The organism is Cupriavidus basilensis (assembly GCF_029335485.1).
Lineage (GTDB): Bacteria > Pseudomonadota > Gammaproteobacteria > Burkholderiales > Burkholderiaceae > Cupriavidus > Cupriavidus basilensis_E.
Genome location: NZ_JARJLM010000400.1, coordinates 1 through 44,868, shown reverse-complemented (window position 1 = coordinate 44,868; position 44,868 = coordinate 1). Strand labels below are relative to the sequence as shown.

The following is a 44,868-nucleotide window of genomic DNA, read 5'->3' as shown; positions in this document are numbered from 1 at the left end:
GTCAGGCCGGCGCCGCGCCTTGCGGCGGTAAAGCGGTTGCTGCGTCTGGAAGGGCTTAGCGGGCCAGGTAGGTCTCAAGCGCTTCGGCGCCGCCAATCAGCTTGCCGTTGATGAAAATCTGCGGCGCGGTCATGTTGCCCGACACCGCGCCCAGCACCTTGCCGCGGATCTTGTGCTCCAGCGGCACGTCGATGTAGTCGAAGCCGTTGTCCGACAGCATCTGCTTGGCCTTGGCGCAGAACGAGCAGCCAACCTTGGAAAACACCACGACCTGATCGGGCTTCTTGGCGTTGGGAGCGATGTAGGCAAGCATGGTGTCGGCGTCCGACACCTTGAACGGGTCACCCGGCTCTTCCGGCTCGATGAACATCTTGTCGACCACGCCGTCCTTGACCAGCATCGAATAGCGCCAGCTGCGCTTGCCGAAGCCCAGGTCGGCCTTGTCGACCAGCATGCCCATGCCTTCGGTGAATTCGCCGTTGCCGTCCGGGATCATGGCGATGTTTTCCGATTCCTGATCCTTGGCCCATTCGTTCATCACGAAGGTGTCATTGACCGAGACGCACAGGATGGCGTCCACGCCATGCTTGGCGAACACGGGCGCCAGTTCGTTGTAGCGCGGCAGGTGGGTGGACGAGCAGGTCGGGGTGAACGCGCCGGGCAGCGAGAACAGCGCGACGGTCTTGCCTTCGAACAGGTCGGCCGTGGTCACCGTTTTCCATTCGTTGTTCTCGCGGACGCGGAACGTGACATTGGGAACGCGTTGACCTTCACGGGATTGCAGCATAGCGATAGCTCCTGGGGTGACTGGGGGTAGTGGCCGCGTGTTGCAGCGAAGACCCGATTCTGGCCGTCTCGACGCCATTTGTACAATTCATCGTCACAAACACAGCGATTGTATTTGGCTATCGAACAGCGATAGCGTGCCGCCGTGCACCCCGATAGCCAGTCTGCCTATGCCTGATGCGCCGCTTTAATGCTTTGACGAGCGCGCGCCGCGTCTATCCCGGCCCGCCCCGGCTAGTGCGCTGCCCCACCGAGCCCGGCCAACTGTCACGACACGCCGGAGGAAATCGCCGGGGGGCTTTGCAGACATTTCCCAAATTTGCCCGCCGTCGCGCCACTTACATTTGCGGCACAAGGCACGCGTTTCCAGACATCCCGCTGCCCCATCCGTGGTGACGCGTGGCGCCGCCTCAAGGCGACCACCCCTCGCGTGGGCAGCGAGAGGCAAGCGAAGCGGCCCGCCCTCCTTCCACGAGAACTCCCTATGTGCTTCAGCACTTGCCGGCGCCGTCCCGCGGACCGCCTGCCCATGGCCAGGCCGCGCATGCCGGCGGCCACCCGATGGCGGCACCAACTGGCCTTGCTGCTGGCCCTGTGCCATGGCGTGCCGCCGCAGGCTGCCATCCCGGCAGAGCCGCGGCACAGGCTGACCCTGAGTTCCCAGGTGCAGCCGGACAGTTCCGGCCAGCCCGGTGCGGACTGCGCCGGCGATGCCGAGCTGGACGCATGGCGCCGCGGCCGCAAGGTCTTGCGCGTGGGCGTGGTAGGCAATTACCTGCCGCCATTCGACCTGGTCGACCTCAAAGGCAACTACCGCGGCATCTCAGCCGACTACCTCGCCGTGGTAGCGGCCCGGCTCGGGGTACCGGCGCAAATCCGCGGCTATGCCTCGCATGAGGCGGCGCGGCGCGCCCTGGCGGATGGCGCCATCGACCTGATCACCACCGACCTGGACCGCCACGGCGGCGGCATCCGCACCGCGCCGTACCATGAGCACCGGTTGATCGAGGTCGTATCCGGCAAAGACGACGCGCGCAACAACGCTGGCCGCACCGTTGGCTACCTGAAAGGGGAAGTGGCGCCCGGCCTGCTGCGCCATGCTTATCCGGAAGCGCAACTGCAGCCTTTCGAGAACTTGCTGGGTGCGCTCGACCAGCTTGCCCGGAACGCGGATTTCGTAGTGGTCACCAATGCCACAGCCGCCGGCTACCTCATCGAGCAATACCGCTACGGCGAACTCGCCTCGCGCAATGTCGCGCCGCTGCCGCAGGATGGCATCGCGTTCACCGTGGGCGACCCCGCACTGGGCAGGATCGTCGACCGCACGCTGGCGGCAATGCCTGCCACGCTCAAGCGCGAGATCGAGACCTTCTGGACCTCCAGTTCGCTCGAGTTCGATATCACGGGCAAGCTCGATCTTTCTGCTGCCGAGCGCAGCTGGATCGCCAGCCACCCGGAAGTTCGCTACCTGGTGGCGCACGACTTGATCCCCTTCCAGTTCCTCGACGCACAACAGCGCCTGGACGGGCTGACCGAACAGGTGCTGCAACTGATCGGGCAGCGTACCGGGCTACGCTTCGTGCCCTACTGGCCAAGCAGCAAGGCGCAAACGAAAGCCGACCTCGAGAATGGCACGCTGGACGTGCTGCCGGTCCTGCCGTTGAACCATGCTGCTACCAGCGAGGGCCTGCTGTCCGTCAGCGCGCCCTATTTCTCCGGCAACTGGGTTGTTGTCACCCGTGCCGGCGACGACAGCATCAAGAGCGTGCCCGATCTCGCGGACAAGCTCCTCGCCAGCCCCCCGTTCGATGGCGTCCACGACCTGGTGCGTGCCAGCCAGGCAGTGAGCCAGCGCGAGACCGCCACCTACGCGGAGGCCTTCCGCATGGTGGCCGCCGGACGCGCGGATGCCATTATCTCCAACGCCTCCATGGCCGGCTACATGCTCGAGCGAACCTATGGGGGCAGGCTCAAGATCGCCGCGCCCGCGAGCGGCCTTCCGCTGGAAATCGGCCTGGGAGTCAGCAACCGGCATCCCGAGCTGCTGGCCATCATCGACAAGGCCATCCTGAGCATTGCCCGCGACGATCTCGGCGCCATGCGCGCGCACTGGACGGAAATCAGGCCGCAGGCAGCGGCCTGGCGCCAGTTCCTGCCATGGCTGACGGCCGGCACGGCCACCTTGCTGCTGGTCAGCCTGCTGTTTATTGCCTGGGTGACATCGCTGCGGCGCCAGGTCACCCAGCGTGCCGCGGCCGAACGTGCGCTGCAGGACCAGGTCTCCTTCCAGACGGCGGTGCTGGACGGGATACCCCAACCGATCTACCTGCGCGACAGCCGCTTCCGCATGATCACCTGCAACACCGCCTTCGAAGCCGCGCTTGACACCACGCGGGGCGCGCTGGCCGGCACCGATCCGGCCTTCGTGCGCGGTGCTGTCAAGGCCGACATCAGCCACGATGACCTGCTCGCCGTCTACCGGCATGTGCTCGACACCGGCCAGCCATTCAGCGCCGCCCGCCGGCTGACCATCGCCGGCGAAGCGCGCAATGTGATCGGCTGGGTGGTGCCGCTGCAGCGCGCGGACGGCGGGCCCGCAGGCATCGTCGGCGGCTGGATCGACGTGACCGAGCACCAGCGGATGCTGGCCGAACTGGCCGCGGCCAAAAGCCGCGCCGAGGCGGCAAACCGCGCCAAATCCACCTTCCTGGCCTCGATCAGCCATGAGATACGCACCCCGATGAACGCCATCCTCGGCATGCTGGAACTGGCGCGAACGCGCGCGCACGTCGCGCATGGCGACCGCGAATTGCTGGACACGGCGCATGGCGCCGCCACCTCGCTGCTGTCACTGCTCGACGACATCCTGGACCTATCCAAAATGGAGGCCGGCAAGTTCACGCTGCAACCGCGCGCCGCCAGCCTGCGCCAGGCCCTGCATGAGGTGGCGCAGATGTTCGGGCCGGTGGCGTCGCAGAAAGGCCTGGCCATGAAGGTCAGCGTGGGCGAGACCGTGGCGCAGGCGCACAGGCTGGACATCCTGCGCATCAAGCAGGTGGTCGGCAACTTCGTCTCCAACGCCATTCGCTTTACCGAGCGCGGCGGCGTCGACATACGGCTGGACGAAACGGGCATGCGGGGAACCAGGCAATCGCTCGATCTCGTCATCAGCGACACCGGCATAGGGATTCCCGCCGAGGCGATCGGTGCGCTGTTCCGGCCCTTCACGCAGGTCGACTCGCCCGGGCGCATGCATGCCGGAGGCACCGGCCTGGGCCTGTCGATCGCGCAAAGCCTGGTGCGCAAGATGGGCGGCGAGGTCACGCTGGAAAGCCGGCCAGGCCAGGGCACGCAGGTACTGGTGCGCCTCAGTTTCGATCTGGCCGCGCCCCCGCCCCAGGCTGGCGTGTCAACGGACGGCACGGCCGGGGTCACCCTGTTCCCCCCGGGCATCCGCGTGCTCGTGGTGGACGACCACGCGCCCAACCGGCTACTGCTGGCGCGCCAGCTGGAGCGGCTCGGCATCGCAGTGGATGCGGCGGTGGATGGCGAGCAGGGCTTGCGGAACTTGCAGAGCCGGCCGCCGGACCTGGTGATCTGCGACTGCATGATGCCGGTGATGGACGGCTTCAGCCTGGCGCGGGCGATCCGTGCCCGCCGCGATGACCTGCGCTCGATCCCGGTCATCGGCTGCACAGCGAGCGCACAGAACGAGGATCACCGGCAGGCGCTGGCGGCGGGCATGAACGACGTGCTGGTGAAGCCGGTGGGACTGGCCATGCTGGAACGCACCTTGCGCAAGCATCTGCACGGCGCACGCGCCGCGCCCGGGGATGCCGCCTCAGCCTAGGCCGGGCACGCCGGGTACCCGCTGCGCGGACGGCTCTGGCCGCGCGCGGGCGGCGATCACCGCGTCCGCGACGGCGGCCGCAACGCCGTCAAGACGGCTTCGAGATGCTCGACGGTCGCGGCAAGAATCGGCAGCAAGGCTTGCGCGGTGGCAAGATCGTCCAACTCGGCGATGGACTCCAGCCAGCCGCAAAGCGTCACCATAGTGGCGCACTCCAGGATCCTGGCGGAACCCTTGAGACGGTGCGCGCCACTGCCGAAACACTGCCACACGCCTGCCTCCAGCGCCGCGCGCATCTTGTCGAGATCGATGCGGTTGGTCTCGATCAGGCTGTCCACCAGATCCCTGACGATGTCCGCATCGCCGCCGGCAAGGGTATCGAGCAGGCTGCCGATGGCCGCGCATTCGTCAGGCGAGAGGGCAACAAAACCGTGCCCGGCCAGCGCCTGCGCCACCGATCTGGCATTGACCGGCGCGCTCAGCGTGGCATCGAATGCCGGGCTGCGGGCCAAGCTCTCCACGCTCGCGCCCGCATCGGCCGGCGTCACGGCGAACACCAGGCTCTCCGGCGGCATGCCGAAATCGCTCCGCGACAGCATGCCGCTGTGGTCTCGCGCAAGCCAGACCATGGCCAGCCACGGACGCCCGGCTTGCGTGGCATGGCGGTGCGGCAGCGCCACGTCCGCCAGCTCGACGGAAAAACCCATGCCGGCAAGCACGGCCGCCAGCCCGCTGATTTGCAACGCCTGCACGCCGCTCTCGGTAGTGCTGACCAATAGCGCACGGATCATGAATCTACCTCGGTCGGAATTCGCGTATTGTTGACTGATCGCCGTCAACCGGCGCGCAGCGGGCTAGCGGTTAGCCCCATGGCCGTGGCTGCCGCTATTGGCCTGGCGACAAGCGGCAGCGCCGCGAGAAGTCGATCAGGTCCACCAGCGAACTGACCTGCAGCTTGGCCATGATGCGGGTCTTGTGGCTGCTGACGGTCTTGTTGCTGATGAATAGCAGCTTGCCTATCGATTTATTCGACAAGCCCCTGACCAGCATCTGCAGAATGACGATCTCCTTGTCCGACAGCAATGCGAGCCGCTCTTCGTCGGCGCGCTGGGTCACCTGTGGCAGCTCGCGCTCGTAGCGCATCTCGGGGAATACCGAGTATCCCGCCATCACCGCCTCGACGCAGCGCACGATCTCTTTCATATCCTGCATCTTGCTGACGAAGCCCTGGGCGCCAGCCTGCCGCGCGCGCGGCGCGAACGTTGCCTGGTCCTGCCCGGAAATCACCAGGATGCGAACCGGCGGATAGACCAGCTTCATGCGGGGGATTACGTCCATGCCGCTGATGCGCGGAATGTCCAGGTCCAGAATGGCAAGATCCGGCTCGAACTGCCTGGCGGCTTCGATGGCTGCCTGTCCATTGTCAGCCTCCAGGATATTGCTGACCCCCAGCACTTGCGACAACTGGGTCTTGACCACCAGCCGCAGCGCCGGGTGATCGTCGACGATCAGAATGGTTGCCACTCCCGCTCTCCCAAGTCTACCGAAACGAACTCGCCTGCACCGGCACCGACAATCCAAAAGGTGGAGCGCGAATTATGTGATGAAATGACGCGATAACCGGCGAGAAATATCCGAACGACTTGTAGGAACTTTCCCAAAGTCGTTGGCGACGCAGAGCCAGTCAGGCCTGGCCACCCGCAGAACCCGGTGCGCAAGCGTCTGCTCCCGCCGCGCGTCGAGGCGCTGCCGGTGCCAGCGAGAGGCTGGCACACGTTCAGATGAGGAAGCTTCCGAACAAGCGACGGGAAAATACGGGGGAAGGGGGCACGGAGGAAAGCGCACGGGAAGCGTCGGGGTAAATCGCGCGTCCGCCGCCCGGCCCGGTCATGCACCGCACTGACGCCGCGCCCGCGGCCACTGCAGCGCCTGCGCTGGCGCGCCTTCCGTTCTGGCCGGGCCACGCAAGAGCGCTGCTTATTGCTGGCCTCCTCCTGGCAGCCAGGCTGGGCCAGCATTATCGCGAAGTCAACGGCCGAGTTCGCCAGTTTCAGCCGTTCGACAGAACCACTGGAATCAGCAACAATCTTGTCCGGGCCGTTACTGAATTCCTGCCCCAGCGGGGAGGTAGTTGGCGGCCGCGAGAAACTCTCCACTTATCGAAGGGATGATTTGCAATGCTGCGACAGGCCTTGTCAATTGTTAAGCCCGCTGTCGAGGACATCTTGGCGGGGAGGAAGCTGGTGGAAATTCGGTCCTGGGCACCCCCGAAGATCCCATTGGTTGATCTCGTGTTGGTGCAAAACACTGTCTATTTGCGACAAGACGGGCAGGAAGATCCGGACGGAGTTGTTCTCGCATTGGTCGACGTCGTGGGGGTACACGATTGGACACCTGACGAGGCTCGCTCGCAAGGCAAGCAATGGTGTGCCGGATACGTTTGCTGGGAATTGACGAATGTGCGAGCGATCGACCCGCCTGTGCAATGCATAGCCAAGCGAGGCATCTACGCGCTGGAACTTGCTCGCCACCAAGCATCTCACTCCTCGGCCACAGCGCTCATTCAGCCAAGCCCTGGAAGTAGCGCCTGACTTTGCATCGCTACATCGCGGGCTTGAATACAAAGCCTGAAAACGTTGCCGTTAGCCCAACGGCGCTCGCTGCGCACGCCTATCGCACTGAACACAGCCTGATTGCCCTGTCAGGGCAAAAACGCGGTGCGCCCCTGACGATCAGTCGGCCCGGCACCACCGGCCAGAATCCGGGCACACACTGGCCCTTGCACCGTTCAGCCGGATTTGCTCTTCATGCAGTTGCAACGAGGTCGAAGGGGCGATGTCGAAGGCAACCTTGAGCGCGTGCCCAACATGGGCATCCTCGATGGGAAGCTCCCAGGTCAGGAATAGTTGGGTGCAATCCTGGCCGGGCGGGAAGTCGGCCACATTGAAACCGCTGCTGCGGCGTTGAATTACGCCATGAGGCTGGCAGGTATCGAATATCACCACCGTACCCCGGGTCAGCGGAATTCGATGACCCAAAGAGGGAAAATGCAGGTCCTGCCCCCTGTCCTCGCTCAGGAAGAGGTTGCAAAAGGCCGCGCCGCCATATTGCTCGCCGTCATGGTGATACTTCGCGCCGCGGCAGGCCATGAGGGCTACGTCACTGGCGGCAAGCACCCCAGGCAGTCCAAGCGCGCACGCCCAATCGGACACTGCCTGCACGCAGCGCGTGTAGTCCGGCCAGCGCGCTCGCGCTCGTGCCAAAGGCATTGCCTCGACATCCCCGGGTTCCAGGATCAAGCGGGACGATGTCTCCCTTGCCCAATCGGCAAGCAGACGCGCAGGGGGCACAGGCACGTCGACCGTGCCTGACAGCACGATGTCACTCACGCGTCGACTGCGGATGGCGTCGCCACTCCAGAAATAGGAAATGAGGAGGTCTCGTACTTGATGCTGTTGAGGGCGGTGGCTCATCTGTACCAGTGAAATGCGGCTACCTCGGGAATGTGCCGGCTCTACCGACCGGCCGGAATGGATCGGCAAGCGATCCTGGCTCCCCCCGCAGATCGGCGAAGGCGCAATACTGCGGGGCGGGCATCCTCGACGCAGGTCTTAAGCGAATGGCGTGTGAAGCCGCTCGAAGGCGGACAGCCGGTCGCGGAATTGTGCCATAAAGGCCCCGAGCATGAAGGCCCGGTCGCCGTCGAACGGCGTGAGGAAATCATACTGTGCGCCGTCATGGAGGCGGCGCAGGCTGCTTAGCAGTTCCGCCAGCAACCGCGCCTCGAAGGAGCGATGCCGCCGCAGCCGCCATACCAGGGCTTCGTGCCGGTTCATGAGCTGGTTCGGCGGCACGGGCCACAGCAGGTCCAGCACGCGGCGGGTTTCCTGATACGCGCCGATATAGGCGCACGAGGCCGCGAGCCGCCGGTCGATCTCGTTGCCGCCATGCATCAGCCGAAACGCCTCGTGCATCAACCCTTGGGTAATGCCCCGGCAGCCCTGCGGCTGCCGGTCCGGGCAGAACGAGGATAGCGGCTTCAGTGCGAACGTCAGCGCGGGCGGCAATATGCTGACGCTGTGCCGCGCCAGTTCCTCGTGGATCTGCACGGCGAGCATGGTGCAGTCATCGAGACTGGCGTCGATGAAGAGATCGAGGAAGATCCCCGCCTCCGTTCCCGAGAAGGCAGCCGCCTTGACGACATTGAAGTTTCGCCGGGCAAGGACCGCGATGCCTAGCCGCAGCCGGCGCAAGGCCTCGGTATCCGCGCCGCAGATGTCGCCGAATGCGTCCTCGCTCAATCCTTCCTCGAAGTACTTTCTGTTTTCCTTGGTCACATTCCCTCTTTCTACGAATATCCGTGGCTTGAGCGCTGCGATCTGGCAAGGCGCCGGAACCCGTTGCAGCAATCGGCATGGTCCCGGCAGCAAGACCCCAGCGCGGAGTCTCGGTAGTGTGCAGGACAGAATGGATACCGAAGCCGGGAAGACTCCGAATCAACTTGCGGAAGATTCCCCAAGAGGACACAAATCTTTCACCCGGCGCGACGCGCGGCCCGCCACCGCATGCGCCCCTGGCGACGCATCTTGCTGCGGCGATGCCCGCGTTCGGACATGCCTCTGCGCCACGGGGCGACGACGTGAAGGCAATGCGCAGCAAGATTGGGAAATTTCGCAACCCGGCGGCGACGCGCTGGAGATACAGTCAGCGTTCCACCGATGATGTCCTCGCCGGAACGCCGCGCCGCAGTCGATACCGTTAGCCACGGCCGCCGCGCGCCGGATGCTGCCTGGACCAGAGATCAAGGAGATAAGGCATGAGCGATGTCAGCCGCCTGAGTCAGGGCGACTCACCAGAGCCAATCGGGCCAATCCAGCCAGCGCAGCCATCCTGGCCGCCGCCCGTGCCCGCGCGTCCGGCCTGCCGCCCGCGGAGTTAGCCCATGCAGTCGCCCCCCCTCCCCGCCAAAGCGCAAATCGTGATCGCCGACGATCATCCCGTGGCGCTGCTGGGCCTGCAGGGTCTGGTTGCGCAATTGAACGGCATGGAAATAGCCGGTGTCGCCCGGGACTCGACCGAGACCCTCGCACTCTTGCGCCAGCGGCCGTGCAACATCCTGCTGACGGACTACGTGATGCCGGGAGGCGCCTGCGGCGATGGCCTGCATATGATCCTGTTCCTGCGCCGGCGCTATCCCAAGCTGCCAATCGTGGTGATCACCATGCTGGATACGCCAGCGCTGATCGGCAAGCTGGTCAGGTGCAAGCGGCTATCCGTGGTCAGCAAGCGGGACCATGCCTTTCACATACAGGCCGCCCTGGGTACGGCGCTCGCCGGCGGCCAGTATCTGTCACCCGTCATCGAGCACCTGCTGAAAGGCGTCGCCGTGCCGGCTGACGCGAGAATCCGTATCGGCCTGCTGAGCCCGCGGGAAACCAATGTGATCCGGCGCTACCTGTCCGGCATGTCCGTCAGCCAGATCGCTGCCGAACTGGGCCGCAGCATCAAGACCGTCAGCACCCAGAAGATGTCCGCCATGCGCAAACTTGGCGTGCACAGCGATCTGGAACTGTACGGCTACGCCGCGTCCAGCGACCTGCTCGGCCCGAGCCGCTGACCGCCTGATCCGGCCGGGAGGCCGCTATCGCCATATGCGGCGGAGCGGAGTCCGGCATCGACCTCCCCCCTTCGGCGCGCTACCGTGCCGTGCGGGTCGAGTACGCCACCGTGCTGCCGGGGCATCACGCCCGCCGCGCGGAAGGAAGCGGCAAGGCGCGGCGGCGTTCTCTCGGCGCCTCGTCTTCCGGAAGGCGCATCGGGCCCGGTTCTTCAGGTGTGCCCCGCTCGCACTCGCGCTCATCCGCTTTTTGGCGGAAAATACGCGCATTTCCTGTCAAGATGCGCCCAAAATGCACAGTGACTCCGCTGTCAAAGCCCTTGCCGCACTCGCGCAGCAATCGCGCCTGGCGATCTTCCGCCTGCTGGTCCAGGCCGGTCTCGAAGGCATCCACGCCGGGCGGATCGGCGAAACGCTGGGCCTGGCGCCGGCGACCCTGTCGTTCCACCTCAAGGAACTTGCCAACGCCGGCCTGATCGCCAGCCGGCAGGAAGGCCGGCATGTCATCTACCAGGCCCAGTACGAGCGGATGAACGAACTGCTTGGATTCCTGATGGAACACTGCTGCGAAGGCGACCCGAAGGGCTGTGGAGCCCCCTCCTTCGAATGCCAGCCGAAAGAACCGGCGCGATACGGGGCGCCAAGGGACCAGAAGTAATCCCGGCTTGAAGACACCGTCGCGGGCATACGGGAAACGCTTCTCGCCGTCCATGGCGTAGCGGGCATACATGAGTTGCGTACGCGAAAAACGGGCGACCTGGTCGTCGTGGATGTGCATCTTGAGGTTGACTACCGGCTGTCCGTCATCGAAGCGCATGAGATTTCGGAATCCGCCCGCTACAGCGTCATCGAGCGCCATCGCGTCGCTGATGTCATGACCCACGTCGACCCGGTCGGCAGGGGATAGGACCGGAATCCATCGACGCCACCCTGCCGGCGCAGAAAAACGCCCCGCCCACCGGGGGATAGGCGAGGCGCAAAGCGCGGACAGGTGGGTCAGACCTGCCCGCGAAGTTCCGAGACTAACCGCGTCCACTGGATTGGAAAGTGGGTTAGCGCACCGCCCGCTGCTGCCAGCGATGAAAACGCGGATGCCGGCTGCCTCCAGCCCTGGGCAATGGCGCCTGCGTGCGGCGCGGCCGGCGCTTGGTGCGCTCTCAAAATTCGCCTGCCGCTGCCGTTATCTCCAATGCGGCCGGCGGTGTCATGCCGTATCCTGGCGCCCCGCGCGACCGGCAGCGCCAAATAGCGCCTCAGGGCGCAACGATGCCAATAGACCACTATGCAATCCGACCTGATACCGCTGGCCGAACTTGGCTGCATCCTCACGGCAGTGCTTTTTACGGCACTCGCCATCCGGCACGCCAGAAAGCAGACTCGCCTGAACCAGCACATCACCGAACTGGAACGGCAGCTCCGCGAACGCGTGGCAAAGCGCCAGGACGCGCCCGGAGAAACGCGTTTCTCCGGCTGACCAGCGGCGCCTGCGCCAGGCAAGGCACACCTGGGCGAAAACTAGCGCGAGAACAGCGAGGGGAAATAGGGGCTTCTCTCTATACGGCGCCCCCCCGGGAATACGTATGATCCGTTCCGTGACAAGTCGCAGCGCATAAGTTGCTAAGTCTGATAGCTGACCAGGAGCGGCCCTGCCGCCTGGAACGACTTGATTGCCGGTCTTCGCAGCGTGATTCCAGCATGCTCACACAGGCCACAGAGCCAAACGGGGCAGGATCAACGGAGTGTCGATGTCGCGGGGTGTAAAAAGCCATTCTTCGGAATGGTTTTTTTTATGCCCGTGATAACTGGGCGAATTCTTGCTTGCGGCTTAAGCTGGTTCGAGCACCGACAGAATATTGCCGGCCGGATCCTTGAACCAGGCGATCACCGGCCCGCCGCTTGCACGGCAAATCCCCCGCGCGTCGGTCTGCAGGCCGGGGGCATCATAGATCTCGAACCGCACCCCGCGCTTGCCGAGCTGTTCCACGGCACGGTCCACGCTGTCCACGGGAAAATTCAACACGGTAAATGTCGCGGGCGCGTGATCGGGCTTGGGATAGAGCAGCACGGTGTTGCCGCCAGCCAACTGCAGCGTCAGCAGATCCCCGGACCGGGTCACCTCCAGGCCGAGCGTGCCGCCGTAGAAATCCAAGGCTTTCGCGATGTCGTTGATCGAATAGCCGCAAAATGCGTGACTGTTGCGCAGCATGGCGGTCTCCTTGCATGGCATGGAATCGACGTCGGAACGAACCGGGCGTGGGCCCTCCATGGGCAAGTATTGTCCACAGGGAGGCAGGACTCAACCAGCCTGCACCGACGCCGGCGGTCCCGCTGGCGCGGCAGGATGGCCTGCCGGCACCCCGGTGGCCTATGCTCAGCAGCGCGACGGATCGTCGCCGCCGGCCCCCTCGGGAGCAAGATATGACCGTGGCGCCGCGGGCCCGGCTGCCGCCACCGCCGGTGGCGCGGATGGGACGGGCGGTGCCCCCGCCGGCACCTTGTACCGGTTATAGCTCCAGAGATACTGCTCAGGGAATCGCCGGATCAGTGCCTCCATTGCCTCGTTCAGCAGCGCTGCCTGCTCCGCCGCAGCGGACGGCAAGGGCTCCGGCAGCCGCACGTAGTGCAGACGCCAGCCCCGGCCCTTGGGCAACCGCTCGCCTGCCGCCAGGATGACGGGCACGCCGGTCTGCACGGCCAGCTTTCCGGGCAACGTCATGGTATAGGCCATACGGCCGAAGAACGGGACCCACACGCCTTCGCCAACGCTGGGCGCCTGGTCGGGCAGCAGGCCGACCGCCCTGCCATGGCGCAGCGCCCGCACGAAGGCGCGCACGCCCTGCGCGGCGGCGGGCACCACCTCCAGGCTCGACATATGGCGGGCGGTTTCCAGCACCGGCGCCAGCATTTCCTTGCGCGGGGGCCGGAACATGATCGTCAGCGGCAGGCGCTGCGCGGTATAGCGCGCGGTGATCTCGAAGCATCCCAGGTGCGGTGTCAGGAACAGGATGCCCCGCCCCTCGTCGATGGCCGCCTGGACCACATCCCAGTCGTCGGTGACCACGCGCGCCACGCTCTGCTGCGTGCGGAACCACACGCGTGGCAGTTCGAGGATCATGGCTCCCGCCTCCGCCGCCGAGCGGCGGGCGAATGCGGCATGCGGATAGCCGGCCAGGGACGCGTTGGCGCGCAAGCGCTGCCGGTACCTGCCGGGGAAGGTGTAGATCAGCCGGCCAAGCACGCGGCCGGCCGCCTGTAGCACGGGTAGGGGTAAGACAGCTATCAGCCTGAATGCAAACTGCAGTATGCCGGCCCCATGTCGAGAAGCATTGCCCATGGTTGCACTGGATTAGTCACCGCTTGCGCGCAGGCTTGCGCTGCCTTTTTTCAGGCGTGCCGCGGCCCCGCTGGGTAACACTGGTATCAGTGTGCGATTTTGGCAAAAATACCCGGCGTTGAAAAGCCATGGCGGCGTTCAGCACGCGGAACGCTCTGTTCTGAAAAAACGAATAATCCCCGCCAGGCGGCCACACCCATGCACAATCTATGTTCTGGAAATCCTGACCATCCCAACTTCATGAATGTAATCGGATAACGCTTCGTGGTTATCCGCCAGGATCCGAACGATTTCTTTAAGATCGCCGATGGTGTAATTGAATTCCATATCGGTACGTTCGATGAACGTCTCGGTCAGCGCATTGAAATCGTCCTGCAGCGGCGTGATGCCCGATGGAAGTCCGATGATCCAGTTCGGCTGGACCGCGCCGGAATGCTGACTGGATGTCCACGCAGAGTGCGCGACATCGTGCCGCAATGGCGCATACGTATGCGGTATCAGCAAGTAGGCGCAGATCCGGTCGAACTGATCCATCGGAATCCTGCGCTGGCGCAGCAGGTCGAGCAGCGTTGCCCGCTTTCCGCCGAAATCAAGGCGGCGCGTGAGCAGCATCACTGCCGCGGCATCCGTGCCGCAGAGCGCCGCCATGATCTCCTGCATCAGCAATTCGTATCGCGCGAACCACTGGACGATGGCGCCAAAGAGCTGCAGGTGCTGCGCAGTGAGGCAGTCCGGGAGATGGTCGTTCATTTTCAGTTCCTCCGATGCGGATCGTGTCCGCGTTACCCGTCTGCCGTTGCTCGTTACCCAGGTGCTATGGCCCTGCGTGCGAAGCGGTAGACGACATTGCCTTGTCTCCCGGCAATTGCGAGACATGCCAGCCGCCGCCGAAGGCCTCGATCAGCGCGACGCTGGCGATCAGCCGGTTCTCGCGTATGGTCAGTGCGGCCTGTTCGTTGCCCAGCGCGGTGGCTTGCGCGGTAACGACACTGGTATAGGGAACGGCGCCCGCCTTGTACTCGTTGATGGTCAGTTGCACCGCCTGTCGCGCCAGGCGCACGGCCTCGTCCTGCACGCCGGACTGCTCGCCGAAAAAAGAATCCAAGACCTGAAATGACTGAGAACACGCCAAAATAGTCTTTGACGATCTTATCCTCAATTGCAAGAATCAGACACGCCAACGTACATCGAGCATCGAACACGTTCATCGAATCGAATCGCCAAAAAGGAGAACGACATGGCGCTAACCAAATTCGGATTCATCGTCACCGGAGACAACTTTGTCCAACCCCAGGGCACCGAAAAATTCTCAATGAAAGTCATCGGCATCTCGCACCCATCGGAAGGCATCGCCGCCGCACAGGAACTGGTCGCCGACGGCATACAGCTGATCGAACTCTGCGGAGGATTCAGCCCGGTCTGGGCGGGAAGGATCATCGAAGCGATCGACTACGCAGTACCTGTCGGCGTCGTAGCATATGGACCGGAATCGATCGATAAGATGCATGCGCTCTTCCTGGCGTGACACCAGGCTGCTGCCACAGGCGGAAGCCGGCATCGCCCAGATGCGCGCATGGCAGCGCGCCATCACCGCTACCCCGGCAGCAACCCCATCGCAATCGCCGTACGCACGGCCTGCAGCCGGTTGCCCACGCCCAGCTTGCGCATCACGTTGCGCATATGATGGGAAATGCCATGCTCGGAGATGCCAAGGATCTGCCCGGCCTCCCAGGACGTCTTGCCTTGCGCTACCCAGCGCAGCACTTCCAGCTCTCGCGCGGTCAGCGCCGCCTCCGGTACGGAAGGTCCGCGCACGAGCGCGCAGAAGCGGTCCAGCACGGACTGCGTAAGCGCCGGGCCGAACAGGCGCGCCCGGCAAATGGCGGCCTCATCGTCACCCGGCATGCCGTCGAGCGACAGCAGTGCCAACGTTCCCACCTCGCGGCTGGGCATGCTGGCGGAAAAGGCGATGGCCGCGGTCAGGCGCCGGTCCAGCTCGGCCCGCGCCACGCTGTCGCTGGCCGGCAGCAGCAGCGGCTGGCCGCTGCTGCACACCACCGGCACCAGCGAATCGCGCGCCTTGACCACCAGCGCCGCCAATGCTTCGCCGTGCGCTTCCGGTGCCAGGCTGGCACCGCCCGGCAGGCTGGTCAGCGAAGCCGGCTGGGGCGGCGCCGAGCCGGGCGGCCCCTTGTAGCGCAAATAGAAATGGTTGAACCCGAGCAGCCGCGCTGCCGTGCAAACGGCTCCGGCCAGGCCGTCGATATCCTGGGCGCGATCGATATCGCCAAGCAGCGTGGCCAGGGCGGATGGGGCGTCGGCGGGGATCGCGGCGCCAAGCGAGAGATCCGGCGAACTCATGATGGGAAGGCTTCACTCCTGCGGCGGGCCGCCATACGGCAAGGTAGGGCACGGTCGGGCGACGAGCCCAAACCTCAATCATAAGCGGCTTTCGCCAGCCGGCAGCGAGTCGATGCGAACCCGCCCCGGCGGCTAGGACCGGCGCTCGCGCCGCCAGGTGCCCGGCGGGATGCCGACGAAGCGGCCAAACACACGCGTCAGGTGGCTCTGGTCGGCAAAGCCGGCTTCCACGGCAACCTGCGCCAGCGACATCTCCTCCTGCTCTGCCATCAACGCCTTGGCTCGGTCGACGCGGTACCGCTGCAGCCAGCGGTGCGGCGTCACGCCGGCCTTCTCCTTGAAGGCCTTGGCAAAATGGCCGCGCGACAAGCCGCAGGCCTGCGCCACCTCGTCCAGCGACACCGGCTGCGCGCTGGCGGCAGCCAGATACTCCTTGGCGCGGTGCTCCTGCGCATCGGACAGCGCCCCCCTCCTGGCTTCCGCCCGCACCGTCAGGCCGCCATAGGTATGCGCGAGGTGCGCCAGCACCGCCAGCAGTACCGTATCCACGAAGCGCGGCTGACACTGCGCGGGCAGCGCGAGGGATGGCAGGAGCGCCCGCGCCAGATGTGCCAGGGTCGGATCGGTATGCCCGGCGGCGCACGCGAGCCGGTGGATCGGCCTGGCATTGCATTCATCCGCGTAATCGTCCAGCGCCATGCGCGGCACATGGAACAGCAGGCAATCCAGCGGCGCTCCAACGTGGACGGAGACCTCGTCCTCCAGATCGACAATCAGCACGGCGTCGCGCGCATAGCCTTGCCGCAGCAGCGGCTTATCGCCGCGCCACAGTTCGTGATGGAGCGACGCCTCGAGATGCATCGCCACCACAAATGCCTCGGCAGCCGGCACCACGCGCTTGCGACCCTCATGCTGCGGTCCGCTGCGAACATGGGCAACCGCGACTTCCGAGCGGTGCGACGCGCTCAGGCTCGCCAGTTCCGGCGCTGACTGGATGCCGAAATACGCCGCGGCTTGCGCGCCGAAGGTATCTCCGCATGGCTGGCATATCGACTGCAGCATCCCCATCGTCTCTCCTGCCCCCGATCGATGCACCCGCCCCGGCAGCGGTGCGATTCTGTCCCTCTCGCATGACACCACCGGCATGCGGGAATGGTCACCAAGGTTATGCAAACGTTTGCATTATGAGCGGGCAAGGAAAGAAATCAAGGATGCGCCGACTACAAGAATGTGTAGTTGACCCCGGGCGCGATTCCCGGAAGATGAGGGCTGTTGCCTGGAGCGCGCCTGCGCAGGGGCGTTTGGGACAATGGGACCTTGCCGCATGAAATCCACCCCGGAAGCATCCGGCATCGAAAGCCGGTTGCGCGCTCAGTCCGCGGGCGGTGCGGTCGAGCCTCTGACGATCAGCTGCGGGCACAGCACCACGCTGGCAACCTCGGCGCCCGCGTCCGCAATGCGCGCCAGCAGCAGGATGGCGGCCCGCGCGCCCATCTCGTGAACAGCAATCCGGACGGTGGTGAGCGCAGGCGTGAGCGCATCCACGAAAGGCATATCGTTGTGGCCCACCACGGAGATACCGCCGGGGCAGGCGATCCCCTCCTCGCGGAAATGGTCGTAGCAGCCCAGCGCCAGCAGGTCGTTGCCGGCGGCGATCGCGGTCAGGCCGGGCGACTGCCCGAGCAGTGCGCGGCAGGCCTCGCGGCCCGCTTCGCGGCCGTAGTTCGCGGCCTCCACGATCAGCCATTCGCCTTTGCGCAGCTTGTGCCGCCGCACCGCCGAGATAAAGCCCTGCTTGCGCTGGTGGCCGGTGGACAGAGAGTCCGGCCCCGCGATATGGCCGATGCGCCGATGGCCCAGCGTCACGAGATGATCGACGGCCAGCCGCATCCCGACCGTGTTGTCGCTGACCACGCAGGGCACCCTGCCGAGATCTTCGCCGCGGTTGACCATCACCACCGGGATGCTCTGCCTGACGCAATAGTCCAACACGGGATCCTCGCGCTCGGCCGTCGCCAGGATCAGGCCATCGACCTGGCGGCCCATCATCTGGTCGATGATGAAGCGCTGCCGGGCCTTGTCGGCGCCGACATTGACCACGATGGGCACATAGCCCTGCGAGGCGAGCACGCCTTCGAGCCCGGCCAGGATCGGCGCGAAGACAGGATTGGAAATATCCGGCAGCACCACGCCGACCAGCCCGGAACGCCTGGTGCGCAGGCCGGCCGCAATGCGATTCGGCCTGAAGCCGAGATCGTCGGCCATGCGCAGGATGCGCTCCGCCACATCGTCGGCGACCAGGTGCCGCGTGGCTGGGTTCATCACCCGGGACACGGTGGAGTAATGGACTTCCGCCTTCGCCGCCAGGTCCTTGAGGGTAATGCGCTTACGCTGGTCCATGACGGCAGGGAGGCTGGTGTGCGGTGAATGAGATCGCGTCATTTTAAGCGAAGGCCGCTGCGCCACTTCCTCGCTGGCCGGCCTCCCGGCACTATCGCGGATACGGCCCGGCCTCGTGTCCCTGCGGACGCACCCCTGGCGAGACATTGAGCATGCGGGTCTCCTGCGCCAGCGCTCGGCCCAGCGAAACGGCCATCACATCGAGCGCCGCCTCCGCGGCTGAATCGGCACGCGCGCCACGGCGAGCCTGTGGCCCGGTGGCGGATACGGCCTTTACCCACGCACAGCCGCGCCGCGCAGTGACGCTTCCACGCCATCGGGTTATGCTGCGGCACGGGCACGAGCCGTCCTTACCCAGGAACTGACGACAGCCATGCAGACCACTCCGCAATCGCTACCTCCGCAACCGCCGGCCAGCGCCGGCAACGTGATCAAGGCATCTCTGCTCAGCCTGGTGGCGGGCTATGTCGACGTGGTCGGTTTCATCGCCTTGTTCGGCCTGTTCACCGCACACGTGACGGGCAACTTTGTCATGCTCGGCGTGGAGCTTGCGCACTCGACCAGCGGCGTGGCGGCCAAATTGCTGGCACTGCCGGTCTTCATCGTTTCGGTCGCGTCCACCAAGATCGCGATCGACGCCATGCAGGCGCGCGGCAGGCCGCCGCTCCCGCCGCTGCTGGCCGCGCAGTGCGCGCTGCTGACCCTGTTCATGCTGGCTGGCTACATGGCCTCGCCCATTACCTCGCCGGACATGCCTGCCGCCATCGCAACCGGCATGCTGGGCGTGGCCGCGATGGCGATCCAGAACACGCAATCCCGCATCGTGCTGACCGATCACGTGCCGACCACCATCATGACGGGCAACAGCACGCAGGCCATCATCGACCTGGTCGAAGTCATACACGGTCCGCCCGACAAGGCCGCGGCCGCCAAAAACCGCCTGCGCAAGATGGTCCCTGCCATCGCCGCGTTCGCGGGCGGCGCCATGGCCGGCGCGTATGCCTACGTGCTGGCGTCGTTCTGGTGCCTTGCCGCGCCCATCGCGATCCTGCTGGCGCTGGCCTGCAGCTACCGGCGCATGCAGGCGGGGCCCGAGGCCACCCCCGGCACGAGCGCGGCGCAAGCGGAACGGCGCGCATAGCACGCGCGCTTCTAAGCTAAGACGAAAGCATCAGTTCGCGCCGCGGCGCGCGCTTCCTATACTCGGCAGTCGGCCGCGGTGCGGCCACTCAACCCGGCGAGGAAGCAGACAATGAAGCGATGGCAAGCGGCCGCGATGGCGGCGCTACTGATGGTAATCGGCACCGGCGCGAGCCAGGCCCAGGACAAGACAAGAATCAAGGTCGGTGTTTCGGTCGGCAACGCCGAGCAGACCTTCGAGGTGGTCCGCAAGGTTGCCGCGCGCGACGGGCTGGAGATCCAGCTGATCACCTTCAGTGACTACCTGCAGCCCAACGAGGCGCTGGCCGCCGGCGACCTGGACGCCAACGCCTTCCAGCACAAGCCCTTCCTGGACAGCCAGATCAAGGCGCGCGGCTACAAGATCGTGCCGGTTGGCCTGACCCTGACCGCGCCGCTCGGCATCTACTCGAAGAAGTTCAAGTCGGTCGACCAGTTGCCGCAGGGCGCGCGCATCGGCATCCAGAACGATCCGTCCAACGGCAACCGAGCGCTGCTGCTGTTGCAAAAAGCCGGGCTCGTCAGGCTCAAGCCCGGCGTGGGCGAGAACGGTGTCAATGCCACCCCGCTGGACGTGGTGGAGAATCCGAAGAAGCTCAAGCTGATCGAGCTTGACGCGGCGCAGTTGCCGCGCGCGCTGGACGACCTCGCCGCGGCCTCGATCAACAACGACTACGCCTACCGCGCCGGCCTCTCGCTGCAGCGCGACACCATCGCGGTGGAAGACGCGCGCGGCCCCTACGCCAACCTGATCGCCGCCCGCGCGGAAGACAAGGACAAGCCCTGGGTGAAGAAGCTGGTGAAGGCCTACCAGTCGGAGGAGGTACGCAGGTTTATCGAGACCGAGTTCAAGGGATCGCTGATTCCGGCGTTCTGAGCGTGCCTGCGCAAGACCCTGGCGCGCCCAGGCCCCGCACGGCCAGGGCACCTCCGCCGCGATGTGTCCTATAGTTCAAAGTCTGCGATGCCCCGCGGCATCCAGGCAAAAGCACAAGGAGGCACATCATGGCGACCTGGAAGCCGGACCCCAGCTTTTACCCGTCGCCGCGGCTGGCGGCAAAGGCGCCGCCCGAGGCACTCGCCTATGTAGCGATGTTCGATCCGACGCGCAGCCAGCCGGACGCTATTGCCGTGGTCGACGTCGATCCGGCCTCCAACACCTACGCCACCATCATCGGGCAGGTGAGCGTGCCGTACGCAGGCGACGAGCTGCATCACTTCGGCTGGAATGCCTGCTCGTCCTGTCTCTGCCCGAACGCCCCGCACCCGCATATGGAGCGGCGCTACCTGGTAGTGCCGGGCTTGCGTTCGTCCCGCATCTACATCATGGACACCAGGCCCGATCCGCTGCGGCCATCCATCATCAAGGTGATCGAGCCCGGCGAACTGGCCGTGCGCACCGGCTACTCGCGCCCGCATACCGTGCACTGCGGCCCCGGCGGAATCTATGTAAGCGCGCTGGGCAACGGCGAAGGCAAGGGACCGGGCGGCATCATGCTGCTCGACCAGGAGAGCTTCGAACCGCTCGGGCAGTGGGAGGTGGAGCGCGGCCCTCAGTATTTCGCCTACGATGGCTGGTGGCATCTCGGCTATGACACACTGGTCACCAGCGAATGGGGCACGCCCGACATGGTCGAGGACGGCCTCGTGCCCGAGATCCTGCTCGGCTCGCGTTACGGCCGCCGCCTGCATTTCTGGGATCTGACCAGGCGCCGCCACCTGCAGGAAATCGACTTCGGCGAAGAGCACCAGCTCGTGTTCGAGCTGCGTCCCGCCCACGACCCGACCAAGGCATACGGCTTCGTCAACTGCGTGATCAGCCTGAAAGACCTGTCTTCCTCGATCTGGACCTGGTACCGGGACGGCGAAAAATGGGCGGTGCGCAAGGTCATCGACATCCCCGCCGAGCCGGCGGACCCGGACCTGCTCCCGCCCATCCTCAAGGGCTTCAAGGCGGTGCCGCCGCTGGTGAGCGATATCGACCTGTCGATGGACGACCGCTTCCTCTACGTATCGTGCTGGGGCACCGGCGACCTGCTGCAGTACGACGTCTCCGACCCCTTCGCCCCAAAGCAGACCGGCCGCGTACGCATTGGCGGCATCGTCTCGCGCGCCACGCATCCCGGCGCCGGCGGCGCCGCGCTGAACGGCGGCCCGCAGATGGTCGAGGTCAGCCGCGACGGACGGCGCGTCTATTTCACCAACTCGCTCTATGGTGCGGTCGATGCGCAGTTCTACCCGGAGGGCATCGAGGGCTGGATGGTCAAGCTGGACGCGGCGCCTGACGGCGGCATCGCCTTCGACCCGCGCTTCTTCCTGCGCTGGCCGGCAGGGCATCGCCCGCACCAGGTAAGGCTGCAGGGGGGCGACTGCTCGTCGGATTCCTACTGCTACCCGTAGCCGCCTTGTCATGAACGCCACTGCCGGCATCCCGCTAGGCACGTACGTGGCCACCCAGTGGTCCACGCTATGGCCGCTCTGGTGGCCCTGGCTGGCCATTGCCGCGCTCGGCCTGTTCCACGGCGTCAATCCCGCCATGGGCTGGCTGTTCGCGGTGGCGCTCGGGCTGCAGCGCGGGCACCGCAAGATCGTGTTGCTGGCACTGCTGCCGATCGCGCTCGGCCACGCGCTGGCGGTCGCCCTGGTGCTGGCCGCCGCGCTGAGCCTTGGCAGCATGCTCGACCCTCGCTTGCTGGCACGCGCTGGCGGCGCCGTATTGATCGGCTGGGCCGCCTGGCACGCCCTGCGCGGCCACCGCCAGCGCCCGCGCGTGGGCATGCGGGCCGGCATGGCCGGGCTGGCGTTGTGGTCGTTCCTGATGGCCGGCACGCATGGCGCGGGGCTGATGCTGGTACCGGCGCTGCTGCCGCTGTGCAGCGCCGTGGCCGCGCCAGCCTCCGGCGGCCCGCTCTGGTCCGCGGTGCTGGCGCTCGGGCTGCACACGCTGGCCATGCTGCTTGCCATCGGCGCCATGGCATTGCTGGTGTACGACCACATCGGCGTGGGCTTCCTGCGCACCGGGTGGATCAATCTCGACCGGGTCTGGACCCTGGCATTGGCGGCTTGCGGTGCGCTCTTGCTGTTGTCGTAGGGGAACTTGCTGAGGCGCGGCCCCGGCTACGCCGGAACGGACCGCAGCCCGCCCGCTAACGCGCGTCCTTCGGCCGGTCGCCCTTGGGCCAGTCCTTGGCCCGGCCAGGAAAATCGGGCCTGGGCTGTTCGGTAAAGAAGGCGGCAACGTCCACGGCATCCTGGGCCGACAGCGTTCCGCCCTGGCCGAGCGGCATGTTGTGCTTGACGAAGGCCGCCGCCGTGTACATCCGCGCCATCCCCGCCCCCACGTTGAATGCATCCTTCCCCCAGACCGGCGGGAAAACGTAGCCGCCCTGCGGATTGGCCACGCCTTGCCCTTCGGCGCCATGGCATGACGCGCACTGCGCCGCGTAGACCGCCCTGCCATGCGCGCGGTCCGGCCGCAACGCGGTGTCAATTTTCTCGAAGCCCCTGCCGGTCACGTTGGTGCCGGCCGGGACGCCGGTGGACAACCACTTCATATAGGCCAGGATGGCGTTCATCTCGGCCGAGTCGAACGCCAGCGGCTTGCCGTTCATCGAGCGCTGGAAGCAATCGTTGACACGTTCCTGCAGCGAGATGATCTTGCCGCTGCGGGCGCGGTACTCCGGAAACGCCCCGGCCAGCCCTACCCAGGGCGAGGCATAGGCCACGGTCCCGCCGTTCAGGTGGCAATTGGTACAGTTCAGGCCATTCCCGACATTGCCGGGCAGTTGCCTGCGCGTGTCGGACAGCAGTTCCTTGCCGCGCTTGATGGCGTCGCCCATCGGCCCGGCCGGAATCGAGGCCGCGTCCGGTACGGTCAACGCGACGTTCGCCGGCTGGGAAAGCGCAGGCAGGCTGGCTGCCGCCAGCACCGCAAACGCCATGGCGCCATGTTTTATCGTTTTCATTCTTGTCTCCCTTTGTTGTTCTGTTGTATTCAACGGATTGGCGATTCAGGACACCGTCTAGGCTTGCTGCCGGCCGGGTTTCATCCGATCGGCCAGTTCAAAGACCGCCATCCCGGCCAGCATGGCCGCAACGAAGCCCCACGCTTTCGGGTAGCCGGCGCCCAGCGCCACCAGCGCCGGTCCCGGGCAAAATCCGGCAATGCCCCAGCCGATGCCGAACGCCGCGCTGCCCAGCACGAGCCTCGGTGTCACGGCGGTGCTTGCCGGAAGCTGCAAGGGCAACCCCAGGAGCGTGCGCGTGCGGCGCCTGGCAACCAGGAAGGCGAGCGAGCCGACCGCGATCGCGCCGACCATCACAAACGCCAGCGACGGATCCCAGCTTCCCGCCAGATCGAGGAAGCCCAGCACCTTGGCCGGGTTGGCCATGCCGGAAAGCATCAGGCCGATGCCAAACAGCAGGCCTGCCACCAATGCAATGAATGCCATCATTTCAGCCTCCGCTCAGATGCCGTTGCACGAAAACGGTCACGAAGCCCGCCGCCATGAACGTCGCCGTGGCGACGAGCGAGCGGATCGAGCCGCGCGAGATACCGCAGACGCCATGCCCACTGGTGCAGCCGCTGGCATAGCGCGTGCCCATGCCGACCAGGAAGCCCGCTGCCAGGATCTGGCCCCAGCCCGCGTCGATATCGGCAATGGCGGGATGGCCCAGCAGGCTCGCCAGCATGGGAGCCCCGACCAGCCCGGCCAAGAAGGCCACGCGCCAGGCCATGTCGCGGCGCGGCAGGCTTAGCAAGCCGCCCAGGATGCCGCTGATGCCGGCGATACGGCCGTTGAACAGGACAAGCACGGCGGCGGCGCCGCCGATCACGAGTCCGCCGGCCAGGGACAAGCCGGGCGTAAAGCTGGCCAGGTCGATCAACATGTGGGTTCCTCCCCTGGTGTGGCGCAAAACTGCGCATACAGCACGGTCATCACGGCAATCGCTTCCGTGCTGACAATCGAATAAAAGATGCTCTTGCCATCGCGGCGTGTAGCTACCAGGCCGTTTTCACGCAGCACGCCCAGTTGCTGGGAAAGCGTCGGCTGGCGGATGCCGAGCCGCGCCTCCAGTTCGCCGACGGATAGCTCGCCTTGCGACAACTGGCACATCAGCAGCAGGCGATCGGGATTCGCCAGCACCTTGAGCAGCGCGCAGGCGCTGGCCGCGGCGGCCTGCATGGTACCCAGGTCAATAGCGGCGTGATCCGTGTTCATGAGGCGCACCAACAGTTTACTGATTGATATTATATAAAATAATATACTATTTGTGAACAGAATGTGTGTGACGCCCCTGGAAGGCCAGGACGCAAACGGCCATCCAAAGGCGCCACCCCGGCCGCCGGTGGGCACACGCCTGGCGTTAGACTGCATGCCTGCCAACCACCGGCAGCTCCTGCCTCCCCTTGTAGACATGCACCTGAAACTGATCGATATCGGCGTCAACTTTCATTCCTCCCAACTGGTCCCGCACACCGACGCGATTCTCGAGCGCGCAACGGCGGCCGGCGTCGTGGCCATGCTGGCAACCGGCACCTCGCTGGAATCAAGCCGCAATGCACGCGACCTGGCCAGCCGGCACCCCCGCCTTCTCTACGCCACCGCTGGCATCCACCCGCATACCGCAAAAAACTGGTCGCCGGAGGTTTTGCGAGCCCTGCAGGCCCTCTGGGAAAGCCCCGACGTGGTTGCGGTGGGGGAATGCGGGCTGGACTACAACCGGAATTTCTCGACACCCGCCGATCAGCGCCGTGCCTTCGAAGCGCAGCTCGAGGCGGCGGTGCAATGGAAAAAGCCGCTGTTCCTCCATTGCCGGGACGCGTTCGACGATTTCCACGCGATGGTGGCAGGCGCGGTCCGCGCGGGCGCGCATGGCGTGGTGCACTGCTTCACCGGCGCGGCCGATGAGGCGGCCGCCTTCGTGGAACTGGGACTGGAGATCGGGATTACGGGCTGGGTAACCGATCTCAACCGCGGCCAGGCCCTGCGGGAGGCGGTGCAAGCCATCCCGCTCGAACGCCTGCACCTGGAGACGGACGCGCCCTACCTCGGCCCGAAAAATCACAAGAACCGGCGGCCCTACAACGAGCCCGCCAACCTGCCGTGGATCGCGGAGGCGGTCGCCGGGCTGAAAGGCATGGCGGTAGACGACGTAGCCAGCCAGTGCACCAGCAACAGCCGCCGCCTGTTCGGCCTGCCGGGCTAGCGCCTTCCCGCTACCGGAATATCGTTTCGATGCTGGTGGTGCCCTTCAGGAACAATGTCACCGGCGTGCGCTCGCACAGCTCTGCCAGCTGGGCCCGTTCGGCTTCGGCGAGTTCGCGCCCCACTGCGACCTCCCTGAGGATGAAGCGTACGTGGCCGAGTTTTTCAAACGTGGCGAAGACACGGATCTGCCCGAGATCCCACCCTTTGCGCCCAGCGTACATTCTCAGCGTGGCCGCGGTGCAGGAAGCGAGCCCGCAGAGCACAAATGCAAACGGCTCGGGGCCACGGTCTGCGCCCCCGAGGCTGGCCGGTTCGTCGCCGGTGAGAACATGCGCGTCGACCTGCAGATTCACCTGGTAGTTGGGGGCGCTGGCTTCGATGGTGGCGATTGCTTGCGCACTATGCATGACTTGTCTCCAGGAATCCTCGCCGCACGATGCACCTGCGCGGCCGGTGACGCTACCCTGTCACCAGATTGACGATGCGGACCAGCACGAGCCCGGCCGCCACCAGCAGGTAGCCTCTCAAGACGGCCATCCATACCTTGTTCAGCAGCGTGAGCCGGGGCGCGGGCAACTCCGCCAGCGGGGGCATGGTCCAGCCCGCCCGGTCGGCCACGGCGGGTAACGGCGACGGCGAGAGGGCATCCCCGCGCAGACGGTATTTATCAACCCGTTTCACCGACACCGACACCACCAGCGCCAGCAGGGTCCCCCCCGACAGGATGCCCAGAATCTGCCGCTCGCCGATCTGCGGGAAGAGCACCGATGCCGTCAGGATGATGGATAGCATGACCAGGCCCGCCACCACCGTGCCCGTGAACAGGTTCGTCCAGCGCCCGTTTACCCAAGGCCCAAGCACGGCTTTGTCATTGCAAAGCAAGAGCAGGAACACCGTGGCGCTCGGCAGCAGGATGCCGGCCAGGGACTGAACCGCGCTGGTCAGCAGCCCCAGCGGCATGCCGGGCGTCAATACCAGCCCGGCTGCCAGCATGATCAATCCGAAGTAGACCGCGTAGAAGCCCTTGGCTTCCGTTGGCTTGCGGTGCAGGGAATGGCGCGCGGCGAAGACATCGCCCAGCGCGTATGCCGTCGACAGGGAGACGGCGCAGGCGCCGATGATGCTGGCATCCAGCAGCGCGATCGCGAACAGCACGCCGGTCAGCCGCCCCGAATACTTCTCGAGGCCGATGGCGGTACCGAGCGCATCGGTGTAGTTTCCGAATCCCGCCGTACCGCGAAACGCTTCGGCGCTGAAGGCGATCATGGCCACGGCGCCGGCGATGACGAGCGCGATGCCAAGCCAGAGATCGGCCTTCTCATAGCGGATGAAGCGTGTCGTAATCCGCTTGTCGATCACGTAGCTCTGCTGGAAGAAGAGTTGCCACGGCGCCACGGTGGTGCCGACGATGGCGATGATCAGCAGCATGACCTCGCTCAGCGGCGCATGCGCTGGCATGGCGGGCACGAAGAAATCCCGCGCGACCTGGCTCAGGGCGGGATGTACGAGCAGGAAGACGGGAATCAGTGTGAGGCTCCCGGCGACGAGCCCCATGGCGAACCGCTCAAAGCGCCGGAAGTCTCCGGTCGAAGCGGCCAGCATCACCAGCAACGCCGCCGCGCACACGCCCCAGTAGCGAGGGATGCCCAGGTACTCCAGCGCAAGGCTGATGCCAATGAACTCGGTCACCAGCGTCAGCGCGTTCACGAGAAACAGGTCGATGACGCTGAAGCCGCCCCATAGCTTGCCGAAGCGCTCGAAGATAAGCCGCGCGTGACCCACCCGCGCCACCGCGCCCAGCCGCACCACCATCTCCTGATTGACGTAGAGCACGGGGATCAGCAACAGGAGCGTCCACAGGAGTGTCGTGCCGTAGTTCTGCCCTGCCTGCGTGTAGGTGCCGAAGGCCCCGGCGTCATTGTCCCCCACCATGACAATGAGGCCCGGGCCAAGGATGGCGAGCAGGGTGCTGAGCCGTTGGCGCCATCCGCGGCGAGGGCCGGTGTCGTGCTGGGCAATCGTCCCCAGCGCGCCCCGGATATCGCCGGCATGCGCCTCGTCAAGCCCCCCTTGCTGCGGTGGGGCGATCATCTCGGTGGTGATCTCGGTAGTGAAGTCCGCCATGTTCGTTCTCCCGGAATTTGTCCTTGTACCCGCCGGTGACACTGGCGTGCGGGGCCTGGCTCTACCAGAGCGTCCGGGACACCCGGATGGCGGCATCGGCGAATTCCCGGTTGGTCAACGGCGCGTGCTCGTCCGGGTTCCATCCATCCGGATATCCGCCGGGCGCCGCGCCGGACGTACCCGGGCCGCCCCGGCGGAAGAGCGCGGATGCAAGCCGTGCGACGGGAGGGGCCACCCGGCCGGCCAGGTTGAGAATCTTGCGCATGCTCGGCTCCTCGCAGCCCTGCAGCGCAATTCGCAGGGCAGCACAGTGCCAGACGGCTCTGGCGGGATACGACAAAGGAGCGGGGTTGGCCGAATGGCCTGATGACACCGCTGCCTTACCTGCCAGGCAAGACAGCGGCCGGGGAATGGCTGTTGGCTTGCCTAGGAACGATACAAGGGTCGACTAGAACAACTGTCCACTTGGTTTCCTCTTTCGGGTAGCAAAGCCAGGCCCGGCCCGCTCAAAGCGGAGCGCGCCGGGACTGAAGGTTTGACGTCCATGAAGCCCTAAAATTCCCGCGAAAATACCCGCCGCGGGCAATGTGGCGCCAAAGGCGAGCGGCAGCGAACCAAGTAGCCGCGTCGCCCGTACCGCGACGCGCTGGCAGCCGCGGGCGCGGGCGCGATACGCCGAGCCCCCTCCGCCGGCCAGCGCAGGTATGATGTCCACCCATGACTATTCCAGCTTTTCCCCGCCAGGCTGGCGCCGCTGCGCAACCGATGGCCGAGCCCAGCCCGACCGCGGCGCTGCGCGCGCGCGCCGAGGCGGTCCTTTGGATCCGCACCCAGATGGCTCGCCATGGCCTGACGCATGCCGACCTGGTGGCCGCCGGTTGTTTTGAACAAGCGGCGCAAGCCGCGCCCCCATCCGCGATGCGCTACCGCAGCGCGGACGGGAAAAGCTGGGACGGGAAAGGGGAAATGCCGGATTGGCTACGGCGCGCGGCCAACGCGGGTCAAAGCGTGGAGCATTTTCTGATCGGCGGCTGAAGCCGGTCACGCGGTCACCGGGGCAAGCGTTTTGCCACAGGTTGATCTGGCGCGCAGCGGCACAGATTGAATTCCTCGCAGACCAGCGCGGCCCGGTCGTGGGATTTCGGGTACGGGCCGGCGGCCCGCCCGCCAGCGCCGGGCGGATAGGGAAGGGAATGGCGGCGGCTGGCCAGGCCTGCCCGAGCGGCAGCACGGGCGGGGCAATTGCCACCGCCAGTGCCGCCCGGCCGTTTACTCCCCGGCGGCTGCCAGCACGCTGGCGATGGCGTTCGCCACCTGGCTCACGTTGTGCCCGTTCAGGCCGGCCACGCACATCCGCCCCGAGCGCAGCAGGTACACACCGTACTCCGCGCGCAGCCGGTCGACCTGTTCCGCCGTCAGGCCGGTATAGGTGAACATCCCGCGCTGGGTGAGATAGCGCGACAGCGCCTCTCCGCTCACGTGGTCGCGCAGGCTGTCGTGGATCGCCGCGCGCATCTTTGCGATGCGTTCGCACATTGCCGCCAGTTCGCTTTCCCAGCGCGCGCGCAGGTCCGCCGAGGTCAGCACCCGGGCAACCACCTTGGCGCCGTGCGTCGGCGGGTTGCTGTAGTTGGCGCGCACCGCGCCCGTCAGCTGGCCGAGGATCCGCCCGGCTTCGTCCGCGCTCTCGGACACCACGCTCAGGCCGCCGCAACGCTCGCCGTACAGCGAGAAATTCTTCGAGAACGAATTAGCCACCAGGCATGGCACGCCCTGCACGACCAGTTCGCGCACCGCGAAGGCATCGTCCTCCAGCCCTGCGCCGAAACCCTGGTAGGCCATGTCGACGAAGGGCAGCAGCTCGTTCGCCTTCAGCAGCGCGATGAGCTGGCGCCACTGGTCGTGGTTCAGATCGACGCCGGTGGGGTTGTGGCAGCAGGCATGCAGCAACACGATGCTGCGCTTCGGGATGACCCGCAGCGCGTCCAGCATGGCGTCGAACTTCAGGCCGCCGGTGGCATCGTCGTAGTACGGATAGGTATTGACGGTAAAACCCGTGCGCTCAAAGATCACGCGATGGTTTTCCCAGCTCGGATCGCTGATCCACACCTGCGCCTGCGGGAAATAGCGCTTCAGGAAGTCGGCGCCAACCCTGAGCGCGCCCGAACCGCCCAGCGTCTGTACGGTCGAGATGCGGCCCTGCGCGCGCGCCTGGCACTGCTCGCCGAAGACCAGCGCCTGGACGGCGTCGCGGTAAGCCGCAAACCCGGCCATGGGCAGGTAGGGACGCGGGCCCAGGTCGGCCAGCAGCGCGGTTTCGGCTTCGGCCACGGCCTGCATCACCGGCAGCCTGCCTTCATCGTCGAAGTAGATCCCGATGCTCAGGTTGACCTTATCGGTCCTGGGATCTTGCTGGAAGCTCTCGTTGAGCGAAAGAATCGGGTCGCCCGGATAGGCATCGATGTGTTCGAACATTGGATACTCTGGCTGGAATGGGTGGGGGCCGGCGGCCGCGGGCCGCCAGGTTCGTCATTATGCCGAAACGCTCTGCCGCAGGGCCTCGGCGGCATTCTTCTGCCTGAGCCGGTAGCTTACGCCCAGTACGGCCAGCCATGCCGGAATCAGGTACACCGAAATGCGCAGCCCCGGGGTGAGGTACATCACGTACAGGATGCCCGCCAGGAACACCAGGCACAGGTAGTTGGTCAGCGGGTAGCCCAGGCTCTTGAAGCTGGTTTCCTGGCCGGCGCGGCGCTTGTCGTGACGGAACTTGAGGTGAATGATGCTGATCATCGCCCAGTTGATGATCAGCGCCGAGACCACCAGCCCCATCAGCAGTTCGAATGCTTCGCCGGGCATGAAGTAGTTGATCAGCACGCAGGCGGCGGTGGCCAGCGCGGAAACGCCGAGCGCGGCCAGCGGGATCCCGCGCTTGTTCACCTTCAGCAGCGCCTGCGGGGCGTTGCCCTGCTTGGCCAGGCCGTACAGCATGCGGCTGTTGCAATACACGCCGCTGTTATAGACCGACAGCGCAGCCGTCAGCACCACGGCGTTCAGCACGGTGGCCACGATATCGCTGTTCATCGCATGGAAGATCAGCACGAACGGGCTGCCGCCGGTCACGACCTTTTCCCACGGATAAAGCGAGAGCAGTACGCCCAGCGCGCCCACGTAGAAGATCAGGATGCGATAGATCACCTGGTTGGTCGCCTTGGGAATGGTCTTTTCCGGAGCATCCGCTTCCGCCGCGGTAATGCCCACCAGTTCCAGGCCACCGAACGAGAACATGATGACCGCCATGGCCATGACCAGGCCGCTGATGCCGTTCGGGAAGAAGCCGCCGTGCTGCCAGAGATTGGCAACGCTGGCTTGCGGGCCAGCCGTGCCGGAAGCCAGCAGGTAGCCGCCGAATACGATCATGCCGACGATGGCCAGCACCTTGACGATGGAGAACCAGAACTCCATCTCGCCGAACGACTTGACGCTCGACAGGTTGATGGCGTTGATCAGCAGGAAGAACGCCAGCGCGGAAGCCCAGGTGGGGATATGCGGCCACCAGTACTGGACGTAGATGCCCACCGCCGACAGCTCGGCCATGCTGACCAGGATATAGAGCACCCAGTAGTTCCAGCCGGAAACGAAGCCGGCGAAGTGGCCGCAATACTTGTTGGCGAAGTGGCTGAACGAGCCGGCGACCGGTTCGTCGACCACCATCTCGCCGAGCTGGCGCATGATGAAGAACGCAATCACCCCGGCTACCGCGTAGCCGAGCAGGACCGAAGGCCCCGCCATCTTGATGGTCTGGGCTATGCCAAGGAACAGGCCGGTGCCGATGGCACCGCCCAGCGCAATCAGCTGGATATGCCGGTTTTTCAAGCCACGCTTGAGTGTCTCTTCCGTGTTATTGGGAACCATCTTTGTTTGTCTACCCACTCTTTTGGAATGTGGGCCTGCGCCTCTTGCTTGCCGTGGACGCTTTGGCCGGGTACCGCCCGGCGCACAGTCATGCTGCCGTGCCGGGCGGTGGTTTGCGGTCAGTGCCTTGTGGGCCTCAGACCTTGAGCGTGCCGCGTTCGATCTGGTCGCGTTCCAGCGATTCGAAGAGCGCCTTGAAGTTGCCTTCGCCGAAGCCTTCGTCACCCTTGCGCTGGATGAATTCGAAGAACACCGGACCGAGCGCGGTCTTGGAGAAGATCTGCAGCAGCAGGCGCGGCTTGCCGCCTTCGGTGGTGCCGTCGAGCAGGATGCCGCGCGCCTTGAGCTGGTCCACCGGCTGGCCGTGGCCCGGCAGGCGCTTTTCCAGGCCTTCGTAGTAGTAGTCGTTGGGCGCGGTCATCAGCGGCACGCCGGCCATCTGCAGGTTGTCGATGACTTCGATCAGGTTGTCGGTCAGGAAGGCGATGTGCTGGATGCCCTCGCCGTTGAACGCCATCAGGAATTCCTCGATCTGGCCGCTACCCTTGGACGATTCCTCGTTCAGCGGAATGCGGATCTTGCCGTCCGGCGCCGTCATGGCCTTCGAGGTCAGGCCGGTGTATTCACCCTGGATGTCGAAATAGCGGATTTCGCGGAAGTTAAACAGCTTTTCGTAGAAGTTGGCCCAGTAAGCCATGCGGCCACGGTAGACATTGTGCGTCAGGTGGTCGATCAGGCGCAGGCCGTGGCCCACCGGGTGGCGATCCACGCCTTCGATGAATTCGAAGTCGATGTCATAGATGGATTTGCCTTCCTCGAAGCGGTCGATCAGGTACAGCGGCGCACCGCCGATGCCCTTGATCGCCGGCAGGCGCAGCTCCATCGGGCCGGTGGCGATTTCCATCGGCTGGGCACCCAGTTCCAGCGCACGGGCGTAGGCCTTGTGCGAGTCCTTCACGCGGAAAGCCATGCCGCAGGCGCTCGGGCCGTGCTCGGCCGCAAAATAGGCCGCGGGGCTGTGCGGCTCGCGGTTGACGATGAAGTTGACCTCGCCCTGGCGATACAGCACCACATCCTTGGAGCGGTGGCGTGCCACCAGGCTGAAGCCCATCTGCTCGAACAGCGGCTCCAGGAGATTGGGAGTGGGCGAGGCGAATTCCACGAATTCGAAGCCCATCAACTGCATCGGATTTTCAAACAGATCGGCCATGGTGTGCTCAACAGGAAGTTGGGGGGACGAGAGAAATAATATTGCGGCAACTGGCCGTCAACGCGTCGGTGCGCAGTGCCGGACACATACGGCACGGGCTCTCTGCTCCCCGTCCGTACCGTCAATCTGGCACTGAGTGTATATTCCGGGCCGGTAAATAGGATTTCGTTATCCACGCAGGCAAACCCTAGATCATGAGATAAAATTTCTCATTACATGGATAGTAGGAAACGAAAATGCACAATCCGGAGCTTGACCGCACAGACCGCCGCTTGCTGGGGGCACTGCAGGAAAACGGACGCGCGTCCAACCTGGAACTGGCCGAGGCCATCCGCCTGTCGCCGGCACAGACCCTGCGCCGGCATCGCCGGCTGGAGGAGGCGGGCATCATCAAGCGCTATGAAGCCCGGCTGGACTCCGCCAGCCTGGGGTTCGGCGTGGTGGCCTTCATCCACGTCACGATGGAGCGGGGCCATATCCGGGACCTGTCGAAGTTCAAGGGGCTGGTCGCCGAACTGGCGCAGATCCAGGAGTGCTTCTCCGTCACCGGAGATATCGACTACGTGCTGAAGGTGGTGGCGCGCGACCTGAAATCGCTGTCGGATTTCCTGCTGGATACCCTGATGCGCATCCCCGGCGTGAGCGGGGTAAAGTCCAGCGTCTGCCTGGACGAGATCAAGTGCACCAGCGCAATGCCGCTGGAGCCTTGATGGCCGTGGAGCATCTCGGGACGTAGCGCCTCCTATTTTCCCTGCGCCGGAGCGCCCCGGAAAATCAGGAAACTCATCGCGGCCAGCATCCACACCCCGATACCGCCGTACAGCAGCACCCAGCCAAAGCCATGCAGCAGTGCCGCGTGAACGGCGGATCCGGACGGGTCCAGCCGGGATAGCTCGGGAAATCCCTGCTCAAGGGCCGCCACGTTTCCGGCGGCGACTCTTTCCCCCAGGTGGCGCAGCGCCTGGGGATCGAAAGACAGCGGAAGGCGCGTCTTCAGATGGGACAGGATGCCGGCCACCAGGATGAGTCCCATCAGCGCGATGTTGATCGCCAGCGTAATCATCCTGGCGCTCATGTCGATACCCGAAGCCATGCCCGCGCGGTTGCCCGGCACCGAAGCGGTGGCCGTATTGGTCACCGGCGTGTTGGTCAGGCCCAGCCCGATGCCGGCCAGCAGGCAGCCCGGGAGCATCGTCAGCCAGCTGGCGCCAGCCGCCCCGCTGCCCACCTTCATCAGGATAAAGCCCAGGCCGATCGTGAACAGCCCGAAGGGGATCGCAATGCCGGGCTGATACCGCACGGCGAGACGTTCCCCCAGCGGCGGCAACACCAGCGTGGGCAACGTATAGGCCAGCAGGGCCAGTCCGGCGGTCACGCTGTCGTAGCCCAGGCCGGCCTGGAAATAGATCGGCAGGTAGATCATGAACGGCCAGAAGCTGAAATTCATGCCTACGGAGCCGAGCAGCGCACCCGAGAACCTGCGGCTCCTGAACACGGAAAAGTCGAACATCGGCCGCGGGCTGATCTTTTCCGCCACGATAAAGGCGAGAAAGCTCAGCGCCGCCGCGGCAACGATGCCGATGCCGCCGGCACTGTCGATGCCGAGCTCCGGTCCCTGCGTAATGAAGTACGTCAGGCCGAAGACCGACAGGGACAGCGTGACGATGCCCGCTATGTCCAGCTTGCCCGCCTGCGGATCGCGGGACTCCTGCACGCCGCAGAACACAAGCGCCAGGGTAAGGACGGCGAGCACGGCGTGAACCAGGAACACCCATTGCCAGCTCGACAGGGCGACGATCATGCCGCCGACGACGGGCCCGAAACCAAGGCCGATGCCGAAGACGATCCCCCACACGCCGAAGGCCCTGCTGCGCTCCTTCCCTTCCTGGAACTGCTGCGACAGCACGGCCACCTGGCAGATCAGCATCACGCCGCCGCTGGCGCCCTGCAGAAACCGGCTTGCGATCAGTACGCCCATGCCCGGCGCCAGCCCGCACATCAGGGAGGTGATGCCGAACAGTGCAATACCGATGACCAGGATGCGCTTGCGGCCGAACCGGTCCGCCAGCGTCCCGGTCGCCATCAGGACCGTGGTGCAGGCAATGGTGTAGGCGTTCATGATCCATTGCATGTCCTTGAAACTGCCATGCAGCACATCTTCGAGCGTGGGCAGTATCACCGGCACGCTGGAGATTTCAAGACCGAACATGAGCGAGCCCAGGCAGACAGCGGCCAGAGCGAGGGCGTTCTTGCGGGTGTGGGAGAGTGTCATGGATATCGGGAGTCGCCTGGCCTCTTCAGGCCGGGACGTTGGACGAGGACGCTTGCGTTGGCGAGGAATGGGTAATATATAGGGAAAAAATTCCCTATTGATGCATTAAATTCCCATCAATGCATCCAATACAGAACCAATCCGATAAGGCGCAACACACATGACCGACAAGCTCCACGGCGTGACGACCTTCGTCCATGTCGTCGAATCCGGCAGTTTTGCCGCAGCGGCCGAACGCCTGGACATGACGCGCTCGGCCGTCGGCAAGGTGGTTACGCGGCTCGAACAGCGCCTGGGCGTCCGCCTGATCCACCGCACCACGCGCAGCCAGAGCCTGACCGAGGACGGCCAGGCCTATTACGACCGCTGCGTGCGCGCGCTGGCCGAACTGGAAGCCGCCGAAGCTGACCTGGAAAGCGGCCGGCACGAGCCGCGCGGGCGCCTGCGCGTCAGCGTGCCCATCGCCTTCGGCCATCTGTGCGCGGCGCCGGTGCTGCTCGGCCTGGCGCGCAGGCATGCGCAACTGCGGATCGATATCTCGTTCACCGATCGCGCGGTGGACCTGGTGGAAGAGGGTATCGACCTCGCCGTGCGCATCGGCAAGCTGCCCGATAGCGCCAGCCTGGCCGCGCGCCGCCTGGGGGTGCAGCACGCCGGCATCGGTGCTGCGCCGTCGTATCTGGCGCAGCACGGCATGCCGGCAAGCGTCGATCAGCTGGACAGGCATGCGTGCATCGCCTACTCGCACGCCGGCGTGGTGTCGCCATGGGAATGGCGCGATGCCGAGGGCCAGGTGCGGCGGCCGTCCATCCAGCCGCAGCTGAGCCTGGACGACGTGCAGGCCATCGCCGGCGCCGCGGTGGCCGGCTTCGGGCTGGCGTGGCTGCCCAGTTGGCTGCTGGCACGCTATGTCAGGCGAGGGGAACTGGCCGTGGTCATGGACCACTGCAGCCTGCCGCCAATGGATATCCATGCCATCTGGCCGCAAACGCGCTACCTGCCGCTAAAGACCCGTACCGCCATCGATACGCTGGTGGCGGAGATCCCCCCCATGCTCGCCGGCGTATAAGCAGGGGGGCCTGGCCTGAGTGGCGGGCCAGGGATTGCGGGTCGCTCCCGGCCCTTGCCCGTGCCGCCACAAATGAAAACGCCCGCCAGCATGGTCTGCTGGCGGGCGTTTTGCCTGCGCTTCACTTCACGTCACCTGGCGCTTCCCGTTACGTCGGCGCCATTGCGTATCCCGGGGCGATCAACCCTCGCTCAGGAACGCCTTCAGGTGGTCCGCACGGCTGGGGTGCCGCATCTTCTTCATCGCCTTGCTTTCGATCTGGCGAATCCGCTCACGCGTCACATCGAACTGCTTGCCCACTTCCTCCAGCGTGTAGTCGGTCGCCATGTCGATGCCGAAACGCATCCGCAGCACCTTGGCCTCGCGCGGGGTCAGGTCGTCGAGCATGTCGCGCAGCGTCGCGCGCAGGCTCGCGTGCAGGGCCGCCTCGGCGGGCGACGCGGTCTCGCCGTCCGCGATCATGTCGCCCAGGCTGGTGTCGCCATCCTCGCCGACCGGCGTTTCCATCGAGACCGGCTCCTTGGCGATCTTCATGATCGACCGGACCTTCTCCTCGGGCATTTCCATGCGCTCGGCCAGGGCCGCCGGATCGGCCGCCTTGCCGGTGCGCTGCATGATCTCGCGCGAGATGCGGTTGAGCTTGTTGATCGTTTCGATCATGTGCACCGGCACGCGGATGGTCCGGGCCTGGTCGGCGATCGCACGGGTCACGGCCTGGCGAACCCACCAGGTCGCGTAGGTGGAAAACTTCCAGCCGCGGCGGTATTCGAACTTGTCCACCGCCTTCATCAGGCCGATATTGCCTTCCTGGATCAGGTCCAGGAACTGCATGCCGCGATTCACGTACTTCTTGGCGATCGAGATCACCAGGCGCAGGTTGGCCTGGGTCATCTCGTGCTTGGCCTGGCGCATCTGGCGTTCGGCGGCCAGCATCTGGCGGTTCACCAGCTTCAGCTCCGACAGCGGCAGCACCACCCGGCCATGGATGTCGATCAGCTTTTGCTGGTACGACTCCAGGTCCGGCAGGCTGCGCGCGATCACGTCGCTGTACGGACGCGACTCGGCGGCGAGCCCCGCACCCCAGCCAAGGTTGGTCTCATTGCCCGGGAACGTGGCGATGAACTCGTCGCGCGGCATGCCGCAACGCTCGACCATCAGCTGCAGGATCTGACGCTCGATGGCGCGCACTTCGTCCACCACGGACTGCACATCGGCGCACAGGCGCTCGATGATCTTGGCGGTGAAGCGGATCGTGCGCAGTTCCTCGCGCACCGCGAGCTGGGCCATCAGGAAACCTTCGGACTCCGATCCGTGCGCCGTATAAGCCTCACGCATCAGGTCGAACTGCTGGGCGACGCGCGCGAAGCGCGTCATGCAATCGTCCTTCAGCTGCGTCAGGCCGGCGGATTCGTTGGCCGGCGCGGCCGCGCTGTCATCGGTCGAGGCGTCGTCGGTGTCTTCTTCCTCGGCCACCGGTTCGTCGCGGTCGATCGAGTCGTCGGCCTCGGCGGCGGCAAGACCGTCCTCGATCACACCGTCGACCAGCTCGTCGATACGCATTTCGTCGCGCTCGACCCGGCCCGAGAGTTCCAGGATCGTGGCAATGGTGGACGGACAGGCGGCGATGGCGTGGACCATGCGGTTCAGGCCGTCTTCGATACGCTTGGCGATCTCCACTTCCTGCTTGCGGGTCAGCAGGGTTGCCGAGCTCATTTCCCGCATGTACATCCGCACCGGATCGGTGGTCCGGCCGAATTCGGAGTCGACCGTCGAAAGCGCGACTTCAGCTTCTTCGTCGGCCTGGTCGTCCGTGGCCGCGACGGCACCGTCGCGCAAAAGCAACGCATCGGCGTCCGGCGTCTGCTCGTAGATCGTCACGCCCATTTCGGCGAACGTGCTGACGATGCTCTCCATCGCCGCCGTGTCCGTGAAATTCCCCTGCAAATGGTCGCTGATGTCCGCGTGCGTCAGGTATCCGCGTTCCCTGCCCAGCTGGATCAGTGCGCGCAGCTGCTGGCTGCGCTCGCTCGCCTCGGACGCGGATTCACCCTGAGCCGCCGACGCCGCTCCCCTGCCCGCAGTTTTCTTGCCGGCCGTTGCTCCTGTATCTGCCACCGTTCGTTGTGCCCCACTCGCCATTAACTGCTGCTCCATTACTGTATTACAACTTAGACTATTGCCTTATGAGTGCGCGTTATGCCACATCCGGCGGTAAAAAGTGCCGCTGCGTAGGTATCAGTGTGGCGAAATCAATGAAATTGGCCGCGGCACCCGCCGATCAGGCCTGTCAGATGCGTGAACTTGGCGCACTCGTTTGGGCCAAGGGACGATATTCTACTTTGTTTGCTGCGTCGCAGCACATGTATACCAATAGTAAAGGCTGTCGCCAGCAGCCTTGATTTCGTCCGGGACGCAAAAAACGCCATCCCGAGAGTATGCTCCGATAAGCCGTTCGGCACACTCCTCCCGTGACTTTCACCCCAAAATCAGCCTCCGCGGACATTCTGTTCGGGGCCTTCGACCGCCATAATTTCGGCGACCTGCTGTTGCCCCATGTACACACATGCCTGATGCGAGGCAGGCCAATGCGCTATGCCGGCCTCGCGCGGCGCGACCTGCGGCGCTACGGCGGCCATCGGGTCGACGCCGTGGCGGAGCTGGCCACGCGCCCAGGCCTGTGCCCCGCAAGCCTCATCCACGCGGGTGGCGAAATACTCTGCTGCGAAGCCTGGGAAGCCGCGGTCATGCTGCTGCCACCCGGGCAGGCCGGGCCGCTCGGCGCGCATTTCGAGCACCGGCCACGGGAGCGGCTGGCCTGGGCGCGCAGCATGCTTGGCGTGGACGCGCTGGCGCCCTACACGCTTGAGCCGGCGCTGTTCCCCCGGGCAGGGCGCGTGATCTACAACGCCGTTGGCGGCGTGGACCTGGACCGGCGCGACCCGCTCATGCGCGCCGAGGTGTTCGGCAAGCTCAGGGCCGCGGCCCATGTGAGCGCGAGGGATGCCGAGACCTTGCGGATCCTGCGGGCCAACGGCATTCCCGCCAGCCTGCTGCCCGACCCCGCCGTGATGGCGGCCGCGCTGTTCGGCCCGCAGATCCGGCAGCGGGCCCGCCACGGCGAAGTGGCGCAAACAATGGGCGCATTCCCACGCGGCTACCTTGCCATCCAGTTCAGCGAGGACTTCGGCGACGATGCCACCCTCGACCAGATCGCCGCCCAGCTGCACCGTGCCGCGCAGGCAACCGGCTGCGGCGTGGTGCTGTTCCGCGCCGGCGCAGCCCCCTGGCACGACGGCCTGTCCTGCTACGCGCGCCTGGCGCAACGCCTGCGCACGCCAGCGCTGCGCATCTTCCGCTCGCTCGATATTTGGGACATCTGCGCCGTGATCGCGCATAGCCGCGGCTTTGCCGGCAGCAGCCTGCACGGCCGCATCGTCGCCATGGCATTCGCCCTGCCGCGCCTGAACTTCACCCGCCCCGGACAAGCGCCGGAGACCGGCAAGCAGGCCGCCTTCGCCGCCACCTGGGAGGCGCCCGGCACGCTGGGCGCCGTGGCGCTGCCGGAGCTTGCCGATGGCATTGGCTGCGCGCTGGCGATGGCGCGCGAACAGATGGCACGGACGGCGCGCGAGCTGGTCGCGGCGTACCGGGACGGCTTCGTAGCCGGCTGAAAAGCCTCTCCCCCCGCACCGTTGCAAGACGCACGCTGGCCGGCATCATGCAAATCACTCCACCTTGGCAATCATATCCAGCATACGGCTCGCGATGTCCTCGCCCAGCAGGTGCGTCACCATCCAGCCAGCCAGGTCCTGCGTCGCCAGGCATCCGCCCGCCGTGGCAATCCTGCCGTGCGCAATGAGCGGCCGGTGCTCGGTCCTGACGCCCATGGCCTCGAGTTCCGCGAAGACACCCGGATAGGTCGTGGCGGTCAGGCCATCGAGCAAGCCAAGCCGTGCCAGAAACAGCACGCCTGAGTCGATGGCGCCAATCACCTGGCGCGCCGGATCCAGCTTCAGCCGGTCCATGAAACGGGGGTCCTGCAACTTGGCGCGCGAGCCCGGGCCGCTGACGACGAACACCGCGTCCGCCTCGCCAAGCTCGTCCAGCCCGCCATGGGGCGTGATGGCGATGCCGGTATTGGAGGTCACCCGTGGCGTATCCGCGCAGATCCTCACCGACCACGGTCCGGTGTAGCCGACATAGGTCGGATCCTGGACGCGGTTGAACAGGTCCCAGGGCAGGAACAAATCCACATCGGTGAAGCCATCGTAGGCCAGCATGGCAAGTTTCATCAGTACTCTCCTCTTTCCTATGGTGTGAACTGGAAGCCCGATTCTGGCTGAGATGCCGGCTTATCTGTATAGTCAGAAAATCGAATTCATTACCTGTACAGATGCAGAACGAAGCGGAACCGCCCTCCTACCAGCAGATCGCCAGCCGGCTGCGCACCGCCATCCAGCGCGGCGACCTGGCGCCAGGCGCAAAACTGCCGTCGGTACGCCATCTCGCTCAAATCGAGCAAGTCAGCGCGCCGACGGCCGAGCACGCGCTTCGCTTGCTGGAAGCCGCAGGCCTGGTGGTGGCCAGGCCGAGGTCGGGCTTTTACGTTGCGGCCGGCAAGCTGGCGGAGCCGCAGCCCGCGCTGCCGCGCGCCATGGCCCGGCCGGTCACGCTGACCGCCAGCGTGCATCAGCTGTTTGCCCGGGTGCGCTCCCCCGACCTGGTGGCGCTCGGGGCCGCGTCGCCCTGCGCCGAATGGCTGCCGGAGAAAGCGCTGGCGCGCAGCCTGCTGAGCGCCAGCCGCAGGCTCGGGCCATCCGCGCTGGCTTACAGCGTGCCCCCGGGACGCCTAGACCTGCGCAGCCAGATCGCCCGGCGCGCGGCCCGCTGGGGCCTGCACCTCTCCCCGGACCAGCTGATCGTGACGCATGGCCAGAGCCAGGCCATGCGCCTGGCCTTGCAGGTGACGTGCCAGCGCGGCGACGTGGTGGCCATCGAGTCGCCCTGCTACTTCGGCACGCTGATGCTGATGCGCAGCCTTGGCCTGCGCGCCATCGCGGTGCCGACCCATCCGCGCAGCGGCATGGACCTGGCGGCGCTGGAGCGGATCCTGCGCACGCACCCGGTCAGCGCCGTGGTGGCGGTGCCCACGGCAAACAACCCCCTGGGATTCACCATGCCGGTGGCCGGCAAACGGCGGCTGGTGGAGCTTCTCGATGATGCCGGCGTGCCGCTGATCGAAGATGACGTGTACGGCGATCTCTCCGCCGGCAAGCCGCGCGCGCCCGCCTGCAAGGCCTTCGACGAATCGGGCAATGTCCTGTATTGCACATCCGTGTCGAAGACCATGGCGCCAGGGTGGCGCATAGGCTGGATCGCGCCCGGCCACCGTTTCGATGCGGTACTGGAGGCGCGCGTCGAAGCGAGCCTGGCCGGAACGCCGCTGCTGGAGGCGGCGTTGGCGGAGATGTTCGCAAGCGGCGACTACGACCGCCATCTGCGGCGCTATGGCCAGCGCATCAAGGACTCCGTGCGCACCATTTCAGCGCGGATCGCGGCCACCTGGCCAGAGGGCACCCGGCTGCGCTGCCCCGACGATGGCTTCCTGCTTTGGGTGGAGCTTCCCGCCTGCGTCGATGCGCTTTCACTCTATGAAGCCGCGGGCAGCGAGGGCATCAGCATCAGCCCGGGCGTCATGTTCTGTCCGGAAGGCCACAGCTACGGCCACCACGTCAGGATCAACTGCGCCCAGCCAACGACGCCGAAGCTTCTTGCAGCGCTAGACCGCATCGGCACGCTGGCGGCGGCGCAGGCAGGGAGCCGGGCCTTGCCCGCGGTCGCCGCGCAAGCGCAATAGGAATAGGTACGGTACGCGCCAGCCTTCGGCACGTTCCGGCCTCAGAGAATCGACGGCTTGTCGGGGCTGGCTCATCAGCCGATGGCGCACGAACCGGCCGACGCCCTGCATCACCATTTCCCTGAAGCGCCGCCACCGCCGGTCACGACCGCGCCCGCAAGCCGGCCCAGGACGGCGCGCAGCACACCGCCCTGCACCAGGGGCAGCATCGTCTCAATAGGCACTCCCGGGTGTTTTCAGAGAAGGCGCGCCTGACTCCGCCGGCGGCGGCTTGGTGGTTTCGCCCTGGTTGGCGACGGTGAAATCAGGCTTGGGCTTGTATCCCAGCGCCAGGGCCGTGAGATTCGACGGGAAGGAACGCACGGTCGCGTTGTAAGCCTGCACCGCCTGGATGTACCGGTTCCGCGCTGCGGTGATATGGTTCTCGGCCCCTTCGAGCTGCGCCTGCAAGTCGCGGAACCCGGTATCTGCCCTCAACTGCGGATAGTTTTCCGAAATAGCCAGCAGCCTGGACAGCGAGCCCGACAGGTGCCCTTGCGCCTCCTGGAAACGGGCAAATGCCTGGGGGTCCTTGAGCAGTTCCGGCGAAGCCCCGATCGTACCCACGCGTGCGCGCGCCTCCGTCACCTGCGTGAAGACTTCCTGCTCATGGCTTGCGTAGCCCCTGACCGTGTCGACAAGGTTGGGCACCAGGTCCGAGCGGCGCTGGTACTGGTTCACCACTTCGGACCATGCCGCTTTCACTTGTGAGTCCCGGGACTGGATCGTGTTGTAGCCGCAGCCGGAGAGGATCAATACCAGGAAGGCCGTCAGCCCTGGCATTAGCCGTAGCCATCGCTTGTGCACGACACACCTCCAGTCTTCCGCGGCATTGCCGGTGGGCGGCGTGGCCCATGGATTCATGGTAGGGCACATGTCGACAAGACGCTTGATCTGTCTCAAGTGCCACGTGCACCATGGTCCGGCCATGCGCCCCCGGCGCCGCACGGCCTCGCCTTTGCCTCCTATACTCGGATAGCAGCATTCAGCAGCATTCGCAGGCCACGTCCGTTGATCGCCTGCCGCACCGCACGCAGCCAATTGCCTGGAGCATTCATGGAGTACAAAGACTACTACGCGATGCTGGGACTGGAATCCACCGCCACGCCGGATGAAATCAAGCGCGCTTACCGCAAGCTGGCGCGCAAGTACCACCCCGACGTCAGCAAGGATCCCGATGGGGAGGCCCGCTTCAAGGAAATCGCGGAGGCCTATGCGGTATTGAAGGACGAAGAGAAGAAGGCGGCCTATGACGATATCGGGACGCGCTACCGGCAAGGGAAGGACCGCGAGTTCACGCCGCCGCCGGGCTGGGACAGCGGCTTCGAGTTCAGCGGCGCCGACAGTGCGGACGACTACGGCGCGGAACATAGCGACTTCTTCGAAGCGATCTTCGGGGCACGGCCACGCGCAAGCCGCGCCACGCACGGCAGCACCCACGTGATTGGCGGCGACCATCACGCCAAGGTACAGATCGACCTGCGCGACGCCTATCGCGGCGGCCTGCGCACCATCTCGCTGCGGGCGCCGCAGATGGACGCCAGCGGGCACGTGCGGATGCAGGAGCGCCAGCTGGAAGTGAATATCCCCAAGGGCATCCGTGCCGGCCAGCATCTCAGGCTCGCCGGCCAGGGCGGCCCCGGGCTGGGCGGCGCGCCGGCGGGTGACTTGTACCTGGAGATCGAGTTCGCGCCCCACCCGCTGTTCCGCGTCGACGGCCGCGACGTGTACGCCGATCTCCCGGTCGCGCCATGGGAAGCCGCACTGGGCGCGAACGTCCAGATCCCCACGCCGGACGGAAGCGTCCAGCTGAGCGTGCCGCCCGGCTCGTCGTCGGGCCGCAAGCTCAGGCTCAAGGGCAAGGGCATTCCCGGCAATCCGCCCGGCGACCTGTACGCGGTACTCTTCATTGCCCTGCCCCCGGCGGACACGGACCAGGCCAAGGCGGCCTACCGGGATATGGCAAAGACCTTTGGCGGCTTTGCCCCACGCAAATCACTGGAGGCTTGATGCAATGACCGACAGGAAAATGACCGTATTGCACAGCGTCCTGGTCGAGGAGGAGGTCCAGTTCACGCTCGTCGAATTGACCCAGGCCTGCCAGGCCGACATCGACGAGGTGGTTGCGCTGGTCGAGGAAGGCGTGCTGACACCCAGCGGCGGAGAAGCGCGGGACTGGCGTTTTGCCGGCGGCACGCTGACGCGCGCCCGCGCCGCACTGCGCTTGACGCGCGACCTGGAAATGAACACGGCCGGCACGGCCATGGTGCTGGACCTGCTGGATCAGATCGAAGCGCTCAGGGCAAAGCTGCGGCGCCTGGGCGCGCTGTGAGCCCGCAGGGCGTGCCTGCGCGTTGCGCGCGTCTCCCCGGCGTTTCCCCGGCTCACCTGGACTGCAGGTAGGCAGCCACGGCCCTGGCGTCGTCGTAGTTCAGATCGTGCGCCACGGCGCTCATCACGGGCGAGTTCCCGCGCGAGCGGTTCTTGAACACTTCGATCTGGCGCAGCAGATAAGCCTGGTGCTGCCCCGCCAGCCGCGGGAACGCACCTGCGCCCTGGGCCTGGGCGCCATGGCATGAGGCGCAGGCGGGTACCCCGCTGTCGGGGACGCCTTTCTCGAAGATGGCTTGCCCCTTGCCCATC

General features: G+C 65.6%; 46 protein-coding genes. 19 read left to right on the top strand and 27 right to left on the bottom strand.

Features of this window, described 5'->3' with window-relative positions:
• Nucleotides 1-55 precede the first annotated feature (55 nt).
• Complete coding sequence (locus P3W85_RS24115; RefSeq protein ID WP_276266624.1) at nt 56-787, bottom strand: glutathione peroxidase; 732 nt, start codon at nt 785-787, stop codon at nt 56-58.
• A 483-nt stretch (nt 788-1,270) separates the two neighbouring features.
• On the opposite strand from P3W85_RS24115, the gene P3W85_RS24110 reads away from it, so the two are divergent.
• Nucleotides 1,271-4,636 (top strand): response regulator, encoded by a 3,366-nt coding sequence (locus P3W85_RS24110; protein WP_276266623.1) that lies wholly within the window; start codon nt 1,271-1,273, stop codon nt 4,634-4,636.
• A 56-nt stretch (nt 4,637-4,692) separates the two neighbouring features.
• Here the strand turns inward: P3W85_RS24110 and P3W85_RS24105 are convergent, their stop codons facing one another.
• Nucleotides 4,693-5,427, bottom strand: coding sequence for an Hpt domain-containing protein (locus P3W85_RS24105; RefSeq protein ID WP_017228465.1), 735 nt, complete (start codon nt 5,425-5,427; stop codon nt 4,693-4,695).
• Nucleotides 5,428-5,521: 94 nt separating this feature from the next.
• On the bottom strand, nt 5,522-6,160 hold the full coding sequence (locus tag P3W85_RS24100; RefSeq protein ID WP_017228464.1) for a response regulator transcription factor: 639 nt from the start codon (nt 6,158-6,160) through the stop codon (nt 5,522-5,524).
• A 653-nt stretch (nt 6,161-6,813) separates the two neighbouring features.
• Here P3W85_RS24100 and P3W85_RS24095 point away from each other — a divergent pair.
• Nucleotides 6,814-7,227 carry an ASCH domain-containing protein gene (locus P3W85_RS24095; RefSeq protein ID WP_276266622.1) on the top strand — a complete coding sequence of 138 codons (414 nt, stop codon included), beginning with the start codon at nt 6,814-6,816 and terminating at the stop codon, nt 7,225-7,227.
• A gap of 141 nt (nt 7,228-7,368) precedes the next feature.
• Here the strand turns inward: P3W85_RS24095 and P3W85_RS24090 are convergent, their stop codons facing one another.
• Together P3W85_RS24090 and P3W85_RS24085 are read right to left on the bottom strand one after the other, a co-directional pair.
• Nucleotides 7,369-8,109 (bottom strand): hypothetical protein, encoded by a 741-nt coding sequence (locus P3W85_RS24090; protein ID WP_276266621.1) that lies wholly within the window; start codon nt 8,107-8,109, stop codon nt 7,369-7,371.
• 138 nt (nt 8,110-8,247) lie between these two features.
• Entirely contained in the window at nt 8,248-8,973 is a 726-nt protein-coding gene (locus P3W85_RS24085; protein ID WP_276266620.1) for a hypothetical protein, read from the bottom strand.
• Between the two features lie 605 nt (nt 8,974-9,578).
• Between P3W85_RS24085 and P3W85_RS24080 the strand changes: the two genes are divergently transcribed.
• The 4 genes from P3W85_RS24080 to P3W85_RS24065 all read left to right on the top strand — a co-directional run bounded on the left by P3W85_RS24080 (nt 9,579) and on the right by P3W85_RS24065 (nt 11,727).
• Nucleotides 9,579-10,253 carry a response regulator transcription factor gene (locus P3W85_RS24080; protein WP_276266619.1) on the top strand — a complete coding sequence of 225 codons (675 nt, stop codon included), beginning with the start codon at nt 9,579-9,581 and terminating at the stop codon, nt 10,251-10,253.
• Between the two features lie 292 nt (nt 10,254-10,545).
• Nucleotides 10,546-10,911 carry an ArsR/SmtB family transcription factor gene (locus P3W85_RS24075; protein WP_017228459.1) on the top strand — a complete coding sequence of 122 codons (366 nt, stop codon included), beginning with the start codon at nt 10,546-10,548 and terminating at the stop codon, nt 10,909-10,911.
• A 27-nt stretch (nt 10,912-10,938) separates the two neighbouring features.
• On the top strand, nt 10,939-11,160 hold the full coding sequence (locus tag P3W85_RS24070) for a cation transporter dimerization domain-containing protein (protein WP_346430285.1): 222 nt from the start codon (nt 10,939-10,941) through the stop codon (nt 11,158-11,160).
• 375 nt (nt 11,161-11,535) lie between these two features.
• Nucleotides 11,536-11,727: a hypothetical protein gene (locus P3W85_RS24065; RefSeq protein ID WP_276266618.1), complete on the top strand. Its 192-nt coding sequence runs from the start codon at nt 11,536-11,538 to the stop codon at nt 11,725-11,727.
• A gap of 351 nt (nt 11,728-12,078) precedes the next feature.
• Here P3W85_RS24065 and P3W85_RS24060 read toward each other — a convergent pair whose 3' ends face one another.
• The 4 genes from P3W85_RS24060 to P3W85_RS24045 form a co-directional block, all read right to left on the bottom strand.
• The gene (locus P3W85_RS24060) at nt 12,079-12,459 is read right to left on the bottom strand and encodes a VOC family protein (protein WP_017228412.1); all 381 of its coding nucleotides are present in this window, start codon (nt 12,457-12,459) and stop codon (nt 12,079-12,081) included.
• Between the two features lie 165 nt (nt 12,460-12,624).
• A complete protein-coding gene (locus P3W85_RS24055) occupies nt 12,625-13,587 on the bottom strand; it encodes a lysophospholipid acyltransferase family protein (protein WP_276266617.1) in 963 nt (320 codons plus the stop codon).
• Nucleotides 13,588-13,794: 207 nt separating this feature from the next.
• Complete coding sequence (locus P3W85_RS24050) at nt 13,795-14,337, bottom strand: hypothetical protein (protein ID WP_276266616.1); 543 nt, start codon at nt 14,335-14,337, stop codon at nt 13,795-13,797.
• Between the two features lie 64 nt (nt 14,338-14,401).
• Complete coding sequence (locus P3W85_RS24045) at nt 14,402-14,692, bottom strand: TolC family protein (protein WP_276266615.1); 291 nt, start codon at nt 14,690-14,692, stop codon at nt 14,402-14,404.
• 132 nt (nt 14,693-14,824) lie between these two features.
• Here P3W85_RS24045 and P3W85_RS24040 point away from each other — a divergent pair, with 132 nt between their 5' ends.
• Complete coding sequence (locus tag P3W85_RS24040) at nt 14,825-15,112, top strand: DUF6506 family protein (protein WP_017228405.1); 288 nt, start codon at nt 14,825-14,827, stop codon at nt 15,110-15,112.
• A gap of 68 nt (nt 15,113-15,180) precedes the next feature.
• On the opposite strand, the gene P3W85_RS24035 is transcribed toward P3W85_RS24040, so the two are convergent.
• From P3W85_RS24035 to P3W85_RS24025, 3 genes are all read right to left on the bottom strand, one after another.
• Nucleotides 15,181-15,948: a helix-turn-helix transcriptional regulator gene (locus tag P3W85_RS24035; RefSeq protein WP_276266614.1), complete on the bottom strand. Its 768-nt coding sequence runs from the start codon at nt 15,946-15,948 to the stop codon at nt 15,181-15,183.
• 132 nt (nt 15,949-16,080) lie between these two features.
• A complete protein-coding gene (locus P3W85_RS24030; RefSeq protein WP_276266613.1) occupies nt 16,081-17,010 on the bottom strand; it encodes a helix-turn-helix domain-containing protein in 930 nt (309 codons plus the stop codon).
• 309 nt (nt 17,011-17,319) lie between these two features.
• Nucleotides 17,320-18,348, bottom strand: a complete 1,029-nt coding sequence (locus P3W85_RS24025; RefSeq protein ID WP_276266612.1) for a LacI family DNA-binding transcriptional regulator — start codon at nt 18,346-18,348, stop codon at nt 17,320-17,322.
• A 373-nt stretch (nt 18,349-18,721) separates the two neighbouring features.
• Between P3W85_RS24025 and P3W85_RS24015 the strand changes: the two genes are divergently transcribed.
• The 4 genes from P3W85_RS24015 (at nt 18,722) to P3W85_RS24000 (ending at nt 22,618) form a co-directional block, all read left to right on the top strand.
• Nucleotides 18,722-19,489 (top strand): YoaK family protein, encoded by a 768-nt coding sequence (locus P3W85_RS24015; protein ID WP_276266611.1) that lies wholly within the window; start codon nt 18,722-18,724, stop codon nt 19,487-19,489.
• 135 nt (nt 19,490-19,624) lie between these two features.
• Entirely contained in the window at nt 19,625-20,404 is a 780-nt protein-coding gene (locus P3W85_RS24010; protein WP_430869604.1) for a MetQ/NlpA family ABC transporter substrate-binding protein, read from the top strand.
• Between the two features lie 128 nt (nt 20,405-20,532).
• On the top strand, nt 20,533-21,927 hold the full coding sequence (locus P3W85_RS24005; RefSeq protein ID WP_276266610.1) for a selenium-binding protein SBP56-related protein: 1,395 nt from the start codon (nt 20,533-20,535) through the stop codon (nt 21,925-21,927).
• A 10-nt stretch (nt 21,928-21,937) separates the two neighbouring features.
• Nucleotides 21,938-22,618, top strand: a complete 681-nt coding sequence (locus tag P3W85_RS24000) for a hypothetical protein (RefSeq protein ID WP_276266609.1) — start codon at nt 21,938-21,940, stop codon at nt 22,616-22,618.
• 55 nt (nt 22,619-22,673) lie between these two features.
• On the opposite strand, the gene P3W85_RS23995 is transcribed toward P3W85_RS24000, so the two are convergent.
• The 4 genes from P3W85_RS23995 to P3W85_RS23980 are packed head-to-tail and all read right to left on the bottom strand — an operon-like array spanning nt 22,674 to nt 24,749.
• Nucleotides 22,674-23,492, bottom strand: coding sequence for a c-type cytochrome (locus P3W85_RS23995; RefSeq protein WP_035807504.1), 819 nt, complete (start codon nt 23,490-23,492; stop codon nt 22,674-22,676).
• A 57-nt stretch (nt 23,493-23,549) separates the two neighbouring features.
• A complete protein-coding gene (locus P3W85_RS23990; RefSeq protein ID WP_276266608.1) occupies nt 23,550-23,981 on the bottom strand; it encodes a YeeE/YedE family protein in 432 nt (143 codons plus the stop codon).
• Nucleotide 23,982: 1 nt separating this feature from the next.
• Entirely contained in the window at nt 23,983-24,417 is a 435-nt protein-coding gene (locus P3W85_RS23985) for a YeeE/YedE family protein (protein ID WP_276266607.1), read from the bottom strand.
• Nucleotides 24,411-24,749, bottom strand: a complete 339-nt coding sequence (locus P3W85_RS23980; protein ID WP_035807508.1) for a metalloregulator ArsR/SmtB family transcription factor — start codon at nt 24,747-24,749, stop codon at nt 24,411-24,413. Before P3W85_RS23980 ends, P3W85_RS23985 begins: the two co-directional genes overlap by 7 nt.
• Nucleotides 24,750-24,903: 154 nt before the next feature.
• Here P3W85_RS23980 and P3W85_RS23975 point away from each other — a divergent pair, with 154 nt between their 5' ends.
• Nucleotides 24,904-25,737, top strand: coding sequence for a TatD family hydrolase (locus tag P3W85_RS23975; RefSeq protein ID WP_276266606.1), 834 nt, complete (start codon nt 24,904-24,906; stop codon nt 25,735-25,737).
• A gap of 10 nt (nt 25,738-25,747) precedes the next feature.
• On the opposite strand, the gene P3W85_RS23970 is transcribed toward P3W85_RS23975, so the two are convergent.
• The 3 genes from P3W85_RS23970 to P3W85_RS23960 form a co-directional block, all read right to left on the bottom strand.
• Nucleotides 25,748-26,146: an OsmC family protein gene (locus P3W85_RS23970; protein ID WP_276266605.1), complete on the bottom strand. Its 399-nt coding sequence runs from the start codon at nt 26,144-26,146 to the stop codon at nt 25,748-25,750.
• 52 nt (nt 26,147-26,198) lie between these two features.
• A complete protein-coding gene (locus tag P3W85_RS23965) occupies nt 26,199-27,863 on the bottom strand; it encodes an NRAMP family divalent metal transporter (RefSeq protein ID WP_276266604.1) in 1,665 nt (554 codons plus the stop codon).
• A 61-nt stretch (nt 27,864-27,924) separates the two neighbouring features.
• Nucleotides 27,925-28,128, bottom strand: a complete 204-nt coding sequence (locus P3W85_RS23960; RefSeq protein WP_017225067.1) for a hypothetical protein — start codon at nt 28,126-28,128, stop codon at nt 27,925-27,927.
• A gap of 452 nt (nt 28,129-28,580) precedes the next feature.
• On the opposite strand from P3W85_RS23960, the gene P3W85_RS23955 reads away from it, so the two are divergent.
• On the top strand, nt 28,581-28,898 hold the full coding sequence (locus tag P3W85_RS23955) for an H-NS family nucleoid-associated regulatory protein (RefSeq protein WP_430869603.1): 318 nt from the start codon (nt 28,581-28,583) through the stop codon (nt 28,896-28,898).
• Nucleotides 28,899-29,132: 234 nt separating this feature from the next.
• Here the strand turns inward: P3W85_RS23955 and P3W85_RS23950 are convergent, their stop codons facing one another.
• The 3 genes from P3W85_RS23950 to hppD all read right to left on the bottom strand — a co-directional run bounded on the left by P3W85_RS23950 (nt 29,133) and on the right by hppD (nt 32,988).
• The gene (locus P3W85_RS23950) at nt 29,133-30,338 is read right to left on the bottom strand and encodes an amino acid aminotransferase (protein ID WP_276266603.1); all 1,206 of its coding nucleotides are present in this window, start codon (nt 30,336-30,338) and stop codon (nt 29,133-29,135) included.
• A 57-nt stretch (nt 30,339-30,395) separates the two neighbouring features.
• Entirely contained in the window at nt 30,396-31,778 is a 1,383-nt protein-coding gene (locus P3W85_RS23945) for an amino acid permease (protein ID WP_035805840.1), read from the bottom strand.
• 136 nt (nt 31,779-31,914) lie between these two features.
• On the bottom strand, nt 31,915-32,988 hold the full coding sequence (gene hppD / locus P3W85_RS23940; RefSeq protein WP_017224334.1) for a 4-hydroxyphenylpyruvate dioxygenase: 1,074 nt from the start codon (nt 32,986-32,988) through the stop codon (nt 31,915-31,917).
• Between the two features lie 236 nt (nt 32,989-33,224).
• Here hppD and P3W85_RS23935 point away from each other — a divergent pair, with 236 nt between their 5' ends.
• The gene (locus P3W85_RS23935; RefSeq protein WP_017224335.1) at nt 33,225-33,698 is read left to right on the top strand and encodes an Lrp/AsnC family transcriptional regulator; all 474 of its coding nucleotides are present in this window, start codon (nt 33,225-33,227) and stop codon (nt 33,696-33,698) included.
• Between the two features lie 32 nt (nt 33,699-33,730).
• Here P3W85_RS23935 and P3W85_RS23930 read toward each other — a convergent pair whose 3' ends face one another.
• Nucleotides 33,731-35,260: an MFS transporter gene (locus tag P3W85_RS23930; protein ID WP_276266602.1), complete on the bottom strand. Its 1,530-nt coding sequence runs from the start codon at nt 35,258-35,260 to the stop codon at nt 33,731-33,733.
• A gap of 160 nt (nt 35,261-35,420) precedes the next feature.
• Here P3W85_RS23930 and P3W85_RS23925 point away from each other — a divergent pair, with 160 nt between their 5' ends.
• On the top strand, nt 35,421-36,329 hold the full coding sequence (locus P3W85_RS23925; protein ID WP_276266601.1) for a LysR family transcriptional regulator: 909 nt from the start codon (nt 35,421-35,423) through the stop codon (nt 36,327-36,329).
• A gap of 180 nt (nt 36,330-36,509) precedes the next feature.
• Here the strand turns inward: P3W85_RS23925 and rpoD are convergent, their stop codons facing one another.
• A complete protein-coding gene (rpoD, locus tag P3W85_RS23920) occupies nt 36,510-38,468 on the bottom strand; it encodes an RNA polymerase sigma factor RpoD (RefSeq protein WP_035811814.1) in 1,959 nt (652 codons plus the stop codon).
• 446 nt (nt 38,469-38,914) lie between these two features.
• Between rpoD and P3W85_RS23915 the strand changes: the two genes are divergently transcribed.
• Nucleotides 38,915-40,000, top strand: coding sequence for a polysaccharide pyruvyl transferase family protein (locus P3W85_RS23915; protein ID WP_276266600.1), 1,086 nt, complete (start codon nt 38,915-38,917; stop codon nt 39,998-40,000).
• 54 nt (nt 40,001-40,054) lie between these two features.
• Here P3W85_RS23915 and P3W85_RS23910 read toward each other — a convergent pair whose 3' ends face one another.
• Nucleotides 40,055-40,621 (bottom strand): DJ-1/PfpI family protein, encoded by a 567-nt coding sequence (locus P3W85_RS23910; protein ID WP_017224770.1) that lies wholly within the window; start codon nt 40,619-40,621, stop codon nt 40,055-40,057.
• Nucleotides 40,622-40,722: 101 nt separating this feature from the next.
• Here P3W85_RS23910 and P3W85_RS23905 point away from each other — a divergent pair, with 101 nt between their 5' ends.
• Nucleotides 40,723-42,186, top strand: a complete 1,464-nt coding sequence (locus P3W85_RS23905; RefSeq protein WP_276266599.1) for a PLP-dependent aminotransferase family protein — start codon at nt 40,723-40,725, stop codon at nt 42,184-42,186.
• Nucleotides 42,187-42,399: 213 nt separating this feature from the next.
• Here P3W85_RS23905 and P3W85_RS23900 read toward each other — a convergent pair whose 3' ends face one another.
• Nucleotides 42,400-43,008: a LemA family protein gene (locus P3W85_RS23900; protein ID WP_276266598.1), complete on the bottom strand. Its 609-nt coding sequence runs from the start codon at nt 43,006-43,008 to the stop codon at nt 42,400-42,402.
• 273 nt (nt 43,009-43,281) lie between these two features.
• Between P3W85_RS23900 and P3W85_RS23895 the strand changes: the two genes are divergently transcribed.
• Together P3W85_RS23895 and P3W85_RS23890 are read left to right on the top strand one after the other, a co-directional pair.
• The gene (locus P3W85_RS23895; protein WP_017230281.1) at nt 43,282-44,235 is read left to right on the top strand and encodes a DnaJ C-terminal domain-containing protein; all 954 of its coding nucleotides are present in this window, start codon (nt 43,282-43,284) and stop codon (nt 44,233-44,235) included.
• Between the two features lie 4 nt (nt 44,236-44,239).
• A complete protein-coding gene (locus P3W85_RS23890; RefSeq protein WP_063637462.1) occupies nt 44,240-44,557 on the top strand; it encodes a chaperone modulator CbpM in 318 nt (105 codons plus the stop codon).
• A 52-nt stretch (nt 44,558-44,609) separates the two neighbouring features.
• Here the strand turns inward: P3W85_RS23890 and P3W85_RS23885 are convergent.
• A partial coding sequence (locus P3W85_RS23885; protein WP_276266597.1) for a c-type cytochrome occupies nt 44,610-44,868 on the bottom strand: 259 nt, incomplete at its 5' end.

Bases quoted from the DNA above. Each gene is read 5' to 3' on its own strand.
- P3W85_RS24115 (WP_276266624.1), bottom strand. From the start codon at position 787: ATGCTGCAATCCCGTGAAGGTCAACGCGTTCCCAATGTCACGTTCCGC.
- P3W85_RS24110 (WP_276266623.1), top strand. From the start codon at position 1,271: ATGTGCTTCAGCACTTGCCGGCGCCGTCCCGCGGACCGCCTGCCCATG.
- P3W85_RS24105 (WP_017228465.1), bottom strand. From the start codon at position 5,427: ATGATCCGTGCGCTATTGGTCAGCACTACCGAGAGCGGCGTGCAGGCG.
- P3W85_RS24095 (WP_276266622.1), top strand. From the start codon at position 6,814: ATGCTGCGACAGGCCTTGTCAATTGTTAAGCCCGCTGTCGAGGACATC.
- P3W85_RS24090 (WP_276266621.1), bottom strand. From the start codon at position 8,109: ATGAGCCACCGCCCTCAACAGCATCAAGTACGAGACCTCCTCATTTCC.
- P3W85_RS24080 (WP_276266619.1), top strand. From the start codon at position 9,579: ATGCAGTCGCCCCCCCTCCCCGCCAAAGCGCAAATCGTGATCGCCGAC.
- P3W85_RS24075 (WP_017228459.1), top strand. From the start codon at position 10,546: ATGCACAGTGACTCCGCTGTCAAAGCCCTTGCCGCACTCGCGCAGCAA.
- P3W85_RS24065 (WP_276266618.1), top strand. From the start codon at position 11,536: ATGCAATCCGACCTGATACCGCTGGCCGAACTTGGCTGCATCCTCACG.
- P3W85_RS24060 (WP_017228412.1), bottom strand. From the start codon at position 12,459: ATGCTGCGCAACAGTCACGCATTTTGCGGCTATTCGATCAACGACATC.
- P3W85_RS24055 (WP_276266617.1), bottom strand. From the start codon at position 13,587: ATGGGCAATGCTTCTCGACATGGGGCCGGCATACTGCAGTTTGCATTC.
- P3W85_RS24050 (WP_276266616.1), bottom strand. From the start codon at position 14,337: ATGAACGACCATCTCCCGGACTGCCTCACTGCGCAGCACCTGCAGCTC.
- P3W85_RS24040 (WP_017228405.1), top strand. From the start codon at position 14,825: ATGGCGCTAACCAAATTCGGATTCATCGTCACCGGAGACAACTTTGTC.
- P3W85_RS24035 (WP_276266614.1), bottom strand. From the start codon at position 15,948: ATGAGTTCGCCGGATCTCTCGCTTGGCGCCGCGATCCCCGCCGACGCC.
- P3W85_RS24030 (WP_276266613.1), bottom strand. From the start codon at position 17,010: ATGCTGCAGTCGATATGCCAGCCATGCGGAGATACCTTCGGCGCGCAA.
- P3W85_RS24025 (WP_276266612.1), bottom strand. From the start codon at position 18,348: ATGGACCAGCGTAAGCGCATTACCCTCAAGGACCTGGCGGCGAAGGCG.
- P3W85_RS24015 (WP_276266611.1), top strand. From the start codon at position 18,722: ATGCAGACCACTCCGCAATCGCTACCTCCGCAACCGCCGGCCAGCGCC.
- P3W85_RS24010 (WP_430869604.1), top strand. From the start codon at position 19,625: ATGGCGGCGCTACTGATGGTAATCGGCACCGGCGCGAGCCAGGCCCAG.
- P3W85_RS24005 (WP_276266610.1), top strand. From the start codon at position 20,533: ATGGCGACCTGGAAGCCGGACCCCAGCTTTTACCCGTCGCCGCGGCTG.
- P3W85_RS24000 (WP_276266609.1), top strand. From the start codon at position 21,938: ATGAACGCCACTGCCGGCATCCCGCTAGGCACGTACGTGGCCACCCAG.
- P3W85_RS23995 (WP_035807504.1), bottom strand. From the start codon at position 23,492: ATGAAAACGATAAAACATGGCGCCATGGCGTTTGCGGTGCTGGCGGCA.
- P3W85_RS23990 (WP_276266608.1), bottom strand. From the start codon at position 23,981: ATGATGGCATTCATTGCATTGGTGGCAGGCCTGCTGTTTGGCATCGGC.
- P3W85_RS23985 (WP_276266607.1), bottom strand. From the start codon at position 24,417: ATGTTGATCGACCTGGCCAGCTTTACGCCCGGCTTGTCCCTGGCCGGC.
- P3W85_RS23980 (WP_035807508.1), bottom strand. From the start codon at position 24,749: ATGAACACGGATCACGCCGCTATTGACCTGGGTACCATGCAGGCCGCC.
- P3W85_RS23975 (WP_276266606.1), top strand. From the start codon at position 24,904: ATGCCTGCCAACCACCGGCAGCTCCTGCCTCCCCTTGTAGACATGCAC.
- P3W85_RS23970 (WP_276266605.1), bottom strand. From the start codon at position 26,146: ATGCATAGTGCGCAAGCAATCGCCACCATCGAAGCCAGCGCCCCCAAC.
- P3W85_RS23965 (WP_276266604.1), bottom strand. From the start codon at position 27,863: ATGGCGGACTTCACTACCGAGATCACCACCGAGATGATCGCCCCACCG.
- P3W85_RS23960 (WP_017225067.1), bottom strand. From the start codon at position 28,128: ATGCGCAAGATTCTCAACCTGGCCGGCCGGGTGGCCCCTCCCGTCGCA.
- P3W85_RS23955 (WP_430869603.1), top strand. From the start codon at position 28,581: ATGACTATTCCAGCTTTTCCCCGCCAGGCTGGCGCCGCTGCGCAACCG.
- P3W85_RS23950 (WP_276266603.1), bottom strand. From the start codon at position 30,338: ATGTTCGAACACATCGATGCCTATCCGGGCGACCCGATTCTTTCGCTC.
- P3W85_RS23945 (WP_035805840.1), bottom strand. From the start codon at position 31,778: ATGGTTCCCAATAACACGGAAGAGACACTCAAGCGTGGCTTGAAAAAC.
- hppD (WP_017224334.1), bottom strand. From the start codon at position 32,988: ATGGCCGATCTGTTTGAAAATCCGATGCAGTTGATGGGCTTCGAATTC.
- P3W85_RS23935 (WP_017224335.1), top strand. From the start codon at position 33,225: ATGCACAATCCGGAGCTTGACCGCACAGACCGCCGCTTGCTGGGGGCA.
- P3W85_RS23930 (WP_276266602.1), bottom strand. From the start codon at position 35,260: ATGACACTCTCCCACACCCGCAAGAACGCCCTCGCTCTGGCCGCTGTC.
- P3W85_RS23925 (WP_276266601.1), top strand. From the start codon at position 35,421: ATGACCGACAAGCTCCACGGCGTGACGACCTTCGTCCATGTCGTCGAA.
- rpoD (WP_035811814.1), bottom strand. From the start codon at position 38,468: ATGGCGAGTGGGGCACAACGAACGGTGGCAGATACAGGAGCAACGGCC.
- P3W85_RS23915 (WP_276266600.1), top strand. From the start codon at position 38,915: ATGCGCTATGCCGGCCTCGCGCGGCGCGACCTGCGGCGCTACGGCGGC.
- P3W85_RS23910 (WP_017224770.1), bottom strand. From the start codon at position 40,621: ATGAAACTTGCCATGCTGGCCTACGATGGCTTCACCGATGTGGATTTG.
- P3W85_RS23905 (WP_276266599.1), top strand. From the start codon at position 40,723: ATGCAGAACGAAGCGGAACCGCCCTCCTACCAGCAGATCGCCAGCCGG.
- P3W85_RS23900 (WP_276266598.1), bottom strand. From the start codon at position 43,008: ATGCCAGGGCTGACGGCCTTCCTGGTATTGATCCTCTCCGGCTGCGGC.
- P3W85_RS23895 (WP_017230281.1), top strand. From the start codon at position 43,282: ATGGAGTACAAAGACTACTACGCGATGCTGGGACTGGAATCCACCGCC.
- P3W85_RS23890 (WP_063637462.1), top strand. From the start codon at position 44,240: ATGACCGACAGGAAAATGACCGTATTGCACAGCGTCCTGGTCGAGGAG.